39 protein-coding genes (2 of these 39 only partly in view) are annotated in these 57,671 nt (G+C 72.5%); 23 read left to right on the top strand and 16 right to left on the bottom strand.

Annotated features, from left to right (window positions below; all coding sequences use genetic code 11):
- On the bottom strand, window positions 1–528 hold the 5' portion of the coding sequence (locus tag CLV40_RS20160) for a hypothetical protein (RefSeq protein WP_104480494.1). 156 nt of this gene lie to the left of the window's left edge; 528 of the gene's 684 nt are visible here — the first part of the coding sequence; it begins with the start codon at window positions 526–528; its stop codon lies off the left edge, out of view.
- A 386-nt stretch (window positions 529–914) separates the two neighbouring features.
- Here CLV40_RS20160 and CLV40_RS20155 point away from each other — a divergent pair, with 386 nt between their 5' ends.
- Window positions 915–1,442: a GNAT family N-acetyltransferase gene (locus CLV40_RS20155; protein ID WP_104480543.1), complete on the top strand. Its 528-nt coding sequence runs from the start codon at window positions 915–917 to the stop codon at window positions 1,440–1,442.
- Between the two features lie 3 nt (window positions 1,443–1,445).
- Here CLV40_RS20155 and dpgC read toward each other — a convergent pair whose 3' ends face one another.
- The 6 genes from dpgC to CLV40_RS20125 are packed head-to-tail and all read right to left on the bottom strand — an operon-like array spanning window position 1,446 to window position 12,983.
- A complete protein-coding gene (gene dpgC, locus CLV40_RS20150; RefSeq protein ID WP_104480493.1) occupies window positions 1,446–2,738 on the bottom strand; it encodes a (3,5-dihydroxyphenyl)acetyl-CoA 1,2-dioxygenase DpgC in 1,293 nt (430 codons plus the stop codon).
- Window positions 2,735–3,394, bottom strand: coding sequence for an enoyl-CoA-hydratase DpgB (dpgB, locus tag CLV40_RS20145; protein ID WP_104480492.1), 660 nt, complete (start codon window positions 3,392–3,394; stop codon window positions 2,735–2,737). The genes dpgC and dpgB overlap by 4 nt, the downstream gene beginning before the upstream one ends.
- Before the next feature lie 28 nt (window positions 3,395–3,422).
- On the bottom strand, window positions 3,423–4,544 hold the full coding sequence (dpgA, locus tag CLV40_RS20140; RefSeq protein WP_181043606.1) for a 3,5-dihydroxyphenylacetyl-CoA synthase DpgA: 1,122 nt from the start codon (window positions 4,542–4,544) through the stop codon (window positions 3,423–3,425).
- Window positions 4,541–11,407, bottom strand: a complete 6,867-nt coding sequence (locus CLV40_RS20135) for a non-ribosomal peptide synthetase (RefSeq protein WP_104480491.1) — start codon at window positions 11,405–11,407, stop codon at window positions 4,541–4,543. The genes dpgA and CLV40_RS20135 overlap by 4 nt, the downstream gene beginning before the upstream one ends.
- 38 nt (window positions 11,408–11,445) lie before the next feature.
- Window positions 11,446–12,774: an aminotransferase-like domain-containing protein gene (locus CLV40_RS20130; protein WP_245931411.1), complete on the bottom strand. Its 1,329-nt coding sequence runs from the start codon at window positions 12,772–12,774 to the stop codon at window positions 11,446–11,448.
- Window positions 12,771–12,983, bottom strand: coding sequence for an MbtH family protein (locus CLV40_RS20125; protein ID WP_104480490.1), 213 nt, complete (start codon window positions 12,981–12,983; stop codon window positions 12,771–12,773). The genes CLV40_RS20130 and CLV40_RS20125 overlap by 4 nt, the downstream gene beginning before the upstream one ends.
- A gap of 419 nt (window positions 12,984–13,402) precedes the next feature.
- Between CLV40_RS20125 and CLV40_RS20120 the strand changes: the two genes are divergently transcribed.
- A complete protein-coding gene (locus tag CLV40_RS20120; RefSeq protein ID WP_104480489.1) occupies window positions 13,403–14,320 on the top strand; it encodes a helix-turn-helix transcriptional regulator in 918 nt (305 codons plus the stop codon).
- Here the strand turns inward: CLV40_RS20120 and CLV40_RS20115 are convergent.
- Window positions 14,246–15,583, bottom strand: a complete 1,338-nt coding sequence (locus CLV40_RS20115; protein ID WP_219824035.1) for an MFS transporter — start codon at window positions 15,581–15,583, stop codon at window positions 14,246–14,248. The two genes, CLV40_RS20120 and CLV40_RS20115, sit on opposite strands and share 75 nt — an antisense overlap.
- Before the next feature lie 269 nt (window positions 15,584–15,852).
- Between CLV40_RS20115 and CLV40_RS20110 the strand changes: the two genes are divergently transcribed.
- The 3 genes from CLV40_RS20110 (at window position 15,853) to CLV40_RS20100 (ending at window position 29,891) form a co-directional block, all read left to right on the top strand.
- Window positions 15,853–28,587, top strand: coding sequence for a non-ribosomal peptide synthetase (locus CLV40_RS20110; protein ID WP_181043605.1), 12,735 nt, complete (start codon window positions 15,853–15,855; stop codon window positions 28,585–28,587).
- Window positions 28,588–28,620: 33 nt separating this feature from the next.
- Window positions 28,621–29,445 carry a class I SAM-dependent methyltransferase gene (locus tag CLV40_RS20105; protein WP_219824034.1) on the top strand — a complete coding sequence of 275 codons (825 nt, stop codon included), beginning with the start codon at window positions 28,621–28,623 and terminating at the stop codon, window positions 29,443–29,445.
- Window positions 29,446–29,537: 92 nt separating this feature from the next.
- Complete coding sequence (locus tag CLV40_RS20100; RefSeq protein ID WP_104480487.1) at window positions 29,538–29,891, top strand: hypothetical protein; 354 nt, start codon at window positions 29,538–29,540, stop codon at window positions 29,889–29,891.
- Between the two features lie 43 nt (window positions 29,892–29,934).
- On the opposite strand, the gene CLV40_RS20095 is transcribed toward CLV40_RS20100, so the two are convergent.
- A complete protein-coding gene (locus tag CLV40_RS20095) occupies window positions 29,935–31,425 on the bottom strand; it encodes an alpha/beta hydrolase (RefSeq protein WP_245931410.1) in 1,491 nt (496 codons plus the stop codon).
- Between the two features lie 9 nt (window positions 31,426–31,434).
- Complete coding sequence (locus CLV40_RS20090) at window positions 31,435–32,499, bottom strand: serine hydrolase domain-containing protein (protein WP_281261673.1); 1,065 nt, start codon at window positions 32,497–32,499, stop codon at window positions 31,435–31,437.
- A gap of 297 nt (window positions 32,500–32,796) precedes the next feature.
- Here CLV40_RS20090 and CLV40_RS20085 point away from each other — a divergent pair, with 297 nt between their 5' ends.
- The 3 genes from CLV40_RS20085 to CLV40_RS20075 all read left to right on the top strand — a co-directional run bounded on the left by CLV40_RS20085 (window position 32,797) and on the right by CLV40_RS20075 (window position 36,958).
- Entirely contained in the window at window positions 32,797–34,467 is a 1,671-nt protein-coding gene (locus CLV40_RS20085) for an ABC transporter ATP-binding protein (RefSeq protein WP_219824033.1), read from the top strand.
- The gene (locus CLV40_RS20080) at window positions 34,464–36,179 is read left to right on the top strand and encodes an ABC transporter ATP-binding protein (RefSeq protein ID WP_104480484.1); all 1,716 of its coding nucleotides are present in this window, start codon (window positions 34,464–34,466) and stop codon (window positions 36,177–36,179) included. The genes CLV40_RS20085 and CLV40_RS20080 overlap by 4 nt, the downstream gene beginning before the upstream one ends.
- 125 nt (window positions 36,180–36,304) lie before the next feature.
- Complete coding sequence (locus CLV40_RS20075; RefSeq protein ID WP_146108118.1) at window positions 36,305–36,958, top strand: hypothetical protein; 654 nt, start codon at window positions 36,305–36,307, stop codon at window positions 36,956–36,958.
- Here CLV40_RS20075 and der read toward each other — a convergent pair.
- Genes der through cmk form a run of 3 tightly spaced genes read right to left on the bottom strand, consistent with a single transcriptional unit; the run spans window position 36,955 to window position 39,750 of the window.
- Window positions 36,955–38,379, bottom strand: coding sequence for a ribosome biogenesis GTPase Der (gene der, locus CLV40_RS20070; protein ID WP_104480482.1), 1,425 nt, complete (start codon window positions 38,377–38,379; stop codon window positions 36,955–36,957). The two genes, CLV40_RS20075 and der, sit on opposite strands and share 4 nt — an antisense overlap.
- Window positions 38,372–39,067 carry a lysophospholipid acyltransferase family protein gene (locus CLV40_RS20065; protein WP_104480481.1) on the bottom strand — a complete coding sequence of 232 codons (696 nt, stop codon included), beginning with the start codon at window positions 39,065–39,067 and terminating at the stop codon, window positions 38,372–38,374. Before CLV40_RS20065 ends, der begins: the two co-directional genes overlap by 8 nt.
- The gene (gene cmk / locus CLV40_RS20060; protein WP_104480537.1) at window positions 39,064–39,750 is read right to left on the bottom strand and encodes a (d)CMP kinase; all 687 of its coding nucleotides are present in this window, start codon (window positions 39,748–39,750) and stop codon (window positions 39,064–39,066) included. Before cmk ends, CLV40_RS20065 begins: the two co-directional genes overlap by 4 nt.
- A 210-nt stretch (window positions 39,751–39,960) precedes the next feature.
- Here cmk and CLV40_RS20055 point away from each other — a divergent pair, with 210 nt between their 5' ends.
- Both CLV40_RS20055 and CLV40_RS20050 read left to right on the top strand, forming a co-directional pair.
- A complete protein-coding gene (locus CLV40_RS20055) occupies window positions 39,961–41,163 on the top strand; it encodes an AGE family epimerase/isomerase (RefSeq protein WP_104480480.1) in 1,203 nt (400 codons plus the stop codon).
- 287 nt (window positions 41,164–41,450) lie between these two features.
- Complete coding sequence (locus CLV40_RS20050; protein WP_104480479.1) at window positions 41,451–42,167, top strand: S1 family peptidase; 717 nt, start codon at window positions 41,451–41,453, stop codon at window positions 42,165–42,167.
- Between the two features lie 192 nt (window positions 42,168–42,359).
- Here the strand turns inward: CLV40_RS20050 and CLV40_RS20045 are convergent, their stop codons facing one another.
- On the bottom strand, window positions 42,360–43,043 hold the full coding sequence (locus CLV40_RS20045) for a DUF998 domain-containing protein (RefSeq protein ID WP_104480478.1): 684 nt from the start codon (window positions 43,041–43,043) through the stop codon (window positions 42,360–42,362).
- A 67-nt stretch (window positions 43,044–43,110) separates the two neighbouring features.
- Window positions 43,111–43,350 carry a DUF6059 family protein gene (locus CLV40_RS39665; protein WP_146108117.1) on the bottom strand — a complete coding sequence of 80 codons (240 nt, stop codon included), beginning with the start codon at window positions 43,348–43,350 and terminating at the stop codon, window positions 43,111–43,113.
- 254 nt (window positions 43,351–43,604) lie between these two features.
- On the opposite strand from CLV40_RS39665, the gene CLV40_RS39660 reads away from it, so the two are divergent.
- Window positions 43,605–44,030: a L,D-transpeptidase gene (locus tag CLV40_RS39660; protein WP_146108116.1), complete on the top strand. Its 426-nt coding sequence runs from the start codon at window positions 43,605–43,607 to the stop codon at window positions 44,028–44,030.
- Window positions 44,031–44,107: 77 nt separating this feature from the next.
- On the opposite strand, the gene CLV40_RS20035 is transcribed toward CLV40_RS39660, so the two are convergent.
- A complete protein-coding gene (locus CLV40_RS20035) occupies window positions 44,108–44,617 on the bottom strand; it encodes a hypothetical protein (protein WP_104480477.1) in 510 nt (169 codons plus the stop codon).
- A gap of 206 nt (window positions 44,618–44,823) precedes the next feature.
- Between CLV40_RS20035 and CLV40_RS20030 the strand changes: the two genes are divergently transcribed.
- The 12 genes from CLV40_RS20030 to CLV40_RS19975 all read left to right on the top strand — a co-directional run.
- Window positions 44,824–47,118: a chemotaxis protein CheW gene (locus CLV40_RS20030; RefSeq protein ID WP_104480476.1), complete on the top strand. Its 2,295-nt coding sequence runs from the start codon at window positions 44,824–44,826 to the stop codon at window positions 47,116–47,118.
- The gene (locus CLV40_RS20025) at window positions 47,115–47,552 is read left to right on the top strand and encodes a chemotaxis protein CheW (RefSeq protein ID WP_104480475.1); all 438 of its coding nucleotides are present in this window, start codon (window positions 47,115–47,117) and stop codon (window positions 47,550–47,552) included. The genes CLV40_RS20030 and CLV40_RS20025 overlap by 4 nt, the downstream gene beginning before the upstream one ends.
- Window positions 47,553–47,683: 131 nt before the next feature.
- Window positions 47,684–49,333 (top strand): methyl-accepting chemotaxis protein, encoded by a 1,650-nt coding sequence (locus tag CLV40_RS20020; protein ID WP_104480474.1) that lies wholly within the window; start codon window positions 47,684–47,686, stop codon window positions 49,331–49,333.
- Window positions 49,334–49,520: 187 nt separating this feature from the next.
- A complete protein-coding gene (locus CLV40_RS20015; RefSeq protein ID WP_146108115.1) occupies window positions 49,521–50,384 on the top strand; it encodes a hypothetical protein in 864 nt (287 codons plus the stop codon).
- A 345-nt stretch (window positions 50,385–50,729) separates the two neighbouring features.
- Window positions 50,730–51,812: a protein-glutamate methylesterase/protein-glutamine glutaminase gene (locus CLV40_RS20010; RefSeq protein ID WP_104480472.1), complete on the top strand. Its 1,083-nt coding sequence runs from the start codon at window positions 50,730–50,732 to the stop codon at window positions 51,810–51,812.
- Entirely contained in the window at window positions 51,809–52,648 is an 840-nt protein-coding gene (locus CLV40_RS20005; protein ID WP_104480471.1) for a CheR family methyltransferase, read from the top strand. Before CLV40_RS20010 ends, CLV40_RS20005 begins: the two co-directional genes overlap by 4 nt.
- On the top strand, window positions 52,642–53,025 hold the full coding sequence (locus CLV40_RS20000) for a response regulator (protein WP_104480470.1): 384 nt from the start codon (window positions 52,642–52,644) through the stop codon (window positions 53,023–53,025). The genes CLV40_RS20005 and CLV40_RS20000 overlap by 7 nt, the downstream gene beginning before the upstream one ends.
- Window positions 53,026–53,042: 17 nt before the next feature.
- Window positions 53,043–53,516: a chemotaxis protein CheX gene (locus tag CLV40_RS19995; RefSeq protein WP_245931407.1), complete on the top strand. Its 474-nt coding sequence runs from the start codon at window positions 53,043–53,045 to the stop codon at window positions 53,514–53,516.
- The gene (locus CLV40_RS19990) at window positions 53,513–53,875 is read left to right on the top strand and encodes a response regulator (protein ID WP_104480469.1); all 363 of its coding nucleotides are present in this window, start codon (window positions 53,513–53,515) and stop codon (window positions 53,873–53,875) included. The genes CLV40_RS19995 and CLV40_RS19990 overlap by 4 nt, the downstream gene beginning before the upstream one ends.
- 4 nt (window positions 53,876–53,879) lie before the next feature.
- Window positions 53,880–54,362 carry a hypothetical protein gene (locus CLV40_RS19985; protein ID WP_104480468.1) on the top strand — a complete coding sequence of 161 codons (483 nt, stop codon included), beginning with the start codon at window positions 53,880–53,882 and terminating at the stop codon, window positions 54,360–54,362.
- 133 nt (window positions 54,363–54,495) lie between these two features.
- The gene (locus tag CLV40_RS19980; protein WP_104480467.1) at window positions 54,496–56,547 is read left to right on the top strand and encodes a flagellar biosynthesis protein FlhA; all 2,052 of its coding nucleotides are present in this window, start codon (window positions 54,496–54,498) and stop codon (window positions 56,545–56,547) included.
- A protein-coding gene (locus tag CLV40_RS19975) for a hypothetical protein (protein ID WP_146108114.1) crosses the window boundary here: on the top strand, window positions 56,525–57,671 show its 5' portion. It continues 539 nt past the right edge of the window; 1,147 of the gene's 1,686 nt are visible here — the first part of the coding sequence; its start codon is at window positions 56,525–56,527; the stop codon falls past the right edge of the window. The genes CLV40_RS19980 and CLV40_RS19975 overlap by 23 nt, the downstream gene beginning before the upstream one ends.

The raw sequence follows: 57,671 nt of genomic DNA, 5'->3' as shown, positions 1-57,671 counted from the left end.
GAAGTAACCCGCTTGGCCGCGCTTGGTGCCGACGTCGTCGACGGGGAGGGCCCGGATCGTGCCGACGGTGTCGATGTAGACGCGGTCGGTGCGGGCCGTGCTGGAGCGGTGGATGGTCTCGCACTCCGCCGTGAGGGGGAGCGGGGTGCTGAGTGCTTCCGTGCAGCTGACGAGTTCGCCGCGGGCGGGGATGACGTAGATGGGGGTGATGAGGAAGACGCCGCCGACGAAGAAGAAGAGCCAGGTGAACACCATCGCGCCGGTGCCTCGGCCGATCTCGTGGTCGTGGTTGTGGGGGCGCTGGAAGAAGTGGATCGAGCCGAGGGTGCCGAGGACGCAGACGCCGACGAGGCCGGTCCAGAGGAGGACGTCGATGAAGACGCCCGCGGGGCCGTGCAGCCAGGTGTGGTCGGCGTAGGCGATGAAGGCGGTGATGGCGGCGATCAGGGCGGGGAGGACCAGGAGGATGAGGAGGAAGCGGGCGGCGATCCAGGTCCAGGAGCGCCAGGTGATCGGGATCCGCGCCACTCGGCGCCTCCTTGAGGTGTGCCTTCGGGGATCGATGCTAGCGAGCGGGGGTGGTGGGGTGGGGCGGAATGCGGCAAAGCAATGGCGAAGGCACCGAGGCCGCAACAGTGCCGTGCGGTGAAGAACGAACTCGACGAGGTCGAAGCCGCTCTGCCCGGTCTCGGCGAGCTACAGGACGAGGCTCGAAAGGGGCTTCGGGAGCAGAACCGTAGCGCTGATTGGACGACCCGGTTGTTTGGGTGGCTGGGGTACGGAGACAAGCGGGTAGCCGGTCGGATCGCTGACGTGCGTGCCGAGTTGAGGCGGCGGAGAAAAGACCACAACAAGGCTGTCACAAGGCGGGACGACCTCGATCGCCTGTGTCGGGTGGCGATAGGTTGCCCGGCATGAGCGAGCCGAGATCTGTTGCCTGGCCGCCGGTTCCGATCGCGACGGGGCGGCTGTTGTTGCGGGCGTCCGAGGGGCGGGATCGGAAGGTGTTCATCGAGTTGTTCGCGTCGGTGGAGGTGGGGGCCTTCATCGGGGGCGGGCGGTCTCGGGAGGAGCTTGAGGGGGAGGTGCCTCGGGTGCCGGGGCAGCGACCTGGGGTGCTGGTGGTCGAGGTCGCCGGGGTGATGGTCGGGGTGGTCACGCTTGAGCGGCGGGACGTGGAACGGGTCCGGCACGGGGAAGTGGGGGAGTTCGAACTCGGCTACCTGTTCTTGCCTCATGTGTGGGGACATGGGTATGCCACCGAAGCCTGTGCGGCGGCGCTGGAGTGGTTCGGGGGCGCGCTGCCGGGGGAGTCGGTGGTGCTCTGCACGCGGGTGGCCAACGAGCGGTCGATGCGGTTGGCGGCGCGGCTGGGTTTTGTCGAGGTGGCGCGGTTTGAGGAGGTCGGGGCCGAGCAGTGGCTCGGAGTGCGGGGCGGGTAGGGGTCAGGGGTTTCGGCCCGCGGTGGTGAAGCGGCTGACTTTGGTGAGGACGTCCTGGCTGTAGATGCGGAGTGCTTGTTGTAGGGCGAATTCGGCTGCGTAGTGGCGGAAGGTGTCTTGGGGTTCTTCGGCCAGGTTGAGCATTTTGCGGTTGGTGAGCACGGCGGCGTTGTCCAGGCGGTTGGCGGCTTCCGCGACGGTGGTGTCCATGTGGTCTGGGGGGACTACCTCGTCGAAGAGGAGACTCGCCTCCGGGTCGGTGGCGTGGATGGTTCGGCCCCACAACAGGATCTGCCTGGCCACGCGGGCGCCGACCGAGCGGGTCAGGCGGAGGTTGGCCATGCCGGGGACGATGCCCTCCTGGGCCGCCGGGAGGCAGTAGTAGGAGTCCGAGGCGGCGATCACGCGGTCGAAGGTGTGGAGCAGTTGGGCGCCGCCGCCGATGGCGAAGGTGTCTACGGCTGCGAGCCACGGCTTTTCGACGGTGGGGGAGCGCCAGTCGGTGTCGGTTGTGGTGCCTCGGAGGATCTTGCTGATGTAGCCCAGTTCCCGGCGGAGTAGGAAGTCGACCAGGGAGATGTCGCCTGCGTGTAGGCGTTTCAGGTTTATGCCGGAGCTGAAGACCCGTTTGTTCTTGTAGCGGGGGTGGGTCATGTGGCCGCCGCGGACTGCGGCTACGTGGGTGGTGGGGTCCAGGAGGGCTAGGTCGACCGCGGTTTCCATGTCGTCGACCTGTTGGCAGTCTTCGGCGTTGAGGCAGTCTTCGCGGATGAGGGTCAGGTGGGTGATGCCGTCTTGGCGGGATAGGTGGACAGAGTGTAGGCGTAGGTCGCCGGTGGCTTGGAACGTGTCTAAAAGGGACAGTGAGCGTGGGGTGGGGCGGAGCATGGACTCCAGGAGGTGGGGGCCTGAGGTGGGAGAGCGCAGTACGGCGCGTAGGAGGATGGCCTGGTCGATTTCGAAGCCCTCTTTGTCGGCTTGTACGCGGCCGGATTCGAGGGTGAAGAGGTGGGGGCTGGGGAGGATGCCGGGGTAGGCGGTGGTGATTGATTCCAGGAGGTCGGGTAGGCGCAGGGGGAGGCGGTGGTTGTCGGTGACCGCGTTGTAGATGGTGTCGACGTGGGATGAGAGGTAGTGGGAGCGGGCAGCGCGGAGGGTTTGGTGGATGGCCGCGGCGGTGGCGCGGTCGTCCGGGCCTCGGTCTGCGGGCTCGGGTAGGGAGAGGAGCTGCTGTTCGGAAGTGCGGGCCAGAGCGGAGAGGGTGGACAAGGAGGGGAGGTCGGGGAAGAGGGTCATGCGGCGCCGCCGCGGAGGACGCGGTCGCAGGCGGCCAGGTGCCTGCCTAGGGCGTCTTCGAAGGTGGTTGTGGTGGCCTCCAGGAGGAGTTGGCGGCGGACTGCCACGTCTGAGGCGGGAGTGGGGGTGAAGGTGTTGGCCAGGTGGGTGGCCGCGTCCAGGGACGGGGCGAGTTGGTCCAGCAGGCCGAGTTCTACGGCGGTTGAGGCGGTGACCGGGACGTCGAACAGGACGGCGCGGCGGACTCGGGCTACGCCTACCTGGTTGGCGAGCCGGTACAAGGCCATGCCCGGCCAGGCCGCGGACGGGCCGCTGCCCGAGGGGAGGCGGAGGGTGACGTCGGGGGTGCCGATGCGGTAATCGGTGGTCAGTAGGGCCTCCAAGGCCACACCGCCGCATTCGTCGTGGACGGTGGCGACTGTGGTGGCTGAGAGGCGTTCAAGCCTGCGTAGGGCGCGTTCCCACTTGTTGACCAGGGCGATGTCCAGTGGTGCCTGCTCGGTGGTGGCGCCGCCGGTCAGGTGAAGGACGGCGACGGCCGCTTGGGTGTCCTCCACCCGGTCGGCGAAGGCGTGCAGGTCGGCTACCAGGTCGCGGCTCGGCGGGCGGGTGCCGTCGATGGTCAGGTGCGGCGTGGTCGTGGTGTCGGTGCTCATGGGGTCCTTCGCGTGTTGGGAGGGGGTGTTACCAGCGGACCAGCGCGGTCTCGATGGTGGAGCCAGGGCCCATGGTCATCAGGACACCGAGTTCACCGGGGCGGACGGCGCCCTCGTCGCACAGCCGCTCGTAGGAGAACAGGAACGAACCGCTGGAGAGGTTGCCGTAGTCGCGCAGGACGCCGGTGGTGTGGCGGACGTCGTGTTGGGTCAGGCCAAGGTTGATCCGCACCGAGTCGATGACCTTCTTACCGCCGGAGTGCACCAGCCAGTGCGCGATGTCGGCCCGGCGCAGGCCGGTGCCCGCAAGGAGTTTCGACACCACCAGGTCCGCGTGGGCGCCGACCACGTAGGGCACCTCGGGGTCGAGGAAGAAGCTGAAGCGGCCCGCGTCGTCGTCCCAGTCGTAGCGCATCGCGTCTACGGCTTCGGGGATGATGCAGCTCGCGTACTTGAGGACCGATGGACCTGGGCGGTCGCGGGGGTCGGCGGCGACGACCGCGACGGCGCTCGACCCGTCGCCGAACAGGCTGTTGACCACCGAGGTGCGCATGGTTCCGTCGAACACGTACGCCGCCGAGCAAGCCTCCGCGCACACCATCACCGCCAGTCGGCCCGGGTGGGCCAGCGCCCAGCCGGTGACGGCGTTGAGGCTGTTGAGGCCCGCGTTGCAGCCCATGCCGACGACGTCCAGGCGGCTGGTGTGGCGGTCCAGGCCCAGTTCGCGGATCAGCAGGGCGCTGAAGCCCGGGGTGAGGAAGCCGGTGGACGTCACGCAGCACAGGTAGCCGATGTCGGCCAGGTCCGCGCCCGCGCTCTTGAGGCACGCCTCGACCGCGCGTCGCCCCATCTCGACGCCTTGACGCTTGTGCTTGGCCAGAAGCGCGCCCTGCTCCTCCAACAAGCGGGAGCCGTCCTGGGCTTCCGGGGGCAGGGTGAGGAATCGGCGTTCGATGGCGCTGTTGAGGAACACCGACCGCACGCGGGGATCGGAGATGCCGAAGATGTCCAGCAGGTCCCGCTGCGAGTACGACGTCGGCGGGGTGGCGGTGCCGATCCCGACGAGCCGGGCGGGTGGTGTCGCCGTGCGCGGGCCCGCCGCGTCGGGGCGGAGCGCGCCGGGGTGCGGCAGGTCGATCAACGCGGTCATCGGGTCACCTGGCCTTCTGCGGGAGCGAACACGTCAGCGATCTTCCGGTGGACGAGCGCGCCGATCTCGTGCACGGCCGGGGCGCGCAGCATCTCCAGGTGGCCCGCGCTGACCGCGCGGACGTCCGGTTCGGTGGTGACCGAGCGCCACTGGTCGGACGCGCGGGCCTCGGCCTTGGCGTCGAGGAACAGCACGGGTGCCTGCACGACGGCCGGGACGTGCGCGATCTGCGCCCGCGCGTTGGCCATCGCGACCCGGACCAGCGCGCCGATCTCCGCCTCGCGAAGAGTCGCCAATGGACTGTCTGCATCGGACAGCAGGCGGCGGAGCGCGGAACCGTCGAACTCGCTGCCCGGTGGCGGGACCAGTCCGTCCAGCGCGGAGGGCAGCACGTCCGCTGCCGTGCGCTCGCCCGCCGGGTCCGGTCCGTGGAAGGAGTCCAGCATGACCAGCAGCGCGGTCCCCGGCAGCCGCGCGGCCACCTCGTGCGCCACGGTCCCGCCGAACGACCAGCCCACCAGCACGCACGGCCCGTCGCCGCACAGCTCGCGCACCCGCGCCGCGTACTCCGCCGCCAGCTCGCGCACCGACCGCTCCGGCACGTCACCGCGCAGCCTGCGGTCTTGCAGCGCGAACACCGGGTGCCCGCTCGGCAACCGGCGCACCAGCGACGACCACGCCCAGCCGAGCCCGTTGACCGCGGGCAGCAGGACGATCGGCGGCCGGTCGCCGTGCGCGCGGTAGGTCAGCACGTCGGCCAGCTCGTCCGCCCCGGCGGAGGTCACCGCGAGCTGGAACCGGGCGACCGTGGGGTTCTGGAACAGCGTCTGCACCGTCGCCCGTGTGCCCAGGGTCGCGTTGACCCGGCTCGTGAGCCGCACCGCCGACAGCGAGTGGCCGCCGTGGTCGAAGAAGTTGTCGTCGACGCTCACCGACTCCACGCCGAGCACCTCGGCGAAGAGTCCACACAGGACGTGCTCGCGCGGGGTCCGCGGCGGGCGCCCGATGGACGCCCTGGTCGGTGCGGGCAGCAGTCGGACGTCCAGTTTCCCGTTGGACGTCAACGGAAGCGAGGGAAGCGGCACGATCGCGACGGGCACCATGTAGCCGGGCAGGGTGGCCGCCGCGTGCTCGCGCACCTCGTCCGGATCGAGGGACGCCTCCGGCTCGGGCACGACGTAGCCGACGATCCGCTGGTCACCCGGCACGTCCTCGCGCACCACCACGGCCGCGTGCGCGACCGCCGGGTGCCGCCCCAGCACCGACTCGATCTCGCCCGGCTCGATCCGGATGCCGCGCACCTTCACCTGGTCGTCGGTGCGCCCGCCGAACTCCAGCAGCCCCGCCCGGTTCCACCGCGCCATGTCCCCGGACCGGTACATCCGCGCACCCGGCGCGCCGAACGGGTCCGCCACGAACCGGCCGGAGGTCAGCCCCGGCCGCCCGAGGTAGCCGCGCGTCACCAGGTCACCGCCGATGTACAGCTCGCCGAGCACCCCGGTCGGCGTCGGTCGCAGTGCCCGGTCGAGCACGTAGAACCGCGTGTTCCACGCCGCCCGCCCCAGCGGCAGCACCCCGTCCGGCACGACGTCACCCGGCGAGATCCGGTACTCCGCGCAGCCCACGGTCGTCTCCGTCGGCCCGTACTCGTTCACCACGGTCACGCCCGGGTGCGCGCTCAGCCACCGCCGCAGCGGCTCGCCCAGCAGCGACTCACCGCCCAGCACCAGCAGCTCCGACGGCGAGAACTCCGGCGGCAGCGCGGACAGCAGCTCCAGGTGCGTCGGCGTGCCCTTCACGAACGTCGGCCGCGCCGCCGGATCGAGCGTCGCGTCGTCCGACAGCCGGGCCAGGTGGACGAGACCACCCGAGGTCAGCGGCCCGAACAGGCCGGTGACGGTCAGGTCGAAGGTCACCGGGGAGTGCAGCAGCACCCGCCCGGCCACCGCCGGGTACCGGTCGCGGGCCCACGCCAGGTACAGCGCGACCGACCGGTGCTCGACCACCACACCCTTCGGTCGGCCGGTGGACCCCGAGGTGAACAGCACATAGGCGGTGTTCGCCGGGGTCAGCGGCGCGCGCCGCTCGTCGTCGGCGACGTCCACCGACGAGTACCGGGCGGACACCTCGACGTCCACCGCGGTCAGCGTCGCCACCGGGCACGCCTCGGCCACCACCGCCGCGATCCGGTCCGCCGGGTGCGCCGGGTCCACCGGCAGGTACGCGGCCCCCGACTTCAGCACCGCCAGCACCGCGACCACCACGTCCGCCGACCGGGGCAGCGCCACCACCACGATCGACTCCGGCCCCGCGCCCAGCCCGATCAGGTGCCGGGCCAGTCGGTTCGCGCGCGCGTTCAGCTCGGCGTAGGTCAGCACCACGCCGTCGCACTCCACCGCCACCGCGTCCGGCACCCGCGCGACCTGCCGCTCGAACAGCGCCGTCAGCGTCTCCGGCGCCACCTCGCGGTCGGTCGCGTTCCACGTCCGCAGCACGTCCTCGCGCTCGGCCGCGCTCATCAGGTCGATCCCGGACACCGGCCGGTCCGGGTCGGTCAGCGCGGCTTCGAGCAGCCGGGCCAAGCGGTCGCCGATGACCTGGGCGGTCTCGGGTTCGAACAGGTCGGTGGCGTACTCGATGGCCACACCGAGCCCGTCCGGGCGCTGGGCGACGGCGAAGGACAGGTCGAACTTCGCCGTGGCCGTGCCGGAGGTCAGGTCGGTGACGTCGAGGTCGCCCAGCCGGAGCTCGTCGGACTCCGCGCCGCCGACCGAGAGCAGCACCTGGAACAGCGGGTGGTGCGCCAGCGACCGGGCCGGGTTCAGCTCCTCGACCAGCCGGTCGAACGGCACGTCCTGGTGCGCGTACCCGGCCAGGTCGGCCTCCCGCACCCGGTCCAGCACCTGCCGGAACGTCGGGTCGCCGGTGACGTCCACCGGCAGCACCAGCGTGTTGACGAAGAACCCGATCACCTCGTCCAACGCCTGGTCGCCGCGCCCCGCGACGGCCGTGCCGACCGGGATCCGGTCGCCGCCGCCCAGCCGCGACAGCAGCACGCCGACCGCCGCGTGCAGCACCATGAACACCGTGGCCCCGCTCTCGTGGGCGAGCGCGCGGACCCGGTCGTGCACCGACCGGTCGAGGTCGAGGTCGACGACCGCGCCGCGGTTCGAGGCGATCGCGGGCCGCGGCCGGTCGGTGGGCAGCACCAGCAACTCCGGCAGGTCCGCCAGCGCCTCGCGCCAGAACCGCAGTTGCGCGCCGAGCACGCTGTCGGGGTCGCGGTCGTCGCCGAGCACTTCCCGTTGCCACAGCGCGTAATCCGCGTACTGGACCGGCGGCGCGGGCAGCTCGGGGGCGGTGCCGTCGCGGCGGGCGCGGTAGGCGGCGTCGAGGTCACGGGCGAAGACGTCCATCGACCAGCCGTCCACGGCGATGTGGTGCAGCACCAGGACGAGCGTCGCCTCGCCGTCGCCGAGTACGACCTCGGCGTGGATCGGCAGGTCGCGGGCCAGGTCGAAGTGGTGGGTGGTGTCGACGGACTCGACGACGCCGACCGTGACGCGAGCCGCCTCGACGGGCAGCACGAGTTGGTACGGCTCGCCGTCGTGCTCCGGGAAGACCGTGCGCAGCGACTCGTGGCGCGCGACGACGTCGGTCAGCGCGGCGGACAGCGCGTCGACGGACAGGTCGCCGCGGACCCGCAGAACCGTTGGCAGCGTGTAGGTCGCGGTGTCCTCGCCGATCGCGTCGAGGAACCACAGCCGCCGCTGCGCCGCGGTCAGCGGCAGCCGCTCAGGTCGTGGTCGCGCGACGAGCGGCACGACCGGGCCGTTCGCGGTGGCCAGGAACCGGTCCAGGTCGGCCGGGGACGGGTGGCGGAACACCGAGCGCAGGTCGACCGAGATGCCCAGCGCCGCGCGGATCCGGTTGACCAGCCGCGTCGCCAGCAGCGAGTGGCCGCCCAGGTCGAAGAAGCTGTCCGCGGCGCCGACCTCGGGCAGCCCCAGCACGTCCGCGAACACCCCGCACAGCACCTCTTCGCGCGGGCTGCGCGCCCGGTGCTCGAAGCCGGTGGCCTGCGGCGCGGGTAGGGCCTTGCGGTCGAGCTTGCCGTTGCTGGTGACCGGCCAGTCGGCCAAGCGCACCACGACCGCCGGGACCAGGTGCCGGGGCAGTCGCTCGGCGAGGGCCCGGCGCGCGGACTCGGGGTCGACCGGGCCGCTGACGTACCCGACCAGGCGGCGCTCGCCCGGCCGGTCCTCGCGCACCACGACCGCCGTGCGCTCGACCCCCGGCACCGCGGCCAGCGCCGCGGTGACCTCGGCTGGCTCGATGCGGAACCCGCGGATCTTGACCTGGTCGTCGGCGCGGCCCAGGTAGCGCAGCGAACCGTCCGGCAGCCAGCGCACCAGGTCACCGGTGCGGTAGCAGCGGGAGCCGGGCGGGCCGGACGGGTCGGCGACGAACCGCGACGCGGTCTCGGCCTGCCTGCCCAGGTACCCCACGGCCACACCCGCGCCGCCGACGTACAGCTCGCCGACCGCGCCGGGCGGCACGGGCCGCAGCGCGCTGTCGAGCACGCGCAGCGTGTAGTTGGTGATCGGGCCGCCGATGACCGCGACCGGTCCGGCGACCCGGGCCATGGTCGCGTCCACGGCGGTCTCGGTGGGGCCGTAGGTGTTGAGGCACAGGAAGTCCTGCGCGCCGAGCAGCGCCCACAGGTCGTCCTCGACCGCCTCGCCGCCGACGTCGAGGAACGCCGGGGTGTAGCCGCCGTCGAGCAGACCCACCTCCACGAGGCCGCGCGCGAAGGACGGTGTCGTGGACACGATGTCGAAGCGGGCGTCGCGGATTCGGCGCAGCAGCGCGGTCGGGTCGCGGCGGGTGTCGTCGTCGACGACGTGCAGCTCGTGGCCCACCGCCATCCACACCACCGGGTCCAGCGAGGCGTCGAAGGTCAGGCTCGCGGTCAGGCCGATCCGCAGCGGCGGCGCGCCGCCCACCAGCGGCAGGGTGTCGATGGCGTGGTGGTGCCCCAGGTTCGCCAATGCCTTGTGCTGCACCAGGACACCCTTGGGGCGGCCGGTCGAACCGGAGGTGTAGATCAGGTACGCGATGTCGTCCGGCCGGGGCGCGGGTAAGCGCTCCACAGTGGACTCAGCGAGGTGGCGGACGTCCCCGTCCCGCACGACGAGCACGGCGCCGCTGTCGGCCATGAGCGCGCGGATGCGCTCGGGCGGCTCGGTGGGATCGATCGTCAGGTGCACGGCCCGCGCCTTGAACACCCCGAACACGGCGACGATCGAGGCGACCGAGCGGGTCAGCGCGCTCGCCACGACCTCCCCGGGACGCACGCCCGCGCGCACCAGGCCCGCGGCGAACCGGTTGGCGCGGTCGTCGAGTTCGGCGCGGGTGAGCGTGGTGGTCCCGTCGGTCACCGCGACGGCGTCCGGCGCCTCGGCGACAGCCGCCGCGAACGTGTCGAGGATGGTCCCCGGTCCGGGGTCCACCCGGCCCCGGCCCCAGCGGGCCAGCAGGGCGGACTCGCTGGGGGAGCACAGGTCGAGGTCGTTGATCCGCCTGGTCGGGTCGGCCGAGACCACCGCGAGCACCCGCGCCAGGCGCGCGGCCAGCGACCGGGCGGTGGACTCGTCGAACAGGTCGGCCGCGTACTCGACCACGACGTCCAACCGGTCGGGCAGGTCCATCAGCGTCACGTCGAGGTCGAACTTCGCGACCAGCAGCCCGGTCGGCTCCACCGCGCAGTCCAGCCCCGGCAGCGCGAGCGCGCCCTGCCCGCCGTCTGCCCAGGTCAGCAGCACCTGGAACAGCGGGTGGCGGCCCAGTTCGCGGTCCGGCCGCAGGTCCTCCACCAGGCGGTCGAAGGGCAGGTCCGCGTGCGCGTGCGCGTCGACGGCCCGCCGCCGCGCGCGGCCCAGGAGTTCGGCGAAGGTGGGGTTGCCGGAGGTGTCGGTGCGCAGGACGAGCGTGTTGACGAAGAACCCGACCAGGTCGGCCAAGGCCTCCTCGGGACGTCCGGCGACGACCGTGCCGAGCGCGATGTCGGTGCCCGCGCCCAGCCGGGTCATGGTCGCGGCGAGAGCGGCCTGCGCGACCATGAACGGCGTGGCGGAAAGCCCGCGCGCCAAGGCCTTGACCGCGTCCCGGGTTTCCGCGTCGACCGACACCGTCACCACGCCGCCCCGGTTCGTCGGGGTCGCGGGACGCGAGCGGTCCGACGGGATGGTCACCTCGTCCGGCAGTCCGTCGAGTGTCGTGCGCCAGTAGGCGAGCTGCACCGCGGATTCGCTGTCCGGATCGGACTCCTCGCCCAGCAGATCCCGTTGCCACAGCGTGTAATCCGCGTACTGGACCGGCAGCGGCGCCCACTCCGGTGCCGTGCCCGCGAGCCGCGCGGTGTAGGCGTGCGCCAAGTCCGCCGCGAACGGGCCCATGGACCAGCCGTCGGCGGCGATGTGGTGCAGCACCAGGACGAACCGCGTGTCGTCGCCGCGCACCAGGTGCGCGTGCAGGGGGAGATCGGTGGCGAGGTCGAACAGGTGCGCGCTCTGCCGCGCCACCTCGTCGGCCACCTCCGACTCCGCGCACTCGGTCAACCCGACCGACACCCGCGCCCGCTCGACGGGCAGGATCACCTGCGCGGGCTCGCCGTCGCGCGCCGGGTAGACCGTGCGCAGCGACTCGTGCCGCGCCACCACGTCCGACAGCGCCGCCGCGAGCACGGACCGGTCGAACTCGCCGCGCAACCGCGTCACCACGGGGATGTTGTAGGTCGCGCTCGGCCCCTCCAGCGCGTGCGCGAACCACAACCGGCGTTGCGCCGGGGACAGCGGGTACATCGGCGGCCCTTTCAGCGGTGGGTCTGGTCTCAGGGGTCTCAGGGGGTCTGCGACTGGATGAACGCGGCCAGCCGGTCGAGACCGGTGTCGATCTCCTCGTGGGTCAGGTTGCTGACCGAGAGCCGCAGCTCGGCCACCGGCACGCCGTCGCCGTAGAAGTGGTGCATCGGCGTCCACAGCACCCGGAACGACCGCGCGGACAGCTCCAGCAGCGCGTCGTCGGTGGCGAACGGCACGCGCAGCACCAGGAAGAAGCCGCCGCCCGGGGTGTTCCACGAGACGCCGTGGCCGCCGCCCGGCGGGAACCGCTCGGTCAACCCGGCCAGCGTCCGGCGCAGGTTGCCCCGGTACACCTCGCGTTCGCGGTCGTTGGCCGCGCGCAGGCTGAACCCGTTCGCCAGCAGCTTCCCGCCGATCGCGGCCTGGGCCAGCGGCGAGGTGTTGACCGTGAGCATGCTCTTGAGCCTGCCGAGCTGGTCGGCGAGCAGTTCCGCGCGGCCGTCCGGGGTGCGCACCGGCTGGTCCGCCACGGCGAACCCGACGCGCGCGCCGGGCAGGCCGGTCTTGCCGTACGAGCCGAGGTAGACCACGCGGTGGTCGCGGTCGAGCGACTTCAGCGTCGGCGGCCGGGGTGCGTCGTCGGCGGGGAACAGGCCGTACGGGTTGTCCTCCAGCAGCAGGAAGTCGTGGCGCGCGGCCAACTCCAGCAGCCGCGTGCGGGCCGCGGTGTCGAGGCTGGTTCCGGTCGGGTTGGCGAAGTCGGCCACCAGGTAGAACGCGCGCACCCGCTGCCCGGCCGCCGAAGCCGCGGCCAGCCGCGCTTCCAGGTCGGCGAAGTCGATGCCGCTACCGGACGCGGCCACCGGCAGCACCGCCATGTCCGCGAGCTGCGCGGCGCCGAGCGCGCCCACGTAGCACGGCCGGACGGCGAGCAGCACGTCGTCGGGGGTGCGGCGCAGGGCGCGCAGGCACAGGAACAGCGCCTCCTGGCAGCCCACGGTGACCACGATGGACTCCGGGTCGACGTGGATGTCCTCGTCCGCCGCGAGGTTGCGCGCCACCAGGTCGTGGATGATCCCCTTGGTGCGCCCGTATTGCAGCAGCTGCTGGTTGGCGCGGGCCTGGTCGCCGCCGTACGACTCCACCAGGTGCCTGTGGAACAGGTCCAGGTGCCGGTGCACGTCGTCGAGGTCGAGGAACCGCTCCGTCGGCCGCCCGGCGGCGAACGAGATCGCGCCGGGGTAGCGCAGCGCCACGCCGTTGAGGAAGTCCATCGACTCCGCCAGCGGGTGGCCGAGCGAGGCGTGCAGCTCCGCCTGGCGCAGCTCGGTGGCGGACCCGGTGGCGGACTCGGCTACCCCGGTCACCGCTCGCCCATCGCGCGCACCAGGCTCGCCGGGCGCAGGTCGGTCCAGTTCCGCTCCACGTACGCCAGGCACTCCGCGCGCGTGGTCTCCGCCAGCGCCACGGTCCACCCGGCGGGCACGTCGACGAACGACGGCCACAGCGAGTGCTGGTTCTCGTCGTTCACCAGCACCAGGAAACGGCCGCTCTCGTCGTCAAATGGATTGGTCACGTCGAATGCGCTCCCGTACTCGTGGCATTGCCGGCAATAGGGGTGAACTCGGGGTTGATCGTCCGGCGAAATGCCGGGACCCCGGCGGGTCGAACCCAATTCCCGGCCAGCTTATGAGTCGCCCGCGCGGCCGGGCAAGGTGGTCGCGCTCCCCGGCATTGGCAGCTAGGTGACACGGCCGGTGGCTCGATTGTGTGCCGCGTCGGGGCCCGGCCCGCAGGAAGTGGACAGCGCGGTCGCGGACACCGCTCCCATACCTACGGTGACCAGCCGGTTTCGTTCCGTTCAGCGGAGCGGGTGCGGCCGAACAGCGTCAACTACTCCGTGCTGCTTGTCGGTCACCAATTGGCATGCCATGGTGAGCGACAGCCCGGATGGGGGGCCTGTCGGGCAACCGGTAACAAACGCGGGGGAGTTTCGTGATCAACGCGGTCGGGGCGGCGGTGCCGCAGGCGCGCGCGAGCCGGGATGGCACCGGGGGTGCCACCGCTGGTCAGGGCGAGGGGGTCGACGCGTTCCACGGCGCGCGGCGGCTGCTCATCGAGGCGCTGGAGCTGTCCATGGGGCAGCGCCGGACCGCGGCCGAACCCCGCGACGCCGGTGCCGAACTCCGCGCCGAGCTGCGCGCGCGGCCCGCGGGCACCTCGGTGCTGGTCGCCTGCTCCGCCCAAGCCGAGCTGACCGAACCGCTGGGCATGGACCCGTGCGAGTTCCTGCGCGCCGAGGTGCTCGACCGCGGCCACCGGCTGACGCTGCTGCACCACGACCTGGCCGCGCTCGCCGCGCCCGACCAGCACACCCTCGCCGGTCTGGTGGCCGCGGGCGCCGAGGTCCGGGTCCTGGCCCGCACCCTGCCGCGCGCGGTGCTGGTCGGTGACGACGTGGCGCTGCTGCCCGCCGACACCGGCGGCGGCACCCTGGTCCGCACCCCCGAGGTGGTCCGCGCCCTGCGCCAGACCCACGCCACGCTGCGCGACCTCGCCGTCGACTTCACCGAGCTCACCGGCGCGGTGATCGCCCTGGTCGGACCCAGTTCGCTGGCCGACGTGCTGGGCCGCCTGTGCGCCGGGATGAAGGACGAGAGCGCGGCGCGGCAGATGCGCGTGTCCGTGCGCACCTACCGCCGCTACGTGGCCAGCATCCTCAAGTCCCTGAACGTGACCTCGCGGTTCGAGGCCGGGATGCGGCTGTCCGAGATCGGGCTGACCGACCTGGCCCGCAGGCACGCCGCGCGCGCGACCCCCGGTCCCCGAACCGCGGGCTCATGCGGTCTCGGCGGGCCAGGCGGTGCGCCGGAAGACGGGGTTGAGCAGGCCGAAGGCGAACACGAGGGCTAGCGCGCCCGCCAGGCCCACCAGCACGACCCACACCGGCGCCACGTCCAGCAGCAGCCCGACGACCAGCGTGCCCAGCGCCGAACTGGCGCCCCACAGCGTCATCGCCGCCGACGCCACCCGGCCCCGCTGCGCGTCCGGGACCTGCCGGAACAGCACGATGTCGACCAGCACCCGCATCGTCGGCACACCCAGCATCGACAGGAACAGGGCGCTGCCCGCGCCCCACGGGCCCAACGGCAGCGCGAGCACGCACAGCAGCACGGTGAGGAACGCGGCCTGACCGAGCATCAGGACGCCGGGGGCGAGCCGGTTGAGCCTGCCGATCAGCAGCGTGCCCAGCAGGCCGCCGACCGCGAGCCCGGCCGTGGCGATGCCGATCTGCTCGGACGAGACACCCTGCGCGGTCAGGTACACGGCCGTGACCAGCACCAACGGCGCCGACGCCGCGTTCATCGCGGCGGTGAACAGGGTGGTCCGGCGCAGGGTCGCCTGGTTCCACAGCACGGACAGGCCGGTGGCGATGCGGCGCGCGATCGAGCCGCCGTCCGCGGTCGGGGCCGGTTCCGGTTTCGCCGCCGGGGGCACGCGGACCAGCGCCATGCAGACCCCCGCGACGAGCGAGCTGACCGTCGTGACCAGCCACGGGACCACGGCGGCGACGGCGAAGAGCGCGCCACCCAGCGGCGGGCCGACCAGGGACGCGCCGCTGACCCGGGCCTCCTCCTGGGTGAGCGCGGCGGTGAGCTGCTCGGACGGCACGAGCGCGCGGATCATCAGCATCCGGGCGGTCGCGCTGAACGGCCGCATCGAGCCCATGACCACCGCGACGACCAGCAGGTGCGGCAGCGTCAGCGCGTCCAGGGCGAGGGCGACCACCACGCTGGCCGCGCCGACCGCGCGCCCCACCTCGACCAGGATCAGCACCACGCGCCGGTCGTGCCGGTCGACCAGCTCGCCCGCGGGCAGGCCGAGCACCAGCCCCGCGATCATCTCCACCGACGCGACCGCGCCCGCCGCGCCCGGCGACCCGGTGACCATCAGGACGACCAGCGGGAACACCAGGGCGGCGACCTCCAACCCGAGGATGGAGAACGCCGCGCCGGTCCACAACAGTTGGAATGGCCCGTTCCGGCGCAGCGGCACGGCGGTCGCCGGTCCGGAGTCGTCACGGACCGTGTCGGCTCGGGTGGGGCTGCTCCGACCGGGGTCATCACGGCCGGGGTCGTCGTCACGGAGGTCGGGGTTCACCTCGACGTCGGACACGGGTGTCTCCTCGGTATCGCATTTGCACGCCGTTGTCGCCCACCCGACCACATTCGCGCTGGATAGTGGAGTGCGTGGTTTCGGTCAGTCAGGATCCTGCCGCTGGAATAGGACCGACCGGGATCGTGCGGCAGGATGCTGCCACACGGCCGCGAATTGTTCCCGAGCCCCGATCCATTCCATACGATCGGGCCGGGTCTTGCCTTTCGCCACCCACCGCGGCCGTCTCGCCGCGCCGTCTACCCGCGCCCCACCGCCAGGAGGACATGGTGTCCGATCGTCCCGCCGCGCCCCCGCAGGTCGTGGAGCTGCCCGGCGCCGTGTGCGACGGCATCGACCGGCTCGCCGCCCGGCTCGGCCTGCCCGCGCGCCGGGTCACCGCGGTGGCCATCGGCGTGGCGGTCGGTGGTCTGCTCGCCCGGTCCGAGGTGCGCGTCGGCAGCGCGGACGGCGCGCTGGCCGTCACCCAGACCGCGCGGATGTCCTTTGTGGACGCCGTACGCGCGGCGCGGGACACCGTGGGCGAACCGGACGTCGTGCTCATGGACACCGGAACGGACACCGTCACCGGGTTCGAGCTGTGCGCGTGCGACGGTCCCGTGCCGCCGGAACTGGACATCCGGGTCGCGCTGACCGTGGCGTGGCTGCTCGACGCACCCGACGGGCCGCTCGCCCGGCTGTCGTTGCTGCTGCCCGAGGAGAACCGGACCGTGCTGGGGGAGTGGCACACCCGGCCCGACCTGCCGGTGCGCACCCTGCCCGAGCTGTTCGCCGAGCAGGTCGCCCGGTACCCGGACACCACCGCGGTCGAGGACGGCACCCGGTCGCTGACCTACCGCGAACTCGACGCCCGCGCCAACCGGGTGGCCCGGTCGCTGGTGGACCGCGGCGTCGCCCCGGACACCCCGGTCGTGGTGTCGATGGACCGGGGCGTCGACCTGGTCACCGCGTTCCTCGCGGTCACCAAGGCCGGTGGCGCGTACGTGCCCGTCGACCCGACCTACCCGGTGCGGCGCAAGCGCTTCATGCTCGACGACACCGCGCCGCTGCTCGCGCTCGTGGACACCCCGGGCAGGCTCCCGGACGTCGAGGAGGTCTTGGTCGCCGACCTCGACCAGCCCACCCGCGCGTCGCACGACCTCGCCGACACCGACCGGCTCGCGCCGTTGCGGCACACCCACATCAGCTACGTCATCTACACCTCGGGGTCCACCGGGGTCCCCAAGGGCGTCGCTCTCCCGCACACCGGCATGACCCGCTTGGTGGCCCGGCACGCCGACTACGTCACCGAGGGCTCCGGGCACCGCGTGCTGCTGCTGGCCTCCATCGGCTTCGACGGCTCGGTGTGGGAGATGACCATGGCGCTGCTCAGCGGCGGCACCCTGGTCATCGGCGACCCCGACGGCGTGCTGGCCGGGCACGCCGCCGCCGCGCGCGCCACGCACGTGACCGTGACGCCGTCGCTGCTCGCCGCGCTGCCCACCGAGGCGTTCGCCGACGGCACCACGATCATCACCGCGTCCGAGGCGTGCACCCGCGCGCTGGTCGACCGCTGGTCGGTGCGCCACCGGCTGGTCAACTCCTACGGGCCCACCGAGACCACGGTCTGCGCGACCGGCGGCTCCCTGCGCCCGGACGAGCCCGTCACCGTCGGCGGCCCGGTCCCGGCGACCCGGGTGTACGTGCTCGACGACGTGCTCCGACCCGTCCCGCCCGGCACCGGGGGTGAGCTGTACGTCGCGGGTCCCGGCCTGGCGCGCGGCTACATCGACCGCCGCGGCCTGACCGCGTCCCGCTTCGTCGCCGACCCGTTCGGCCCGGCGGGTGGCCGCATGTACCGCACCGGCGACGTCGTGCGCTGGGACGCGCGCGGCAGGCTGGAGTTCTTGGGCCGCACCGACGACCAGGTCAAGATCCGCGGCTTCCGCATCGAACCCGGCGAGGTCGAGGCCGCGCTCACCGACGTGCCCGGGGTCGACCGCGCGGCCGTGGTGGTGCGCGAGGACCAGCGCGGCGAGAAGCGGCTGGTCGCCTACCTGGTGCCCGACGGCGCCGACAGCGGCCACCGCGACCAGCAGGTCGACGAGTGGCGCGACACCAACGACGCGCACTACCGCACCGTCGAGGACACCGGCTTCGGCGACGTGTTCACCGGCTGGACCAGCGCGTACACCGGGGAACCGCTCTCGGACGACGAGATGGGCGAGTGGCGCGCGGCCACCGTCGAGCGGGTGCTGGAGTCCCGCCCCGGCCGCGTGCTGGAGGTCGGCGTCGGCATCGGGCTCATCCTGTCCCGCGTCGCCCCGCACTGCACCGAGTACTGGGGCACCGACCTGTCCGCGGTCGCGGTCGAGCACCTGTCCCGGCAGGTCGCCCGCGTGCCGGAACTGGCCACCCGGGTGCGCCTGAGCACGGCGGGCGCCCACGAACTCGACGACCTGCCGCGCGGCTACTTCGACACGGTCGTCATCAACTCCGTCGTGCAGTACTTCCCGGACGCGGAGTACCTGGCCGCGTTCGTCCGCACCGCGTTCGACCTGCTGGCCCCGCACGGCAGGTTGTTCCTCGGCGACCTGCGCCACCCGGACCTGCTGCCGGTGCTGCACTCCGCGATCGTCCTGGGCCGCGCGCCGCTGCCCGCCGACAACCGGGCCGCCCGCGACGCCGTCGACCGGCTGGCCCGCGGCGAGGAGGAGCTGCTGGTCCACCCGGACTTCTTCGGCGCGCTCCGGGAACTGGACGCGCGCATCGGCAGCGTGGACGTCCAGGTGCAGCGGGGCGCGCACCACAACGAGATGACCCGGCACCGCTACGACGTCGTCCTGAGTCGCGACGCGGCGCCCGTGGCCCACGCGGTCCCGGAACTGCGGTGGGGCACCGATGTCCACGACCTCGCCGGGCTCCGCGATGCGCTGCTGGACGGCGCGCCGATGCGGGTCGTCGGTGTGCCCAACGGCCGGTTGCGCGGGGAACTCGCGGCGCGGTCCGCGCTGCTCGCCGACGCCGAGCCCGCCGCGGCGGCCGCGCTGCTGGACTCCGCGCCGGACGACTCCGTCCCGGATCCCGAAGCACTGCACGGTATCGGTGCGGACCTCGGGCTCGGGGTACTCGCCACCTGGTCCACTGTGGAGGGCGCGCTTGACGTCGTCTTCCACGACCCGGCAGCGCCCGCGCCGACCGGTGACCTCTACCGGCCCGCCGACACCGGGTCGCCGTTGTCGGCCTACACGAACAACCCGCTGCGCGGCCTCACCGCCGCCGCGCTGGTCGCCTCCGCCAAGGCCGAGGTGGTGCGCGCGCTGCCCAGCTACCTGGTGCCCGCCGCGTTCGTCGTGGTCGACGACCTGCCGCTGACCACCAACGGCAAGCTCGACCGCGCCGCGCTGCCCGAGGTCGACCTGGGGGCCCGCGCGACCGGCACCGCGCCGCGCACCCCCGCCGAGGAGATCGTCTGCGGCCTCTTCGCCGCCCTGCTCGGCCTGCCGGAGGTCGGCGCGCGCGACGACTTCTTCGAACTCGGCGGCCACTCCCTGCTCGCCGCGCGCCTGGTCAACCGCGTCCGCGCGGTCCTGGGCGCGGACCTCGACGTGCGCGCGGTGTTCGACACCCCGACCCCGACCGGCCTCGCGGCCCGGCTCGGCGCGACCGGCTCGACCCGGCGGGTGCCGCCGACGGCCGTGGTGCCGAGGCCGGAGACCGTGCCCCTGTCCCCGGCTCAGCGGCGTCTGTGGTTCCTGCACCAGGTGGAAGGCCCCAGCCGGACCTACACCGTGCCGATGGTGACCCGGATTCGCGGGGCGCTCGACGACGCCGCCCTCGGGGCCGCGCTGACCGACCTGGCGACCCGGCACGAGCCGCTGCGCACGGTGTTCCCGCAGGTCGACGGTGAACCGGTGCAGCGGGTCCTGCCGTCCACCGACTTCCTGCGCCTGCTGACCTGCGCGGTCGACGAGGTCGACGCCGTGGTGGCGAGGGAGAGCGCCCGGACGTTCGACCTGGAGAACGAGTCCCCGGTGCACGCCGCGCTCATCCGGTACGCGCCGGAGGAGGCCGTGCTGGTGCTGGTGCTGCACCACATCGCCGAGGACGGCTGGTCGATGGGACCGCTGGTGCGCGACCTGGGCCGCGCCTACGCCGCGCGGGCCGCCGGGGCCGCGCCGGACTGGGTGCCGCTGCCGGTGCAGTACGCCGACTACACGCTGTGGCAACGGGACCTGCTCGGTGACGTGTCCGATGAGGACAGTGTGGCGGCCGGGCAGGTCGCGTTCTGGCGGGAGAACCTGGCCGGGGTGCCCGAGGAACTCGTGCTGCCGGTCGACCGCACCCGCCCGGCGCGCCCGTCGCACCTCGGCGGGGCTGTCGCGCTGAGCCTGGACTCCACCGTGCACCAGCGGTTGCACGAGCTGACCCGCGAGCACGACGCGACCTTCTTCATGGTCGTCCAGGCCGCCTTGGCGCTGACCATGACCAGGCTCGGCGCGGGCCCGGACGTGCCGCTGGGCACCGTGGTCGCGGGGCGCGCCGACGAGGCGTTCGACGACCTGGTCGGGTTCTTCGTCAACACCGTCGTGCTGCGCACCGACACCTCCGGCAACCCGACGTTCGCGGACTTGCTGCGCCGCGTCCGGCAGGCCGACTTGGCCGCGTTCGCGCACCAGGACGTCCCGTTCGACACGCTGGTGGAGCGGTTGCGGCCCGCGCGGTCGCTGGCCCGGCACCCGCTGTTCCAGGTCGCGCTGTCGCTCGGCAGGGGTTCCGGCCCGGACATCACCCTGCCCGGCCTGGACTGCGCCGCCGTGCCGGGCGGGGGTGTCGTGTCCCGGTTCGACCTCGAGGTCGACGTCGACGAGCGGTTCGGCCGTGACGGGACGCGCGACGGCGTGGACATCCGCGTGGTGTTCGCGCACGACCTGTTCGACGAGTCCACGGCCCGGTCACTCGGTGAGCGGCTGGTCGCGGTGTTGTGCGAGGTGTCGGGGGACCCTGAGGTACGGGTCGGCGAGGCCGCGGTGCTGGCCGCGTCCGAGCGGGATGCCCTGCTGGCACGGGGGATCGGCGATGGTCCGGTGGTCGGGGGCACGGTCGTGAGCGCGTTCGGGCTGAGGGTGGTCGCGGCGCCGGATGCCGAGGCGGTGACCGACGGGGTGGTGTCACTGTCCTATCGGGAGCTGGACGCGAGGTCGTCCGAGTTCGCGGAACTGCTGGTCTGGCGCGGTGTCGGCGCGGAGTGCGTGGTGCCGGTGCTGATGGACCGGAGTGTCGACCTGGTCGTGGTGCTGCTGGGGATCCTGAAGGCTGGGGCGGCTTACCTGCCCCTGCACACCGACGCGCCGCACTCCCGGTTGACCGAGGTCCTCGCCGGGAACGCGTCGCCGGTGCTGGTCGTCGACGACGCGCACGCCGACGACCCGTTCGCCCGGGAACAGGCGGCGGTGCGCGGGATCGCGCTGCCCGGCGACCGGGCCCCGGACGGAACCGGCGCCGAGCTACCGCCGGTGCGGCCGGACCAGGCGGCGTACGTCATGCACACGTCCGGATCGACTGGGCGGTCCAAGGGCATCACGGTCACCCACCGGGGAGTCGTGGACCTGGCGCTGGACCCCGCGTGGGAGGTCACGGCGCGCGACCGGGTGCTGTTCCAGGCGCCGCACGCCTTCGACGGGTCGACCTACGAGATCTGGGCGCCGCTGCTGATCGGCGGCGCGGTCGTGGTCGCCGGGTCGGGGCGCACGGACGCCGGATCGGTGCGCCGGGTGGTCACCGAGCAGCGGGTCACGCGGGTCTCGTTGGCCGCGGGTCTGTTCCGGGTGATCGCCGAGCACGACCCGGCCGCGTTCGCCGGGCTCGCCGAGGTCACCCTCGGCGGCGACGTCATCTCACCCGAGGCCGTACGGGCCGTGCTCGACGCCTGCCCGGACACCATCGTGCGGACCACCTACGGGCCGACCGAGATCACCATGTGCGCCACCCACACCGGGTTCCGCGCGGGCGACGAGGTGCCCGCGACGGTCCCGCTCGGCGGCCCGATGAGCGGCACCCGGCTGTACGTGCTCGACCAGTACCTCAACCCCGTGCCCGGCGGCGTCATCGGCGAGCTGTACCTGGCAGGCCCCGGACTCGCCCGCGGCTACACCGCCAACCCGGCGCTGACCGCCACCCGATTCACCGCCGATCCCTTCGGCGCGCCGGGGGACCGCGCCTACCGCACCGGAGACCTGGCCCGTTGGGAGGTCGACGGCACGCTGACCTTCCACGGCCGCGCCGACCAGCAGGTCAAGATCCGCGGGTTCCGCATCGAACCGGCCGACGTCGAAACCGCCCTGACCGCGCAGCCCGACATCACTCAGGCCGCTGTCGCCGTCCACACGGGGGCCAACGGCGAGAAGCAGCTGGTCGGCTACTACACGGGTACTGCCGACCCGGCCGACCTGCGCGGCGCGCTCGCCGCCGTCCTGCCCGACTACCTGGTCCCGCGCCACCTCGTCCCCCTCGCCACCTGGCCGCTGACCCGCAACGGGAAGCTCGACCGCGCCCAGCTCCCCGCGCCCACCCACACCACCACCGGCCGCGCGCCCCGGACCCCGCGCGAGCAGATCCTCCGCGACCTGTTCGCCGACACCCTCGGCGTCGACACCGTCACCATCGACGACGACTTCTTCCACCTCGGCGGCCACTCCCTGCTCGCGCTGCGGCTCACCAACCGGATCAACGCCACCCTCGACACCGCCGCCACCATCCAGACGCTGTTCCAGCACCCCACCGTCGCCCGGCTGGCCACCCGGCTCGACACCGCCGAGGCACCGCCGCCGGTGGTCGCCGCCGACCCGCGCCCCGACCGCGTGCCGCTCTCGCCCGCCCAGCGCAGGCTCTGGTTCCTGCACTGCCTCGAAGGGCCGAGCGCGAACTGGAACATCCCGGTCGTCACGCACCTGACCGGTGCCGTCGACGTGCCCGCGCTGCGCCGCGCGCTGTCCGATGTGGTCGGACGGCACGAGGTCCTGCGCACCACCTTCACCGAGCACGACGGCGAACCTGTTCAGGTCGTCGGGGTCGTGTCAGTCGACCTCGGTGTCTCGACCCACGCACCCGCTGACCTCGACGGGGTTGTCGCCGAGCACTGCGCGTACCCGTTCGACCTCGCCGCCGAGCACCCGGTCCACGCCCACCTCGCGCGGACCGGATCCGACGAGTCCGTGCTGGTGCTCGTCGTCCACCACATCGCGGGTGACGGCTGGTCCATGGGCGTGCTGCTCGACGACCTCGCCGCGGCGTACGCCGCGCGCACCGCCGGACGGAGTCCACAGTGGAGCCCGCTGCCCGTGCAGTACGCGGACTACGCACTCTGGCTCGGCGACCGCGAACACGACGCCGACCTCGAGTTCTGGGCCGCGAACCTGGCCGGGCTGCCCGAGGAGCTGGCGCTGCCCTACGACCGGCCCCGACCGGCCCGCCCCTCCCACGCGGGCGCGGTCGTCACCGTCGACATCGGACCCGACACGCACGCCCGGCTCCGCGCGCTCGCCCGCGACCGGCGCGCCACCCCGTTCATGGTGGTGCAGGCCGCCATCGCCGCCGTGCTGACCCGCTCCGGCGCGGGCACCGACCTGCCGCTGGGCACCGTGGTCGCGGGCCGCGCCGACGCCGCGCTCGACCACCTGGTCGGGTTCTTCGTCAACAGCCTGGTGCTGCGCACCGACACCTCCGGCGACCCCACCTTCACCGAACTCCTCGACCGCGTCCGCCGCGACGGCCACGCCGCGTACGCCCACCAGCACGCGCCGTTCGACCGGGTCGTGGAACGCCTGCGGCCCAACCGCACCCTGGCCAGGCACCCGCTGTTCCAGGTCGCCTTCGGCGTCGAGGACGAGGCCCCGGGCCTGCGGCTGGCCGGGGTCGGGGCGACCGCGCGCAAGGCGCCGCTGGACCCGGCGAAGTTCGACCTGCTCATCGGCGTGGTCGAACGCGCCGACGCGGGCGGCATGACCGCCACGCTCACCTACGCCACCGACCTGTTCGACGAGGTCACCGTCGCGGGGCTGGGTCACCGGCTGGCGCGGTTCCTCGACGCCGTCGCCGCCGACCCGGGCGCGCGCATCGGCCGGGTCGACGTGCTCGGCGCGGACGAGCGCGCGCGGCTGCTGGTCGACTGGAACGCCACCGCGGAGGTGCCGCCGCGCACCCTGCCCGAGCTGTACGCCGAGCAGGTGGCCGCGCACGGCGACACCCCGGCCGTCGAGCACGCCGGGGCATCGCTCACGTACGCCGAACTCGACGCCCGCGCCAACCGCGTCGCGCGGTTGCTGGCCGAGCGCGGTGTGGGCCCCGAGGTGCCGGTCGCGGTCTCGCTGCCGCGCTCGATCGACTGGGTCGTCGCGTTCCTCGCGGTCAGCAAGGCGGGCGGGGTGTACGTGCCGGTGGATCCGGCGTATCCCGCACAGCGCAAGCAGTTCGTGGCCACGGACAGCGGCTCCGTGCTGCTGATCGCCGACTCGCCGGGCGACCTCGGCCTGTCGACCCTGGTCCTCGCGGACACGGACCTGTCCGGCTACCCGGACGAGCCGTTGAACCCGGGACTCGACCACCGGCACCTCTGCTACGTCATCTACACCTCCGGCTCCACCGGAACCCCCAAGGGCGTCGCGCTCCCGCACACCGGCCTCACCCGCCTGGCCCGGCGGCACCGCGAGTTCGTCAGCGGGCCGGGGCACCGCGTGCTGCAACTGGCCTCCATCGGCTTCGACGGCTCCGTCTGGGAAGTCGCCATGGCGCTGCTGCTCGGCGGCACCCTGGTCATCGCCGAGCCCGAGGACCTGCTCACCGCCGCGCCCGGCGCCGCGCCGGACGTCACGCACCTGCTGGTCACGCCGTCGCTGCTGGCCGCGCTGCCCGACCACGCCGTGCCCGACGGCGCCGTCATCGTCACCGCGAGCGAGTCGTGCCCGCAGTCCCTCATGGACCGATGGGCCGCCACCCACCCCTTGCAGAACTCCTACGGCCCCACCGAGACCACCATCTGCGCCACCGGCGGTCCGCTGCGCGCGGGTGACCCGGTCACCATCGGCGGGCCCGTGCCCAACACCGACGTCTACGTCCTCGACGACGCGCTCCAGCCGGTCCCGCCCGGGGTCGCGGGGGAGCTGTACATCGCGGGCACCGCGCTGGCCAGGGCGTACATCGGCAGGCCGGGACTCACCGCGGGCCGGTTCATCGCCGACCCGTTCGGCCCGGCGGGCACCCGCATGTACCGCTCCGGCGACGTCGTGCGCTGGGGCACCGACGGCAGGCTGCGGTTCGTCGGCCGCGCCGACGACCAGGTCAAGATCCGCGGTTTCCGGGTCGAACTCGGCGAGGTCCAGGCCGCGCTCACCGAGGCGCCCGGGGTCGAGCACGCCGCGGTGCTGCTGCGCGAGGACCGGCCGGGGGAGCGGCGCCTGGTCGGCTACCTGACCGGCACCGCCCACCCCGACGCGGTCCGCCGCGCGCTGGCCGCCCGGCTGCCGGACTACCTGGTGCCGTCCGCGCTGGTCGTGCTGGACGCGTTGCCGGTCACCACCAACGGCAAGCTCGACCGCGACGCGCTGCCCGCGCCCAGCCACGACAGCACGTCCCGGGCCGCCCGCACGCCCCGCGAGGAACTGCTCTGCGGCATCTTCGCCGCGTTGCTCGGCCTGCCGGATGTGGGCGTGCACGACGGGTTCTTCGACCTCGGCGGTCATTCCCTGCTCGCGACCCGCCTGGCGAACCGGATCCGCACGGCCCTGGGCGAGTCCGTGTCGATCCGCACGATCTTCGAACACCCGACCGTCGCCGGGCTGCTCGGCGCGCTCGACGCGTCGGCCGGTGCCGCGGTGCCGCTGATCGCGCTCGACCCGCGTCCCGAGGAGGTGCCGGTCTCGTCCGCCCAACGCAGGCTCTGGTTGCTGCGCAAGCTCGACGAGCAGGCGGCCACCTACAACATCTCGCTGGCCAGCCGGGTGACCGGGGAGCTGGACGCGGACGCGTTGCGGCTGGCCGTGCGGGACCTGATGGCCCGGCACGAGTCGCTGAGGACGGTGTTCCCCGAGGTCGACGGTGTGCCGGTGCAGCGGGTGCTGCGGTCGGTGGAGGCGCCGGTCGAGTGGGTGCCGTGCGCGCCGGAGGACGTGGACGCCGTCGTGGCGCGGGAACGGGCGCACGCGTTCGACCTGGCCGCCGAGCCGCCGCTGCGGGTCGCGGTGGTGCGGGACCACGTCGTGCTGGTCGTGCACCACATCGCGGCCGACGGGTGGTCGATGGGGCCGCTCGTGCGGGACCTCGCCGCCGCGTACGCCGCTCGGGTGGCGGGTGCGGCGCCGGAGTGGACGCCGCTGCCGGTGCAGTACGCGGACTACACGCTGTGGCAGCGCGAGGTGCTGGGCGAGCTGTCCGATGAGGACAGTGTGTTGGCGCGGCAGGTGGAGTTCTGGCGGCAAGCGCTTGCGGGGCTGCCGGAGGAGCTGACCCTGCCCGTCGACCGCGCGCGTCCGGCCCGGCCGACCCACCGGGGTGGCGCGGTGTCGGTCGACCTGCCCGTCGACGTGCTCGACGCGTTGCGGGCGGTGGCACGGGACCACGACGCCACGCTGTTCATGGTCGTGCGGGCCGCGTTGGCGCTGACCCTGACCCGGCTCGGCGCGGGCACCGACCTGCCGTTCGGCACAGTCGTGGCCGGTCGCGACGACGAGGCGCTGGACGAGGTGGTCGGGTTCTTCGTCAACACCGTCGTGCTGCGCACCGACACCTCCGGCAACCCGACGTTCGCCGAGTTGCTGGCCCGGGTCCGCGCGGCCGACCTGGCCGCGTACGCGCACCAGGACGTCCCGTTCGACACGCTGGTCGAGCGGCTGCGGCCCGCGCGGTCGCTGGCCCGGCACCCGCTGTTCCAGGTGATGGTGTCGATGGCCGGTGACGGCGCCGGGCTCGTGTTGCCGGGGAGCGCGCCGCTCGGCGCGCCCCAGGACGTGGCGAAGTTCGACCTCGACGTCACCGTGAGCGCCGCCGAGACCGGTCTGCTCGTGCGGCTCGGGTACGCGCTCGACCTGTTCGACGAGAACACGATCGCGTGCCTGGGTTCGCGGCTCGCGGCGGTGCTGCGCGCGGTCGTGGCGGATCCGGCGGTGCGGGTCGGCGGCATCGGCGTGCTGTCGGGCACCGAACGGGACGTGCTGCTGGCGCGGGGGATCGGCGACGGCCCGGACGTGCCGGGGACCGTGGTGAGCGCCTTCGGTGAGCGGGTGGTCGCGGCGCCGGATGCCGAGGCGGTGACCGATGGGGTGGTGTCACTGTCCTATCGGGAGCTGGACACGCGGTCGTCGGCCTTCGCGGAGTTGTTGGCCTGGCGTGGAGTGGGCGCGGAGTGCGTGGTGCCGGTGCTGATGGACCGGAGTGTCGACCTGGTCGTGGTGCTGCTGGGGATCGTCAAGGCCGGGGCGGCTTACCTGCCCCTGCACACCGACGCGCCGCACAGCCGGTTGACCGAGGTCGTGGCAGGCAACGTTTCGCCGCTGCTGGTGGTCGACGACGCGCATGTGGACGATCCGTTCGCCAAGGAGCAGGCCGCGCTCCGCGGCATCGTGCGGCCGCACGACCGGGTGCCGGCAAGCGTTTGCGTGGCGTTGCCCGCGGTCCGTCCCGACCAGGCGGCGTACGTCATGCACACGTCCGGGTCGACCGGGCGCTCAAAAGGCATCACGGTCACCCACCGGGGAGTTGTCGACCTGGCGTTGGACGGTGTGTGGGAGGTGACCGCGCGCGACCGGGTCCTGTTCCAGGCGCCGCACGCCTTCGACGGGTCGACCTACGAGATCTGGGCGCCGCTGCTGGCCGGTGGGACGGTCGTGGTCGCCGGTCTCGGCACTGCGAACGCGGAGTCGCTGCGCCGGGTGATCACCGAGCAGCGGGTCACGCGGGTGTCGTTGACGGCCGGTCTGTTCCGGGTCGTCGCGGAAGGCGACCCCGGGCTGTTCGCCGGGCTGGCGGAGATCACGACCGGCGGTGACGTCATCTCGCCGGAGGCGGTGCGGGCCGTGTTGACGGCGTGCCCGAGCACCGTGGTGCGGACGACCTACGGGCCGACCGAGATCACCATGTGCGCCACGCACACGGGATTCCGCTCCGGTGACGAGATCCCCGCGACCGTGCCGCTGGGCGGGCCGATGAGCGGGTCGCGGCTGTACGTGCTCGACCAGTACCTCAACCTCGCGCCCGCCGGGGTGATCGGTGAGCTGTACCTGGCGGGCCCCGGACTCGCTCGCGGCTACACCGGCAACCCCACGCTGACCGCGTCCCGCTTCGTCGCGGATCCCTTCGGCGCGCCGGGGGACCGGGTCTACCGCACCGGAGACCTCGCGCGCTGGGAACCCGACGGCACGCTGACCTTCCACGGCCGCACCGACCAGCAGGTCAAGATCCGCGGGTTCCGCATCGAGCCCGCCGACGTCGAGGCGGCGTTGACCGCGCGGCCGGACATCACCCAGGCGGCGGTCACGGTCCACACGGCGGCCAACGGCGAGAAGCAACTGGTCGGCTACTACACCGGCGTCGCCGATTCGGCCGCACTACGCGACACGCTCACCGGGCTGCTGCCCGACTACCTCGTCCCGCAGCACCTCATCCCGCTGCCCACCTGGCCGTTGACCGGCAACGGGAAGCTCGACCGCGCGCAACTGCCCGCACCGGCCCACGACACCACCGGCCGCGAGCCGCGCACCCCGCGCGAGCAGATCCTGTGCGAGCTGTTCGCCGAGGCGCTCGGCGTGCCGAGCGTGGGGGTCGACGACGACTTCTTCCGCCTCGGCGGCCACTCGCTGCTCGCGATCCGGCTCGTCAACCGCGTCAACGCCACCCTCGACACCGACCTGACCGTCCAAGCCCTCTTCCAGCACCCCAGCGTCGCCCGGCTGTCCGACCGGCCGGAGCGGCCCACCCGGTCGCCGCGCCGCCGCCCGGCGCTGACCCGGCGCACCGGGGTGGGCCTGGACCGCTGACCCGATACGTCGAAACCGAGAGAAGGAGTGCCAGTGTTCGCACCCGAGGTCCTGCTCAAGAGCGAGGAACTGTTCGAGGCCGACGCCGCGACCTCGCAGTACGAGCGCGCGCGGGAGATCTCGAAGTACCTGCTCATGCACTACGGGTCCACAGAGGACGTTTTCGACCGACCCGACCACCCCTTAACCGCCGCACACGGCTACCCGACACGGCTTTCGGAGACGCTGCGGGAAGCCGCCGCGCGCACGGGTGTCGACGTGCGCACGGCACTGGACGTGGGCTGCAACGTCGGTGGCGTCACCCAGGCGCTGAGCACCTGGGTGCGCGACGAGGTCGTCGGCATCGACATCAGCCCCCGCGCGGTGGAGGTCGCCCGGGCGGTCTCGGTCGGCAACGGCGGCGTGTTCTGCGTCGCCCAGCTCGGGCCGTTCGCCCGTGAGGTGCAGGTCCGGCTGCCCTCCGCCGAGGGGCGCGCGAACGTGGACTTCCGGGTCGGCGACGCGACCGCGCTGCACGAGGTGGACGGCGTGTTCGACGCGGTGCTGCTGTCCAACGTGCTCGACCGGGTGCCGGACCCGGTGGCCTGCCTGGAGCAGCTGAGCGCCTCGGAGCGGACGCTGCGCGCGGGGGGCCTGCTGATGATCGCGTGCCCGTGGTCCTGGTACCCGGAGTACAGCGACCCGACCACCTGGCTGGGGTCGGCGTCGGCGCGCACCAGCAGCGAGACCGCGCTCAAGGCGCGGCTGGCGCCGCGCTTCGACCTCGTCCGCGAGGGCGACGAGGCCGGGGTGCTGCGCCAGAACCCCCGCGAGTACGACTACTTCGAGGCGCACGTCTCCGTGTGGCGCAAGAAGTGACCGCGTGAAATCGCGTGGTGGGCCGATCGTCCTCCTCGGTACGCTCCGGCGCAGGGAGGACGGTCCACCCGACTGAGCACGGGAGGCGCGCGATGGTCCAGGACGAGGCGACCACCGCGTTGTGGCGGCCGACGGGCCCCGAGGAGTTGGCACTCGTCCGGGAGTCCGGTTGGCGCGCCTGGCCGCCCAGGCTGCCCGAGCAGCCGATCTTCTACCCGGTGCTCGACGAGGACTACGCGATCAAGATCGCGCGGGACTGGAACGTGCCGCACCACGGGGTCGGCTACGTCACGCGCTTCCACGTCGAGTCGGAGTTCCTGCGCCGCTACCCGGTGCGGCAGGCAGGCGGCAAGACGATCCTGGAACTGTGGGTCCCGGCCGAGGAACTCGACGAGTTCAACGCGCACCTGGTCGGGGCCATCGAGGTCGTGCACGAGTTCAGGTGAGTCGAGGTGCTCGGGGCGGTTCGCCCCGAGCACCTCTTCGCGACTAGCGGCAGGCCCGGTCCGCGGCGGGGAGGGTTCCGTCACGGAAGTAGGTGTTGACGGAGTTCTCCACGCAGGTGTTGGGGTAGCGGCCGAACACCCAGTGGACGCGGGTGTCCTTGAGCGTCACCAGCTTCGAGCCGGTCATGGCCCGGTGCAGGTCGACCGCGCCCGCGTAGGTGGTGCGGGTGTCCCCTGTGGACTGGACGATCAGCGCGGGCACGGAGTTGCGCACGACCGTCGTCGGCTCGGCGGGCGGTGCCCACGCGGCGCAGGGCAGGATGTTGTTGGCCACCGGGCCGAACAGCGGCTGGGTGGTGCGGCTGCGCTGGATGTTGCGCCAGTACCACTGCGGGTCGCGCGGCATGGCCGCGTCACCGCAGATGACGGCGGTCTGCGCCGAGTTCTGCCGGGTCGGGTCGGAGCTGGTCAGGTTGAGGAAGACCCCCTCCAGCGCCGGGTGGGGCCGAACGGCCTTCCCGTCGGCGGCGTCGGTCAACTGCCGCACCACCTCGGCGAGGGTGCCGTTGTTGCGGTGGTCGTCGAACAGCACGTACGGCACCATCGGCAGCATGTGCTCGTCGACGGCGTACGCCCCGACCTTGATCGGCTGACGCGCGGCCCGGGCGACCAGGCCCTGGAAGCGCGCGCGGACCTCGTGGGCCGTGCCACCCAGGTGGTACTCGCCGTCCCGGGCCGCGACCCACGCCGCCCAGTCGTCGAACGCGGCCTCGTTCGCCGGACCCATGGCCTGGAAGGTCGCCACCCCCCACCGCGCCGGGTCGGCCGCGCTGTCGAGCACGATGCGATCGGTGCGGTTCGGGAACATCTGGGTGAAGACGGCGCCGAGGTAGGTGCCGTAGGAGACGCCGAAGTAGCTGATCTTCTTCTCGCCCAGGGCGGCGCGGATGACATCCATGTCGCGGACGGTGTTGCGGGTGGTGATGTGCCGCAGGTAGGCGCTGCCCACGGTGTCGCGGCAACGGCGCGCCAGATCGGTTTCCAAGCGCGCGGTCTCGGTGAAGGCGGCGCGGTCGAGGCCCGCCGAGCGCAGCATGGTGGCGACCGGCCACTTGCAGTCGACGGGGGTGGAGCGGCCGACACCGCGCGGGTCCATGCCGATCTGGTCGTAGCGGCCACGGACGTCCGGGGCCAGCGCGTCGCGGAAGTCCAGGGCGAAGTCGAGGCCCGGGCCGCCGGGACCACCGGGGTTGGAGAGCATGATGCCGCGCCGGTTCCGGGTGTCGGTGGCCTTGATCCGCGAGATCGCGACGGTGATCGTGCGCCCGTCCGGCTTGGCGTAGTCCAACGGCACGGTGACGTCCGCGCAGCTGGCTCCCGCCGCGTCAAGCCGCGCGTCGTCGCAGGGCTTCCAGTTCAGCCGCTGGCTGTGGAAGCGGTTCGCGCTGTCCACAGAGGCCGGTGCGGCGGCGGCGGTTCCCATGCCGGTGGCTAAGGTCGCCGCGATCGTGGTGGCGGCCAGTAGGGTTTTCATCATTGCTCCTCAGTGGTTTCCGCACACGGCTGTATCGACAACGGCCATGACGCGGGTGTCGCTGTCGGCGACCTCGTTGGTGGTGACGGTCACCGCGCGCCCGTCGGCGGTGACCCCGCCCCGGGTGCGGAACCCGGGGATCGAGCCGCCGTGGCCCCAGAACTCCTTGCCGCAGCTCGTGGGGATCCGGACCAGGCCCAGGCCGTACCCGGCGCCGGGGTAGACGTCGGCGGGCACGGTCCGCTTCATCTCGGCGAGCTGCGCCTCCGGCAGCAGGCGACCGCGCAACAGGGCCGTGTAGAAGCGGTTGAGGTCCTCACCGGTGGAGACCATCGCCCCGGCCGCACCCGCCCACGAGGGATCGAGGTGGGTGTAGTCCACGCGCTTGCCGTCGACCGTGTGGTAGCCGCGCGGGTGCGCGCCGCGGATGCCGACCTCGTACTCGGCCGGGTAGTAGGTGCCTGCCAGCCGGAGCGGCTCGATGATCCGGCGGTTGATCTCGTCGCCGGCGGAACGGTGGGTGACCCGCTCGATGATCATCCCGGCGAGCGCGTAGTTGGTGTTGGAGTACCGCCACCCCGCGCCGGGCGGGAAGTCCGGCGGCAGGCTCATCGCGGACCGGACCAGTTCCACCGGGGTGGTGTGGTTCCAGCGGTTCGTGAGCGGGTCGCGCAGCCGGAGGTAGTCGGGCAGGCCGCTGGTGTGCTGCAACAACTGGCGAACCGTCACCCGGGCGCCGTCGTTCCCGTTGCCCCGCACCACACCGGGCAGGTACCGCTCGACCGGCGCGTCGAGGTCGACCCGCTGCTCGGCGACGAGTTGGAGCACCACGGTCGCGGCGAAAGCCTTGGTGTTGCTGCCGATGCGCACCGACGCCCGATCCGGGAACGGCCTGCCGGTGCGCAGATCGCCGACCCCTGCGCTGATCCGGCCGCTCCGGTCGTCCTGGGTGATGACCACCTGGCCACCGGGTACGCCATCGCCCCGGATCGCGTTCTCCAGCGCACGGGCAACTTCGTGGCCGCCGCCTGCCGCCGCGCTCGAGGTTCCCGCTGTACCGGCCAGTATTCCCACGGCCAACGCCGCTGCGATCAGCAGTCTTCGCGTTTTCCAGACGTGCAAGGGATCCCCTCCTGAATTCGACTCCCCTGACGCCGAGAAATCTACGAATTCCGCACCCTCGCGCCCATCCCGCGAACCCCCGAATCCGTCGTCCGGTATCCGCCCGGTCCCGGTACAGGTGGCTGCACCCCGCGTTGCTCCGAACGGCCCACCGGTGCCACCGGGCCGACCGCCGACCGCGTGTGTGTACTGTGGACTGACGTGGTTCCGCGAACCCCGGGGGGTGGGAGCTTGTCCGCAGGTGCGCGGGTGCCCTACGACGATCCCGGTGACCCGGATGTCCGGAGTCCGTTGCGGCTGCTGTGCTGGTTCGCGCTCGCGCAGTGGCGGCGGTCGCTGCGCGGGAGCGTGCTCGCTACGCTCTGGACCACCGGGCTCATGGTGCCGCCGTACCTGGTGTCGCGCGCGGTCGACGACGGCCTGCGCGCGCGGGACCAATCCGCGTTGTTGTGGTGGAGCGGCGCCATCGTGCTGATGGGGGTCGTCAACGCGACCCTGGGCCTGTACCGGCACCGCACGATGACCTTCGTGCGGACCGACGCCTCCTACCGGGTCGTGCAGCTCGTGGTCCGGCACGTGGTGCGGCTCGGCGCGGCGTTCCCCCGGTCGGTGTCGGCCGGGGAGCTGGTCAGCGTCCAGTCGTCGGACATGGGGCACATCGCGCGGACGATGACCATCGTCGGGCCGGGCATCGGGGCGGTGATCGCGTACGGGGCCACCGCCGTGCTGCTGTGGACCATCTCCTGGCCGCTGGCGCTGGTCGTGCTGCTCGGCATCCCGGCGCTGGTGCTCGCCGTCGGGCCGCTGGTGCGGCGGCTCGGCGGGGTGGAGCGCGCGTACCGGGAGGAGCAGGCGGCGGTCACGGCGCGGGCCGGGGACATCGCGGCCGGGCTGCGGGTGCTGTCCGGGATCGGCGGGAAGGCCGCGTTCCGCGAGCGGTTCGGGCAGCGGTCGCGGACCCTGCTGGGGCACGGCTACCGGGTCGGCGCGACCAACAGCTGGGTGCAGGCGGTGGGCGGGGTGCTGCCCGCGCTGTTCCTGGCCGCAGTGGTGTGGCTGGCCGCCCGGATGGCCGCGTCCGGCGCGATCACGGTGGGCGAGATGGTGGCCGTGTACGGGTACGTCGCGGTACTGGTCGTCCCGGTGTCCGCCCTGGTCGAAGGCGCTGACGACCTCGCGCGCGGACTGGTCGCCGCCGGTCGGGTGATCGCGGTGCTGCGGGTGGCGCCGCGGCCGTCCGGTGAGCTGGACGGGCCGCACGGGCCAGGGGATCTCGTCGACCCGACCTCCGGTGTGCGGGTGCCCGCCGGGGAGTTCACGGCGTTGGCCACGGCCGACTCGGTGGTCGAGCTGGTCGACCGGCTGGGTTTCGACGGCGGACCCGGGGTCACCTGGGGCGGGGTCCCGCTGACCGAGGTGGCGACGCCGCAGCTGCGTGCGCGCGTCCTGGTCGCCGACCACGACGCCTTCCTGTTCGCGGGCACGGTCCACGACACCCTGCGATCACCCGACCCCGACCACGCGATCTGGACGGCCGCCGCGGACGACGTCGTCGCGGGGCTGCCCGACGGCCTGGCCACCGACCTGGGCAGCCAGGCCCGGCAGCTCTCCGGCGGCCAGCGCCAGCGCCTCCGCCTGGCCCGCGCGGTGCTCGCCGACCCGGAGGTGCTGCTGCTGGTGGAGCCCACCTCCGCCGTCGACGCCACCACGGAGGCCACCATCGCCACCCGACTCCGCGCCACCCGCGCGGACCGCACGACCCTGGTCGTCACCACGTCCCCGCTGCTGCTGACCGAGGCCGACCAGGTCATCCACCTGGTCGACGGCCGGGTGCGCGGGGTCGGGACGCACGCCGAGCTGCTGGCCACCGACCCGGAATACCGGGACCTGGTGCTGCGCGGCGTCGAGGAGGCACCGTGAGTTCGCAGCTGCCGATCGCGGACAGCGCCCGGGTGCGGACCGGTATCCGGGACCTGCTGCGGCGGGACCGGCGGGCCGTGGTCGTCCTCCTGCTGCTGAGCGGGGCCGCGGCGGTGGCCGGGCTGGTCGGGCCCCGGCTGCTGGGGACCATCATCGACCGGGTGCAGGCCGGGACCGCGACCCCGGGCACCGTCGACGCCATCGCGGTGGCGGTGGTCGGGGCGGCCGTCGTCCAACTCCTGCTCAACCGGGCCGCGCGGTACGCGGCGCACCGGTTCGGGGAGCGGACCCTGGCGCGGCTGCGGGAGGGGTTCGTCGACACCGCGCTCGCCCTCCCCGCGCGGGTCGCGGAGCGGGTGGGGACCGGCGAACTCGTCACCCGCGCCACCGCCGACGTCGCCACGGTCGGCACGACCCTGCGCGACGCGTTGCCGGAGGTGCTGCTCTCCACCGTCCACGCCCTGCTGCTGCTCGGCGCGGTCTTCCTGCTCGACCCGCTGCTCGGGCTGTGCGGGCTGGTGTCGCTGCCCGGGATCGTGCTCGTGTCCCGCTGGTACCTGCGCCGGGCCCGCGACGCCTACCTCGCCGAGGGCGCGGCCAACGCGGCCGCCATCGGCGGCATGGCGGACACCGCGGCCGGGGCGCGCACGGTCGAGGTGTACGACCTGGCGCGGCGGCGGGTCCGGGTCACCGACGACGCGGTGGACCGGGGGTACCGGGCCCGGGTGCGGACGCTGAACCTGCGGTCGGTCCTGTTCCCGGTCGCCGAGTTCTCGCACGCGCTGCCGTTGGCCGTCGTGCTGGTGGTCGGCGGGCTCGCGTACCTGCGCGGGGAGTTGGCGCTGGGCGCGGTGGTCGCGGCGGCGCTGTACCTGTGGCAGCTCATCGCGCCCCTCGACCGGGTGCTGATGTGGCTCGACCAGGTGCAGAACAGCGCCGCGTCGTTCGCCCGGGTCGTCGGAGTCGAACTCGTCGCCGACGACGGGCCACCGGCGGGCAAGCGCCCCGAGCACCCGCTGATCGAGGTGCGCGGCCTCGGTTTCGCCTACGTCCCGGGGCGCGATGTGTTGCGGGACATCGACTTGACGGTCCAGCCGGGGCAGCGCCTCGCGGTGGTGGGGCCGTCCGGGGCGGGGAAGTCGACGCTGGGCAAGGTTCTGTCCGGTATGGACAGACCGGACCGCGGCACCGTCCGCGTCGGCGGGGTCGACGTGGCGGAGCTACCGCCGGGGGAGGTCGTCCTGGTGACGCAGGAGCACCACGTCTTCGTCGGCACCCTGCGGGACAACCTCGCCATGGCCGCCCCGACCGCCACCGACGACGACATCCGCGCCGCCCTCACCACGGTGGAAGCCGACTGGGCCCTCACCCACGGCCTCGACACCGACCTCGACCCGACGCGCCTCGACGCGGCCAAGGCCCAGCAGGTGGCTCTCGCCAGGGTCCTGCTGGCCAACCCGCACACCCTCATCCTCGACGAGGCGACGTCGCTGCTGGACCCGCGCACGGCCCGCCGGGCGGAGCGAGCCATGGCCGCGGTCCTGCGGGGCCGCACGGTGATCGCCATGGCCCACCGCCTCCACACCGCGGAGGACGCCGACCGCATCGCCGTCATGGCGGACGGCCGCATCACCGAACTGGGCACCCACCACACCCTCCTCGCCGACAACGGCACCTACGCCACCCTCTGGCACTCCTGGCACGGCCGCTGACCCGCGCCCGGCCACCAGCGCCGACCGCGCGTTCCCGGCGGTCGCCCCGGTCTTAGGTCCCGGTTCGGGCATCTCGGGACAGGGCGTGCTGGTGGGGTGAATCGGGCATACGCGATCATGTGGGCATGGTGATGGTCGGGCGGATGGCGCGGGTGCTGCTGATCGGGCTCGTCCTACCCGGGTTGACCGTCGGTGTCGCCACCGGTGCCTCGCTGCTGGTGGCGTTCGCCGACCTGCGCGGGTGGACCTGGCCGGTCGTCGTGGTCGGGGCCTTGTCAACCCTCGCCCTCGGCGGCTTATCCCTCTACGGCGTCTTCACCATGTTCCAACGCGAGCCCGCCGACGCCGACGACGTGGCCGGGCTGGCCTGGGTCTGCGGGTTCGCCCTGGTCATCGGGGTGCTCGCGGCGGCGCTCATCGGCGCGCCGTCGTGGGTGGTGTTGTCCCGGGTGGAGACGGTGCAGTGCACCGTGCTGGACGTGAGCCGGGGGGCCGACGTGCGGGTCCAGGACGACCTGGTCCAGAAGCAGTACCAGCACGAGGTCGAGTGCGCCGGTGGCTACCCGACCTCCTACTCCCACCCCGAGGCCGCGGGCACCGTCGGCAGCCGGATGGGCGTGGAGATAGATCCCCACCAGGCCGTCGGGCCCGAGGAGATCCCCGGCACGCGCATCACCGGGGACATCGGGTTCTGGGGCGCGTTGCCCAGCCTCGGCCTCTACGTCCTGCTGGCCAGCGGACGCGGTGTCTACTGGCTGATCGGCCGCGGGTCCGCCTAGGCCTTGCGGGCCTTCTTCTCGCGCACGCGCACCGAGATCCGCACCGGGCTGCCCCGGAAGCCGAACTCCTCGCGCAGCTTGCGCTCGACGAACCGGCGGTAGCCCGCCTCCAGGAAGCCCGTCGTGAACAGCACGAACGTCGGCGGCCGGGTCTGGGCCTGGGTGGCGAACAGGATCTTCGGCTGCTTGCCGCCGCGCACCGGCGGGGGAGTGGCGGCCACCAGGTCCGACAGCCAGCCGTTGAGCCTGCCGGTGGACACGCGGGTGTCCCACGAGTCCAGGGCCGTGCGCAGGGCCGGGGCCAGCTTGCGCACCGAGCGGCCGGTCAGCGCCGAGACGTTGACGCGCTCGGCCCACGGCACGCGGACCAGGCCGCGCTCGAGTTCCTTCTCCAGCTGGTGGCGGCGCTCCTCGTCGACGAGGTCCCACTTGTTCAGGGCCAGCACGCACGCCCGGCCCGAGTCCACCACCATCGACAGCACCCGCAGGTCCTGCTCGGCCAGCGGCTGGCCCGCGTCCAGCAGCAGGATCGCCACCTCGGCCGACTCGATGGCCGCCTTGGTGCGCAGCGACGCGTAGTACTCCGTGCCGCTGGCGAAGTTGACCCGCTTGCGCAGACCGGCCGTGTCCACGAACCGCCAGACCTGGTCGTCGAGCTCCACCAGGGAGTCGACCGGGTCGACGGTGGTGCCCGCGACCGAGTCGACGACCGCGCGGTTCTCGCCGGTCAGCCGGTTGAGCAGGCTCGACTTGCCCACGTTCGGCTTGCCGACCAGCGCCACCCGGCGCGGGCCGCCGCGGTTCGCGCCGAAGTTCTCGCGCGGCGTGGTCGGCAGCGCGGACAGGATCGCGTCCAGCAGGTCGCCGGAGTTGCGCCCGTGCAGCGCGCTGACCGGGAACGGCTCACCGAGGCCCAGCGACCACAGCGCGGCCGTGTCGGCCAGCAGCCGGTCGTCGTCGACCTTGTTCGCCACCAGGATCACCGGCTGCTTGGACCGGCGCAGCACCTTCGCCACGGCCTCGTCGGTCGCCGTCGCGCCGACGGTGGCGTCCACGACCACCACGACCGCGTCCGCGTGCGCCATCGCGTACTCGGCCTGCGCGGCGATCGCGCCGGGCAGGCCCTCGAGGCCCGGCTCCCAACCGCCGGTGTCGAGCACGGTGAACCGCCGACCGCTCCACAGCGCGTCGTAGGCCACCCGGTCCCGGGTGACGCCCGGGGTGTCCTGCACGACCGCCTCGCGGCGGCCCAGGATGCGGTTGACCAGCGTCGACTTGCCGACGTTGGGCCGACCGACGATGGCCAGCACCGGCTGCGGCGCGGCACCCGCGTCGTCGGCGGCGGCGAACGCCTCGTCGATCGCGGCCCACTCGGACTCGTCGGACCAGGTGCCGTCCAGCGGTCCGTCCAGCTCAGTCATGACTTCCACTGTCCTTCTCGTCCATCGCGGCCCGGGTGGGGCCGCGCGTGGCGTCCAGCTCGCGCACCAGGTCCGCGAGCCGGGCCCGCAGCGCCTCGGTGGCCTCGGTCAACCCGGTGCGGCCCTTGCCGACCGGCAGCTCGAACGGTTCGCCGACCAGCACGTCCACCACCGGGCGGAAGCGCCTGCCGGACCCCTCGGGCCTGCGCGTGCCGCGGGTGGCGACCGGCAGCACGACCGCACCGGACGAGCGCACCAACCAGGCCGCGCCCTGCTCCGCCGCGGCCACGTCCCCCGCGCCGCGGGTGCCCTCGGGGAACACCCCGACGAGCCCACCGGCGCGCAGCACCCCGACGGCCGTGGTCAGCGGCGTCCGGTCGACCTCGCCCCGGCGCACCGGGATCTGGCCGATGGCCCGCAGCCCCCGCCCCGCCAGGCCGGTGAACATCTCGGCCTTGACCAGGAACACCGCCCTGCGCGGCAGCATTCCGAAGATGACCTGCGGTTCCACCATGGAGCTGTGGTTGGCGACCAGTACCACCGGCCCGGTGCGCGGGACCCGGTGCAGGCCGCGCAGGCGCAGCCGGAAGGCGGGGCGCAGGGCCCACCGACCGATGAGCCTGCCGATTTCGTGCAACCAGGGTAAAGCGCCCTCGGGCAGGTGCGTCGGGCGGGTGTCGAGGCTCACCGACCGGCCACCGCGTGGTCGAGGCCGCGCTCGCGGACCATGCCGAGCAGCCGGTCCAGCACGCCGGGGATGTCCAGCTCGGTGGTGTCCACCTCGACCGCGTCCACCGCGGGGCGCAGCGGCGACGCCGCCCTGGTCGAGTCCAGCCGGTCCCGGCGCTCCACGTCCGCCTTCGTGGCGTCCACGGTGGACGACCGGCCCGCGGCGGCGTCCTGCGCGGAGCGGCGCGCGGCGCGGGCGTCGGCGGAGGCGGTCAGGTACACCTTCAGCTCGGCGTCCGGCACGACCACCGTGCCGATGTCGCGGCCCTCCACGACGATCCCGCCGCTGCGGCCCCGGGCCTCGCTGACCACCTGGCGCTGCCGGGCCACCAGCAGCTCGCGCACCCGCGGCACCGCGGACACCGCCGACACGGCCTGGGTGACCGGCGCCAGCCGGATCTCCGCGGCCACGTCCTCGTCGCCGATGCGCACGTCCGCGCGGGTGGGGTCGGTGCCGATGCGCAGGTCGGTTGACTCGGCGCAGCGCAGCACGGCGCTCGCGTCGGCGGGGTCGACCCCCGCGCGCAGCACCGCCAGCGTCACCACCCGGTACATGGCGCCGGTGTCGAGGTAGGCCGCGCCCAGCGCGTCGGCCAGCCTGCGGGCCACGGTGGACTTCCCGGTGCCCGACGGCCCGTCCATCGCGACGACGCCCCGGAGTTCACCCTGACCCACCGTCTTGCCTCCCAGTTCGCGTACCGGTGCTTCGGCGTACCGGTAGACCGGAGCACCGGCGCACTATTCTGCCTGGCCGCACCCACCCGCCCGGGAGTCGGGGCGCTCATCGAGCCGCGACACCGGGGAGAATGGGGCGCAGTGTCCCGACGTAGTCGAGTCAGGTGAGGGTGGCCGGTGCGCGAGTTCCCTGGTTCTGGTGGCTTCACCCCGGACGCCGAGTGGTTGGCGGCGCACCGGGCGTCGCTGGCGGCGTTCGCGGCCCGTTCCCCCGACCCGGCGGGCGGGTTCCGCTGGCTCGACGCGACCGGCGGGCACCAGCCGGACCAGCCGGTGGCCACGTGGATCACCGCTCGGATGACGCACGTCTTCGCGCTGGAGGACGGCCTCGGGAACCCGGGCGCCGCCGCGCTGGTCGACCACGGCGTGGCCGCCCTGCGCGGCCCGCTGCGCGACGCCGAGCACGGCGGCTGGTTCGCCTCGCTCGCCGACCCGCGCAAGGCCGCCTACGACCACGCCTTCGTCCTGCTGGCCGCCTGCGGCGCGCACGCGGCGGGCAGGTCCGGCGCCGACGCGCTGCTGGCCGAGGCGTGCGAGGTCGTCGAGACCCGGTTCTGGGACGGTTCGCTGCCGCTGGAGAGCTGGGACCGCGGCTGGACCGAAACCGAGGACTACCGGGGCGCCAACAGCGCGATGCACTTCGTCGAGGCGTTCCTGGCCGCGGGCGACGTGACCGGTGACCGGATCTGGCACCGGCGCGCGCTGGATATCGCGACGCGGATCGCGCACGAGGTGTCCGCCGCGCACGACTGGCGCGTTCCCGAGCATTTCACGGCCGACTGGGAACCCGACCTCGACTACAACCGCGACGACCCCCGCCACCCCTTCCGGCCCTACGGCGGCACCATCGGGCACTGGCTGGAATGGGCGCGGCTGCTGCTGCACCTGGAAGCCGCGCTCGGCGCCGCGGCACCGGACTGGTTGGTCGCCGACGCCGCCGCGCTGTTCGACTCCGCGACCCGGCGCGGCTGGGCCGTCGACGGGCACCCCGGCTTCGCCTACACCCTCGACTGGGACGACCGGCCGGTGGTGCGCGAGCGCATGCACTGGGTGGTGGCCGAGGCGGTACTGGCCGCGTCCGCGCTGGCCCGGCGCACCGGGAAACCCGGGTACGACCGCTGGTACGCCGGTTTCTGGGACTTCGCCGTCCGGCACCACGTGGACGCCGAGCACGGCGGCTGGTGGCACGAGGTGACCCCGGGCGGGGTCCGGGCGAGCACCGTCTGGTCCGGCAAGCCCGACAGCTACCACGCCTACCAGGCCGCGCTGTTCCCGCTGCTGCCGCTCGCCCCGGCCGCCGCCGTCGCCGTGCGGGCGTGAATTCCCACCGATACTTCGGTAGGATATTCGACATCGAGGGCAAATCGGATCTATCGCCCTGGCCATAAAGTGGCGCGATAAATCCTGGCTATGCCAGTTAATCTGGCAATAATCGTCTCGAAGTCTGGAAGTGTCGGGGTTGCGCCCTGATCACGAATCGGTGCATATTCAACGGGCGAAGTTGTCCGGTGTGCGTACGTCCCCACTGTCGCCGGCATTTCGCGATTATCTCCTGCCCTTTTTGTCAACCCTGCTGGCGGAGTTGATCCGCCGATTGGAAGACTCCTATGCGTAGATTTCTCGCGGCCCTGCTCGGGGTCGGTGCGGTGGTGCTCTCGGTCGTGGCCGGTGCCGGTGGTTCGGCGTCGGCGGGCGAGGCCCAGCCGTCGATCATCGGTGGCCACGGGGCCACCGAGACCTACTCCTGGATGGTCTCGCTCAGCAACGGGTGCGGCGGCAGCCTCGTCGCCCCTCAGTGGATCGTGACCGCCAACCACTGCGGCAGCGCGTCGTCGGGCCGGGTCGGCTCGATCTCCAAGAGCTCCGGTGGTGAGGTGCTGCGGATCGACCGGCGCATCACCAAGCCGGGCACCGACCTGACGGTGATGCACACCACCACCGCGTCCCGCCAGACCCCGGTCAAGATGGCCACCTCGAACCCCGCCGCGGGCGGCTCGGTGCGGCTGATCGGCTGGGGCTGCACGAGCTGGCCGTCCTGCAGCCAGCCCAACACGCTGCAGGAGATCGACCTGACCCTGCTCGCCAGCAGCCGCTGCCGGGCCGGTGGCGGTACCGCCAACGACATCTGCGTCTCCGGCGACCGCGGCCACTCGGCCTGCCACGGCGACTCCGGCGGCCCGGCCATCGTCGGCACCCGCGGCAACTGGACGCTGGTCGGCGAGACCCACGGCCCCGGCGACAACGGCGGCGAGTGCGCCACCACCACCCTCTACACCGGCATCGCCTACCACCTGAGCTGGATCCGCCAGCAGATCGGCAGCTAGCCGGTCGGCACGAGGACCGGGGCGCCGCATCGACACAGCACGCGACACCGGCGCCCCACGGCCCGTGGTCGGGACCCGCAGCCAGGACGGTGGCTGCGCCCCGACCGCGGGCCGCGTCGTTCCCCGGGACGGACCGCAGGCCGCCCTCGGTCCGGCAGGATCGCGGGTCGTGCTCGATTCGGCGGGAAATCGTTACCCGGCAACGCTTTCGCCCGCGACCACACCGCGCGGCGCGAGAGCCGGGCCGAGGTCGCCCAGGATCGCCTCACCCTTGGTCAGCCAGGAGAAGCCGAAGGCGAAGATGGCCAGCGCCTCCAGCCACAGCACCGGCCGCGCGGCGGCCATCTGGGACTCGAAGAGGAACCCGCACACCCCGACCAGCGCCAGGCAGACCACGATCACGATGCCGCACACCAGGTACACGTGGTTGCGCGCCACCTTGCGCGGTGTCGGGTTCGGATCGTCGCTGCGGCGGAACAGCACGGCGCTGAAGTACGCCAGGGTCAGGAAGAACACGACCGCGAACACCGCGTGCAGCACACCGATGACCGTGTCCCCGCCGATGGGGTTGTCCGGCGCGGTGGGGAACACCGCGAGCCCGACGGCGCCCGCGGCGGCGATGTTGCCCGCGATGTCGTCCGCCGAGTCGTAGCCCCGGTAGGACAACAGGAAGACGCCTACCGCGCACATGGTGCCGACCAGCAGGTCGCGCACGTCGCTGTAGTAGTAGCCGCTGATCGAGTCGCGCATGCCGTCGTCGGCGACCAGGTTGCCGACGATCAGCAGAACCGGAAGGGCGACGCCGAGCACGCCGATCGCGCGCCGCAGGTAAAGGTAGGAATGGACCAGCCCATCGCGTGGGGACACCGTGGCCATGGGGACCTCCTCGGCTTTCTCGACCGCGAAGCGGACCGCGGTCAGGAGAAAACCGTAAACCCTTCGATCAGGCCCCGATGGACCATCGGCGGAAAAGTGCCCGTTCGGCCCTCGTGGGCCGTGTGCCGAGGCGTTCCGGGTGGCCGTGCGCCGGGGCCACCCCGGGCGCGGCGCGGTCCGCGTGCTGCGGCCAGCGGAAGTCCGGGTGCGGGTAGAGCGCGGCCCCGAGGGCGGCGAGCGCCAGGGGCAGCAGTCCGCGGCGCCCCGGTCGTCCGACGACCGGGTGAATGCGCTCCTCATGTCCCATGGCGGAAGTCTGACGGCTCAGACCTCGGGAGGTGGGCGTTTCTCGGATGTTGGAAGGGCGCTGAACCCGTCCTGAAATCGAATCGGATTCGGTCGGGAACGATTACCCGATTGGGCCGCCGGGTTTGGTGGTACTTAAGCGCTACCCGATACCGCGAGGCGATCGCGAACCGAACACGAGCCCGGAGCACGGACAGGGCGGATGGGAGGCCCACAGTGAGGTCGAGGCTGGGATCGAAGCGCACGGTCGGGCGCGTGCTGGGCGTGGTCACCGCTACGGCGGCCACGGGAGCCGTGGGGGTGCTGGTCGCGCCGCAGGCGAGCGCGGCCGAGGCCCCTTGCAGCACCGCGGCCAAGGCGTGCGTGTCGTTGAGCGCGAACGCCGCGTGGCTGATGAACCGCGGTGCCGTCACCTACGGCTCGGTGCCCATCACCGTCGGGCGGCCCGGTCACGAAACACCGACCGGTTCGTTCAAGGTGACCTACAAGGACATCGACCACTACAGCAGGGCCTTCAACGGGCCCATGCCGTACTCGGTGTTCTTCACGACCAGCGGTGTCGCCTTCCACCAGGGCAGCCTCAAGCAGCTCTCGCACGGCTGCGTCCACCTGTCCAAGGCGGCCGCCAAGGCCTTCTACCGGGGCCTGGCGCCCGGGGACGTGGTGGAGGTGGTCGCGTAAGGCCCTCGGGAGGGCACGGATGACGAGGGGAGCCCCGAAACCGGGGGCTCCCCTCGCCGCGCGTCCACACGCGCCCGCTAGATGACGGTGATGGTGAGGACCGCCGCGGTCTCGCCGGGATCGGGCAGCAGGACCTCCAGCCCGGCCGTCAGCCGCGCGGTGCCGCGCCCGGCCGCCGGACCCGCGACCGCCAGCACCCGGCTCGCGCCCAGGCCGCGGACGACCGACCCGACGGTCAGCACCTGCACGGAGGAGTGGTCGAGCACCTCGGGGGTCCAGGACAGCGGGTACCCCGGGACCGCGCCCGACCCCGTGACGAACGAGCTGACCTGGCCCGCCGCGTTCCACCCCGGGTCACCCACCCGGGTGTCGACGACGGTCAGCGTGCCCAGCGACCCGGTCACCGCGTACCGGGCCCCGGCGAGCACCGACGGGAGCAGCGCCGCCCGCTCCCGGTCGACGGAGATGAGCAGGTCACCGTCGGAAACGGTGACCACGAACTCGGCGTCGGCCGCCGCCGGGACCGCGCTCCCGACCAGCGTGCCGACCACGACCGCGAGCGCGACCGGAGCGCGCGCACCAGGCATGTCCCTCAAGTCTCCCGTCCCGACGCCGAAAGGGTCGCTGGAACGTCGCAGGGCCCGGTGAACGTCGCGGGAGCTGCGGTGGAACGCCGGATGACAACCCCCGGTTGGGGGGTCTTCGGAAAACCCGGCTCCAATCCCTCATGCGCCTCCCGGCCGCGCCGATGGGATTGGGCGACACCTGACCTGGAAGCGAAGCGTGGTGGAGCGTGGAAGACTTCGATGATGTGGTCCAGGAATTCCTGGTCGAGAGCTACGAGAATCTCGACCAGTTGGACCAAGACCTCGTCGCGCTCGAGCGCGACCCAACCGCGCGCGACCGGCTCGCGAGCGTGTTCCGCACCATTCACACCATCAAGGGCACCTCTGGCTTCCTCGCGTTCGCGAAGCTGGAGCAGGTGACCCACGCCGGTGAGTCGCTGCTGGCCCGCCTGCGTGACGGTGTGCAGACCCTCGACCGCCGCGGCGCCGACGTGCTGCTGCGCGTCGTGGACGTCGTCCGCGCCCTGCTGGCGGAGATCGAGCGCGACGGCCGCGAGGGCGACATCGACATCCGCGACACCGTCGTCGAGGTCGAGGCCTGCATCGCCGGTGAGCCCGCCCCGTTGCCCGCCGCCGACGGCGCCGGTAACGCGGCTCCGGCCGAGGCCCCCAAGGCCGACGCCGCCGAGGCGCCCGCCGCCGAGGCCGCTCCCGTGGAGCAGGCGGAGGTCGCCGAGGCCCCCGCCGAGACCCCCGCCGAGACCCCCGCGCAGGCCACCCCGGCCGCCGAGGCCGCTTCGGCCGAGGAGCCGATCCTCAGCCGCCGCGGTGTCGCCGACACCTCGGTCCGCGTGGACGTCGAGCTGCTCGACAAGCTCATGCGCCTGGTCGGCGAGCTGGTGCTGACCCGCAACCAGATGGTGCGCGCCACCGAGCACAACGGTGACCACACCCTGGGCCGGGCCGCGCAGCGCCTGAACATCATCACCAGTGAGCTGCAGGAAGGGGTCATGAAGACCCGCATGCAGCCCATCAGCCACCTGTGGTCCAAGCTGCCCCGGGTCGTCCGCGACCTGAGCAACTCGCTGGGCCGCCAGGTCAACCTGGAGCTGGAGGGCGCGGAGACCGAGCTCGACCGCAGCCTGCTGGAGGCGGTCAAGGACCCGCTGACCCACCTCGTGCGCAACGCGGTCGACCACGGTCTCGAGTCGCCGGACGACCGGGTCAAGGCGGGCAAGACCCCCGACGGCACGCTCACCCTGCGCGCCTACCACGAGCACGGCCACGTCGTGGTCGAGGTCGCCGACGACGGCAAGGGCGTCGACCCGAAGCTGATCGGCGCGACCGCGGTCAAGCGCGGCCTGCTCACCGAGGCCCAGGTCGCGGCCATGGACCCGGACGACGTGCTGCGCCTGGTCTTCCGGCCCGGCTTCTCGACCGCCGCCAAGGTCAGCAACGTGTCCGGCCGCGGTGTCGGCATGGACGTCGTGCGCACCAACCTCGAGGCCATCGGCGGCGCGGTCGACCTGCGCTCGGTCGTGGGCAAGGGCACCACCTGGCGCCTGACCATCCCGCTGACCCTGGCCATCGTGCAGGCGCTGATCGTGGAGAGCGCCAACGAGCGCTACGTGTTGCCGCAGATGTCGGTCCGCGAACTGGTCTGCGTCGAGGGCCAGTCCTCGGCGCGCATCGAGTACGTCTCCGGCGCCCCGGTCTGCCGCCTGCGCGGCCGACTGCTGCCGCTGGTCCGGCTCAACGAGGCCCTCGGCGGCCCCGCGGAGCGCCCGGAGGAGAACGGCGAGGCCATCTACATCGCCGTGCTCAACGGCGAGGGCCACGAGTTCGGCCTGGTCGTCGACCGCGTGCTCACCACCGAGGAGGTCGTGGTCAAGCCGCTGGCCAGCCACCTCAAGGACGTCGGCTGCTACGCCGGTGCCACCATCCTCGGTGACGGCCGCGTGTCGCTGATCCTCGACGTGCTGGCGCTGGCCCGCAACGCGCACCTCGGCTCCGCCGAGCGCGCCGCCGCGGCCGCCGCCGCCCTGGCCGAGGCCGCCGCGCAGCGCGCCGAGACCCGCGACCGCCTGCTGGTCACCCGGGTCAGCGACCGCCGCGTCGCGATCCCGCTCAGCATGGTCACCCGGCTCGAGGAGTTCCCCGTCTCGGCGGTGGAGCGCGTCGGCAGCCGCGAGGTCGTGCAGTACCGGGGCCAGATCCTGCCGGTCCTGCGCCTGTCCGGTCTGCTCGGTTCGTGGTCGGAGGACGTCTCCGACACCGTCCCGGCGGTCGTCTACTCCTCCGGCGGCCACTCGGTCGCCCTGGCGGTCGACGGCATCCTCGACATCGTCGACGACACCGCGCCGCACGGTCCCGCCGACGGCGACGGCCTCTCCGGCTCGACCGTCATCGACGACAAGGTCACCGAGCTGCTCGACATGCGTCGGGCGATCATGGCCGCCGACCCGGACTTCCAGCTGCCCGAGTACGAGACCCCGGACTACCTCGTGGAGGCGTCGTCGTGAGCACCGTCAGGTACGCCACCTTCGAGGTGGCAGGCCAGCTCTTCGGCCTGGAGGTGAGCGAGGTCCAGGAGGTGCTCGCCTTCTCCGAGTACACCCCGGTACCGCTGGCCCCCGGCCACGTCGGCGGGCTGTTCAACCTCCGCGGCCAGGTCATCGCCGCGCTGGACCTGCGGGTCCGGCTCGGTGAGCCGCGGGTGGAGCGCACCGGTCCGGCGATGAACGTCATCGTCCGCACCGACGACGAGTCGGTGAGCCTGCTCGTGGACCGCATCGGCGATGTGGTCGAGCTGGAGGACACGGTCGCCGAGCCGGTGCCCGACACGCTCAGCGGCCCGGCCCGCGAGCTGATCACCGCGGCGTTCCCGCTGGCGGACCGCCTGATGCTCGCGCTGGACGCGCGGGCGGCGGTGCGCGGCGAAGCCACGGTCGCGTAGCAGGCAGGCGAACAACTCCACACCACCACGCTGTGGCCCCCGGGCGTCACCCGACGCCCGGGGGCCTCGCGCGGATCCCCCGCTCCTCCCCGCCGCCCCGCACCCAGACCCGTCGAAGGGCAACAGCGCTGATGTCCGAGTCGTCCACTCCGGCCGCGAGCACCCGCCGCGGCCTCCTCGGCAGGGTCCTGGCCGACCGCTCGCTGGCCACCAAGATCTTCGCCGCCATCGCGCTGCCCGCGGTGGTCGCGATCGGCGTCGGCGTGCAGGGCATGGTGGTCACCGACCAGGGTGCCGACACCTCGACCCGGCTCGGCAAGAACGCCGCGGCCGTGGGGGAGATCAGCAACTTCAACTCCGTCGCGATCACCGCGACGTCGCACCTGTACGCCTCGTTCATCACTAGCGACACCGGTCGCGTGGAGACCGAGATCAAGGGCGCCACCGAGGCCATCGGCGCGCTGCGCGCCGCGCTGGTGAAGTTCGAGGACGGCATCAAGGCCGACCCGGACTTCTCCGCGGTGCCCCTGGACGTCGTCGAGGGCGTCGTCGCGGGCCTGGACAAGCTCGTCGGCGTGGTCGGCGAGCAGGTGTTCCCGCCCGCCCGGGAGGGCCGCTCCGAGGTCGCGCTGATCCGGTTCAACAACCTCGGCGAGCCCATCATGAACGAGATGGGCGAGGGCCTGGCCCGGATGCAGCAGCTCGAACTGGCCGATGTCCAGGTCGGCGTGGCCGACGCGGCCTCGGCCAGCGCCACCGCGCGCTGGACGACCCTCACCCTGCTCGGCGCGGGTTTGCTGCTGGCCGCGCTGGTCGGCTGGCTGATCATCCGAGGGATCACCCGGTCGGTTCGCGGCGTCTCCAGCGTGTTGGTGTCCGTCGCGGAGGGTGACCTGACCCGCAAGGTCGAGGTCCGCTCCGCGGACGAGATCGGCACCATGGCCGCCGCGCTCAACACGGCCACCTCGAGCATGCACGACACCGTGACGGCGATCGCCCACAGCATCAGCGACCTCGAGGACGCGACCGTCGACATGTCCGGCATCGCGGGCCAGGTCACCGACGCGACCGGCGAGACCAGCGCCCAGGCGGGCGTGGTCGCCGCGGCGGCCGAGCAGGTCGCCAGGAACGTGCAGACCGTGGCCACCGGCGCGGACGAGATGTCGGCGTCGATCCGGGAGATCGCGCAGTCGGCGAACGAGGCCGCCGGTGTCGCCGGTCAGGCCGTGACCGTCGCGGCCACCACGAACAGCACGGTCGCGAAGCTGGGCGAGTCGTCGATGGAGATCGGCAACGTGGTCAAGGTGATCACCTCGATCGCGGAGCAGACGAACCTGCTGGCGCTGAACGCGACCATCGAGGCCGCTCGGGCCGGTGACGCGGGCAAGGGGTTCGCCGTCGTCGCGAACGAGGTCAAGGACTTGGCCCAGGAAACCGCCAAGGCCACGGAGGACATCTCCCGCCGGGTCGAGATGATCCAGGGCGACACCGCGAACGCGGTGAACGCGATCGACGAGATCTCCGAGATCATCGGTCGAATCAACGACTTCCAGCTGACCATCGCCTCTGCGGTGGAGGAGCAGACCGCCACGACCAGCGAGATGAACCGCAACGTGGGCGAGGCCGCGACCGGTGTGTCCGAGATCGCACAAAATATCGCGGGAGTTGCCTCAGGTGCGGCGAGCGCGACCACCAGCATCGGCGCCTCGAACCAGTCGGTGCAGACCCTCACCCGGCTCGCCGCGGAGCTGCAGACGCAGGTCAACCGCTTCACCACCTGATCGGACTACCCGGTTGCCGGGGTCCACAGTGGATCATCTACGCTGTGTACCAAGATCCCGTGCGGTAACAGGGAAGCTACATCAAACAGGCGTAATCTCTCACCCGCTTGAGGCAGGGCCGTCGCTCTGCGTGCTATTGCCGTCTGATATGGACTCGTTCGGTAATCACGGGTGCATACTGGTCCAGGTGTACAGCCTAGTCAGCGCCCCCGTGTTGGGCTTCGACCTCACCCGCCTGGAGGGCGGCCCGGCGACGGCGGACATCCTGCTGACGCTGCTGGCCCAGTCCACTCGGGACATCGAAGCGCTCGCGCGCCGCGCCTCTCCCCAAACCCCCGCCCTGGCCCTCGCCCGCTCGCACGCCCTGCGCGCGGCGACCGAGAAGCCCTCCGTCCGCGACCTCGCGGGTCCCTCCGCGGTCAGCCTGCTGCAGCGGGCGCCGATCGGGACCCTGGCCGCCTTATTGCACTGCGTGCGCACCGACGTGCTGGTGCCCGACCGGGACAACGTCCCGCCGGGCACAGTCGCCGAGGCGCCCGACGGCGCGGTGGCCATCGTCACCGACGCGGTCTGCGCGACCTACCTGCGCGAGTCGCTCACCGACGTGGACCGCCGGGTGCTCGCCGCCGCGTGGCTCACCGCCCGCCGCGAACTCTCCGCCGCCGCCCCCGACCTGGGCCCCGCGCACGCCCCGGTGCACCGGTTGCTCGACCGGGTCCGCTCCGCGCACCCCGCTGAGGTCCGCGCCCTGGGCGTGGCCGCCGAGCGGATGCGCGTCGGCCAGGTCAGCTGGTCGTCCGCGATGCACTCCGCCGCGTGGGGCGTGCACGTCGCCGGTCGCATCCGGGCCGCGGCCGCGGCCCAGCTGCTGCTGGTCAAGGCCGTCGACACCGCGGGCATCTCGGTGGACGACCGCGCGGCGGGGGTGTGGAACGTCCTCGCGGGGGCGGTCCAGGCCCTGATGGTGCGCGACCTGGTGGACTCCGACTCCGCGCAGGAACTCCTGGTCCCCTGCCTCTCGGCCTTCGGGCCCGACTGGCTCAGCGCGTAACCGCTCACCACATATATATACCGCACAACCGCAAGTCCAGTCCCCCCTTGATCCACTCGGGACAGTCCACTTGGGCCTACATTTGGCCGACAGGTGGCGACGTCGCCGATCCTGCGACGGGCGTCACAGGGGTTCGACGAGGCCCGTGTCCACCGGTTCCGGTGGACACGGGCCTTTCTCATTCGAGTGAACCCGATCGGACCAATGCGACAACTCAACGGCACCGAAAAACTGTGAGCCGGGTGAGAACTCCACTAATCGAGGGCTCAGGAGCGCCCGTGGGCGGCCGATGCAGCAGTTGTCGCGGAGGTCAGGTGCCTCCGCCGCCGACCCCGGAGGCCCTCTGTGATCTCGGTGCTGGTGGTGGACGATTCGGTGGTCATCCGCCGGCTCGTCACGGATGTGCTGTCGTCCGATCCGAAGGTGCGCGTCGTTGGCACCGCCCCGGACGGCCGGATCGCACTGGCCAAGATCGCCCAGCTGAAGCCCGACGTGGTGACGCTGGACGTGGAGATGCCGGTGCTCAACGGGGTCGAGACCGTGCGCGAACTGCGCAAGACCCACCCCACCCTGCCGGTCATCATGTTCTCCACGTTGACCAGCGACGGTGCCGAGGCGACCGTGGCCGCGCTGGCCGCGGGTGCCACGGACTACGTGACCAAGCCCGCCAACGCGGGCAGCCTGAACAAGGCGGTCACGGAGGTGCGGGACCAGCTGCTGCCGCGCATCCACGCGCTGTGCGGCAAGCCGGTCTACGCGCCGCCCCCGCCGCGGCCCCCGGACTCCGTCAAGAAGGTCCCCGCGGGACCGCGCAAGCCCGCGCAGGCAGTCCTCATCGGATCGTCCACCGGCGGTCCCGAGGCGCTGCGCACAGTGCTCACCAAACTTCCGGCATCCCTGCCGGTTCCGATCCTGGTGGCGCAACACATGCCCCCTGTGTTCACCACCATGCTCGCCCGCCGGATCGACCAGGAAAGCGCCCTGCGCGTGGTCGAGGCCTCCGACGGCGAGCCCCTGCGCCCCGGGTGCGTCTACATCGCACCGGGCGGGCGGCACATGGAAGTCGTCAAGGCCGCGGGCGGGTCCCGCGTCCGGCTGCACGACGGCCCCATGGAGAACCACTGCCGCCCGGCGGTGGACGTGCTGTTCCGCTCCGCGACGCGGGTCTACGGATCGGGGTCCCTGGTCGTCATGCTCACCGGCATGGGCCAGGACGGAAAGCTCGGCACCCAGGGCCTGGCCGCCCTCGGTGCCGAGGTCATCGCCCAGGACCAGGCCACCTCGGTGGTCTGGGGGATGCCCGGGGCAGTCGTCAGCGCGGGACTGGCCGACGCGGTCCTACCGCTCGGGAAGATCGCGGAGAACATCGTCGCACGCGTGTCGTCGCAGGCGGCGGCAATTGGAAGGGAGGTGGCGCGGTGGAAATGACCCCGGCGCTTTTCGCCTTTGTGGCGGATCTTGTCTACCGGGAGGCGGGCATGGTCCTGCGACCCGGCAAGGAGTACCTGGTCGAGTCCAGGCTCAAGCCAGTGGCCAAGGAAACCGGGCACGCCACGGTTGGTTCACTGGCCAACGCACTGCGCACGGGATCCACTTCCCTGCGTACCATGGTCGTGGAAGCGCTCACGATCAACGAGACGTCCTGGTTCCGTGACCGGGAGCCGTTCTCGGCGCTCACCGACACGATCCTGCCGGACGTGCTGGCCCGCAACACCACCGGTCCACTGCGGATCTGGTCGGCGGCCTGCTCGAGCGGCCAGGAGCCCTACAGCATCGCCATCACCCTGGAGAAGGCCCTGCCCCCGGGCCGGAAGTACCAGATCATGGGCAGCGACCTCTCCGAGGAGATGCTGCGGCGTTCGCGCGCGGGCAGGTTCAACCAGCTCGAGATCAACCGCGGCCTGCCCGCGACCGACCTGGTGACCTACTTCCAGCGCGCGGGAGCGGAGTGGGAGGTGATCCCGAGGATCCGGCAGAACCTGTCGTTCCAGCGGGTCAACCTCTGCACGACGTTGCCGCCCATGCAGAAGTTCGACGTGGTCTTCCTCCGCAACGTGCTCATCTACTTCGAGCCGGAGACCAAGCGCGCCGTGCTGGACCGCATCCGCCAGGTGCTCAACCCCGGTGGTTGGCTCCTGCTCGGCGCGGCCGAGAGCACGGTCGGCATCGACTCCGTCTTCGAGCGGGTGCCCGTCGGCAGGACGGCCATCTATCGGGCGCCTGCCCAAGAACGCCTAAAGGTGAAAGAGGTGACGCAGTGCTAGGGATTGTGATCGACGATTCCCGGGCCATGCGCAAGATTCTCCGCGGCCTGCTGGCCGACCTCGGGTTCGAGGTGCTGGAGGCGGGCAACGGGCAGGAGGCGCTGGAACTGCTCCAGAGCACCGGTCGCGTCCCGGACTTGGCGCTGGTCGACTGGAACATGCCCGTGATGACCGGTCTGGAGTTCGTGGTCGAGGCGCGCAAGATCGCCGAGCTGCGCCAGATGACCCTCATGATGGTGACCACCGAGAGCGAGCACGGTCAGATCGTCCGCGCCCTCGCCGCCGGTGCTCACGAGTACGTAATCAAGCCGTTCACCCGTGACGGAATCATTGACAAGCTGGCCCTCCTCGGCCTGGTCCCGGTGGGGGTCCTCTGATGACGAACGATGTTGCCATGAACGTTGATGTCGACCTGGACATCATCGCGGAGCAGGTGTGGTCCGCGTTCCTCAACAGCGGCGAGGACGAAGCGATCTTCGCCGCCGACGACAAGGGCTCGCACGCGGACCTCGCGGCCTCGGTCGCCATGGTCGGCGCCTACGAGGGTCACCTGGTGGTGTCCTGCTCGCACAAGGCGTCCCGCGACGTGGCCTCCGTGCTGTTCGCGATGGAGGCCGACGAGGTGTCGCAGGACGACATCGGCGACGCGCTCGGCGAGCTAGCCAACGTCCTCGGCGGTAACGTCAAGTCCGTGCTGCCGTCGCCTTCGCAACTCTCTCTCCCCCGTGTCTCCGCCACCGAACACGAGCGGTGGCCGGGCACTGTCGAGGTCTGCCGCACCGTGGTCAGCTGGCGCGGCGAGCCCTTCGTCGTGTCGCTGCTCAGCGGTGGACACGCCGTCCACAAAACTCAGGAGGTGCCCGCATGAAGATCCTGGTCGCCGACGACAGCAGGGTCATGCGCCAGATCGTCATCCGGACTCTTCGCCAGGCCGGGTTCGACAACCACGACATCGTCGAGGCCGAGGACGGCGCCGCTGCCCAGACCAGCGTCGCCGCCGAGAAGCCCGACCTCGTGCTGTCCGACTGGAACATGCCCAACATGTCCGGCATCGAACTGCTCCACGCCCTGCGCAGCAGCGGCAACTCGGTCCCCTTCGCCTTCGTCACCTCCGAGTGCTCGGACGAGATGAAGGCCAAGGCCGAGGCTGGCGGGGCACTGTTCCTAATCAGCAAGCCGTTCACCGCGGAGACCTTCCGCGAGCGGCTCAACGACATCCTGGGGTGAGGTCATGACAGAGGCGCTGCCGGTTCCGAAACAGGTCCGCGACGTCCTGTCCGACCTGTTCAACAAGGATGTCACCGTGAACATCGCCGACGTGCCGTCGGCCGATGACGTGTCCGCGGTCGCGGTGTACACCCGCGACCCGGGCATGACCCTGCACGGTGTCATCGGGTTCGACCTGCAACTCGCCGCCAATGCCGCCGCCGCCATGGGGCTGGTGCCCCCTGGCGGGGCGGAGGCATGCGTCGAGGACGGCGAACTCAGCGGGTTGTTGACGGACATCCTCAAGGAAGTGTGCAACATCCTCACCGTGCTGTTCACCCGCGACGGTGGTCCGCACGTCAAGTTCAACGCCCTGTACACCCCGGCCGCCGCGATCACGGGCGACATCCGCCCGCACCTCGCGGCCCTGGGCAACCGGCTCGACCTCAAGGTCGACATCGCCGGTGGTTACAAGGGAGGCATGCTCTCCGTGGTCGCGACCCCCTGATAGGGGGAATCGATAAGCGGTATGCCGACTTCTCAGTAAAGCTGGTTACCTGCCGATGAGGACGGCAGCGACACGCCAGGAAGGCAACGCGAGGCCAGGGATCGGCCGACGACCGGCTATTCCGGGATGGGCGATGAACTCACGGCGTTTGAGCCAGTTCGCGGTACCCGCGGGCGTCATCATGATCATCGTGCTGATGGTCGTGCCGATGCCCACGTTCCTGCTCGACCTGTTCATCGTGCTCAACATCGCGCTGGCGCTGTTGATCGTGCTGATCAGCATGCAGGTCCGCAAGCCGTTGGAGTTCTCGGTCTTCCCGTCGATCCTCCTGCTGGCCACGTTGTTCCGGTTGGCGCTGAACATCAGCGCCACCCGACTCGTTCTGCTCGATGGTGACGCCGGGGCCGTCATCGGCGCCTTCGGCCACGCGGTGGTCGGTGGGTCGCTGGTGGTCGGCCTCGTCGTCTTCTTCATCCTGATCGTCATCCAGTTCGCGGTCATCACCAACGGCGCGGGCCGGGTCGCCGAGGTCGGCGCCCGGTTCACCCTCGACGCGATGCCCGGCAAGCAGATGGCCATCGACGCCGACCTCAACGCCGGGCTCATCGACGAGCCGGAGGCGCGCAAGCGCCGCGCCGAGGTGACCGCCGAGGCGGACTTCTACGGCGCGATGGACGGTGCCTCGAAGTTCGTCAAGGGCGACGCGATCGCCGCGGTGGTCATCACCCTGATCAACCTCATCGGTGGCTTCTCCGTCGGCCTGATCCAGAAGGGCATGTCCCCCACCGACGCCATCAACTCCTACAGCCTGCTGACCGTCGGCGACGGCCTGGTCTCCCAGATCCCCGCCCTGCTGCTGTCGGTGGCCACCGGCCTCATCGTGACCCGCGCCGCGGGTGACCAGAACATGGGTTCCCTGGTCACCTCCCAGTTCGGCGCCAACCGGATGGCCATGCGCATCGGTGGCGTCGCGCTGCTGGGCCTCGCGCTCATGCCCAACATGCCGATGCTGCCGTTCCTGCTCGTCGGCGGCGGCCTGCTGTTCGCCTCCAGCCGCGTCCCGAAGCCGGGCGCGGAGACCCCCGAGACCGACGCCGAGACCGCCGAGTCCACCGAGCTCGCCGCGCCCGACGCCACCGAGACGCTCATCGCCGAGATGCGGGTCGACCCGCTGGAGCTGGCGCTGGCCACCGACCTGGTCGACCTGGTGGACGCCGCGGGCGGCGACCTGCTGGACCGGGTCCGCGCGCTGCGCCGCAAGATCGCGCTGGAGCTGGGTGTGGTGATGCCGCCCGTGCGCACCCGCGACGACCTCGACCTGCCGCTGTCCTCCTACGTCATCCGGATCAACGGTGCCGACGTGGCCCGCGGCTTCGCCCCGCCCGGCACCGTGCTGGCCATCGGCGACGACCTGGCCGCGCTGCCCGGCCGCGAGGGCACCGAGCCGGTGTTCGGCCTGGCGGGCAAGTGGATCCCGGCCGAGCTGCGGCACCAGGCCGAGGCGCTGGGCGCCACCGTGGTCGACCGCGCCTCCGTGCTCGTCACCCACCTCGCCGAGGTCACCCGCACGCACGCGGGCAGGCTGCTGGGCCGCGAGAACGTGCGCCAGCTGACCGACGTCGTGCGCCGCACCCACCCGATCGTCGTCGAGGAGCTGACCCCGGCGCTGCTGAGCCTGGGCGAGATCCAGCGCGTGCTGCACCGGCTGCTCGACGAGGGCGTGCCGATCCGCGACCTGGTCGGCATCTACGAGGCGCTCTCGCCCGCGGCCAAGTCGGGCGCGGACCTCGACCGGCTGGTCGAGGCGGCCCGGTCCGCGCTCGGCCCGGCCATCGCCGCGCGGCTCGCGGTGGACGGCGTGCTCTCGGTGATCACGCTGGACCCGCGGGTCGAGCAGATCCTGCTGGAGAGCGTGCGGGTGACCGACCAGGGCGACCGGTTGGCCATCGACACCCAGTCGCTGGAGGCGCTGGTCGGTGACATCGCCGACCTGTCCAGCCGCGCCGAGAGCCAGGGCTACGCGCCCGTGCTGGCGTGCGCGCCCCGGCTGCGCACCCCCCTGTACCGCCTGGTGCACGCCGCCGTGCCGCGGCTGGCCGTGCTGTCGTATTCCGAACTGTCCGGTGGTACCCACCGGATCGAGACTGTCGGAGTGGTGAACAGTGGCTACACGCTTGCTGCTTGAGGGTCCTGACCTGGAAGAGCTGCTCGACCGGGTCCGCAACGAGCACGGGGCGCACGCCCGGATCGTCTCGGCGGACCGGTTGCGCAAGGGCGGCGTGGCCGGGTTCTTCTCCAAGCAGTGGTTCGAGATCGGCGTGGAGGTCCCCGAACCGGGGGACCCCACGGTGCCGAAGGAGCAGGTGCTGTCCGTCTCGGACCTGCTGGCGCTGGCCGACAAGGACGACGGTGCCGTGGCGACCACCCGCGTGCCCGAGCCCCGAGAGGGCGACGAACCCCCGACCGGCGACACGCCGGTCGGGGGTGACCCGTTCGCGGAGTTCTTCTCCGCGGCGACGGCGGACGACCCGCCCCCGGTGAACGGGGAGGGGCGGCTCGGGGCCGAGCCGCTGGAGACCCGCGGGGACGCGCCGGTCCGGCGACCGGACCCGGGCTACGACCCGGTGGCGGCGTTGCGGGCGCGCGTGGGCGCGGCGCCGCAGCCCGCCGTGGACCCGGCGGACCTCGGCGGGGGAGTGGCGGGGCTGGAGGCGGACGTCGCGTCGGCGTTGCGCGCCCGGGCGGGGATGGCCGGGTTGCGGGGTCGGGTGCGGCAGCCGGAGACTGGTCCTGATCGTACGGACACTGTGGACACCGAGAAGGGTGCTGCCGACGTGTTGAGGGCGCCTGCTGCTCCAGTCGCACTGCCGGACCCCGTCGAGGCGCCCGCGCCCGCGGGCGCGGTGCTGCCCGCGATGTTCCCGTCCGTGCAGCGGCCGGACGAGGGCGGGCGGATGTTCACCGCGCACTCCGTCGACGCGCCGGAGGAGGAGCAGGTCGAGGAGCCCGTCCAGGCGTCTGCGTCCGTCCCAGCGCCCGCGTCCGTCCTCGCGCCCGCGTCGGTGCAGGTGTTCGCGCCGATGCCGTTGGCCCCGTCGGTCGAGGCGCCCGTCGAGGAGGTCGAGCCCGAGCGGAGCCTGGTCGAGGAGGTCGCCCCGGTCGAGGAGCCGGTCGACGACCCGGCGTCCTGGGTCGTCGACGAGGAGCTGATCGCGCCCCGGCTGCGCTCCAAGGCCCGGCACGCGCTCCCGGACGACGATGACGACGACCCGGCGTGGCCCACGACCGACGAGCCCCCGCACGCGGACA

Source organism: Actinokineospora auranticolor (genome assembly GCF_002934265.1).
GTDB classification, from domain to species: Bacteria; Actinomycetota; Actinomycetes; order Mycobacteriales; family Pseudonocardiaceae; genus Actinokineospora; species Actinokineospora auranticolor.
Note: the sequence above shows the minus strand (reverse complement) of the source record. Positions and strands in the feature narration are given on the sequence as shown.

Bases quoted from the DNA above. Each gene is read 5' to 3' on its own strand.
- CLV40_RS20155 (WP_104480543.1), top strand. From the start codon at position 915: ATGAGCGAGCCGAGATCTGTTGCCTGGCCGCCGGTTCCGATCGCGACG.
- dpgC (WP_104480493.1), bottom strand. From the start codon at position 2,738: ATGACCCTCTTCCCCGACCTCCCCTCCTTGTCCACCCTCTCCGCTCTG.
- dpgB (WP_104480492.1), bottom strand. From the start codon at position 3,394: ATGAGCACCGACACCACGACCACGCCGCACCTGACCATCGACGGCACC.
- dpgA (WP_181043606.1), bottom strand. From the start codon at position 4,544: ATGACCGCGTTGATCGACCTGCCGCACCCCGGCGCGCTCCGCCCCGAC.
- CLV40_RS20135 (WP_104480491.1), bottom strand. From the start codon at position 11,407: ATGTACCCGCTGTCCCCGGCGCAACGCCGGTTGTGGTTCGCGCACGCG.
- CLV40_RS20100 (WP_104480487.1), top strand. From the start codon at position 29,538: ATGGTCCAGGACGAGGCGACCACCGCGTTGTGGCGGCCGACGGGCCCC.
- CLV40_RS20095 (WP_245931410.1), bottom strand. From the start codon at position 31,425: ATGAAAACCCTACTGGCCGCCACCACGATCGCGGCGACCTTAGCCACC.
- CLV40_RS20075 (WP_146108118.1), top strand. From the start codon at position 36,305: ATGGTGATGGTCGGGCGGATGGCGCGGGTGCTGCTGATCGGGCTCGTC.
- der (WP_104480482.1), bottom strand. From the start codon at position 38,379: ATGACTGAGCTGGACGGACCGCTGGACGGCACCTGGTCCGACGAGTCC.
- cmk (WP_104480537.1), bottom strand. From the start codon at position 39,750: ATGGACGGGCCGTCGGGCACCGGGAAGTCCACCGTGGCCCGCAGGCTG.
- CLV40_RS20050 (WP_104480479.1), top strand. From the start codon at position 41,451: ATGCGTAGATTTCTCGCGGCCCTGCTCGGGGTCGGTGCGGTGGTGCTC.
- CLV40_RS20045 (WP_104480478.1), bottom strand. From the start codon at position 43,043: ATGGCCACGGTGTCCCCACGCGATGGGCTGGTCCATTCCTACCTTTAC.
- CLV40_RS39665 (WP_146108117.1), bottom strand. From the start codon at position 43,350: ATGGGACATGAGGAGCGCATTCACCCGGTCGTCGGACGACCGGGGCGC.
- CLV40_RS20035 (WP_104480477.1), bottom strand. From the start codon at position 44,617: ATGCCTGGTGCGCGCGCTCCGGTCGCGCTCGCGGTCGTGGTCGGCACG.
- CLV40_RS20020 (WP_104480474.1), top strand. From the start codon at position 47,684: ATGTCCGAGTCGTCCACTCCGGCCGCGAGCACCCGCCGCGGCCTCCTC.
- CLV40_RS20005 (WP_104480471.1), top strand. From the start codon at position 51,809: ATGACCCCGGCGCTTTTCGCCTTTGTGGCGGATCTTGTCTACCGGGAG.
- CLV40_RS19995 (WP_245931407.1), top strand. From the start codon at position 53,043: ATGAACGTTGATGTCGACCTGGACATCATCGCGGAGCAGGTGTGGTCC.
- CLV40_RS19990 (WP_104480469.1), top strand. From the start codon at position 53,513: ATGAAGATCCTGGTCGCCGACGACAGCAGGGTCATGCGCCAGATCGTC.
- CLV40_RS19985 (WP_104480468.1), top strand. From the start codon at position 53,880: ATGACAGAGGCGCTGCCGGTTCCGAAACAGGTCCGCGACGTCCTGTCC.
- CLV40_RS19980 (WP_104480467.1), top strand. From the start codon at position 54,496: ATGAACTCACGGCGTTTGAGCCAGTTCGCGGTACCCGCGGGCGTCATC.